Origin of the sequence: Bradyrhizobium canariense (assembly GCF_019402665.1) — a bacterium.
Classification (GTDB): domain Bacteria; phylum Pseudomonadota; class Alphaproteobacteria; order Rhizobiales; family Xanthobacteraceae; genus Bradyrhizobium; species Bradyrhizobium canariense.
This window is the reverse complement of record NZ_VSST01000036.1, coordinates 1-57671: the sequence shown is the minus strand read 5'-3', so window position 1 is coordinate 57671 and position 57671 is coordinate 1. Positions and strand designations below refer to the sequence as shown.

Sequence of the window (57671 nt, the reverse complement as noted above, 5' to 3'; positions counted from 1 at the left end):
CATTTCGGCGGCATCGACGTGGTCGAGAACACCGTCCACACCGGCGCGGACGGCAAGCGCTATCTCGTCATCCACGGCGATATCTTCGACCTCGTGGTGCAGAACGCACGCTGGCTCGCCCATCTCGGCGACAAGGCCTACGACTTCGCGATCCAGCTCAATCGCTTCGTCAACTTCTTCCGGCGCATGTTCAAGGTGCCCTATTGGTCGCTGTCGCAATGGGCCAAGCAGAAGGTCAAGAACGCCGTCAATTATATCGGAGCGTTCGAGCAGGCGCTCGCCGCCGAAGCGCGGCGCCACGACGCCGACGGCGTGATCTGCGGCCACATCCATTACGCGGTGATCCGCGACGAGGGCGGCATCCGCTACATGAATTGCGGCGACTGGGTCGAGAGCTGCACGGCGCTGGTCGAGCACGACGACGGCCATTTCGAGATCATCACCTGGGCGGACCAGGCCGAGAAGCCGGCACAGGTCCCGCAGGTCGCAGCGAGAGCTGCATGACAAAGGCAACCTGATGCGCATCCTGGTCGCGACCGACGCCTGGCACCCGCAAGTCAACGGTGTGGTTCGGACGCTGACCAAGCTTGCTGATGCCGCCAAAAGTCTCGACGTCGAATTCTCGTTCCTGACGCCGCAATCGTTCCGCACCTTTGCGATGCCGAGCTATCGTGACGTGCGGCTGGCGATGCCACGGCCGGGGAGAATCGCGAAGCTGATCGAAGAGGCGCACCCCGACAGCATCCACATCGCGACCGAGGGGCCGATCGGCCTAATGGTCCGCCGCTATTGCCGCCAGCGCAAGCTGCCCTTCACGACCAGCTTCCACACCCGCTTTCCCGAATATGTCCGCGCCCGCGTGCCGGTGCCGGGCTCGCTGATCTGGCGGGCGCTGCGCCGATTCCACAGCCCCAGCCGCGCCGTGATGGCGGCGACGCCGGCGCTCGCCAGCGAGCTGACCGAGCGCGGCTTCGACAATGTCGTGCTGTGGCCGCGCGGCGTCGACACCCATTTGTTCCATCCCCGCGTGATCGATCTCTGCCTGCCGGCGCCGGTGTTTCTGTCGGTCGGCCGGGTCGCGGTGGAGAAGAATCTCGAGGCGTTCCTCGACCTCGACCTGCCCGGCACCAAGGTGATCGTCGGCGACGGTCCGGCGCGTGTCGCTCTGGAGGAGGCTTATCCGGACGCGATCTTCCTCGGCGAGAAGCACGGCGAGGAACTGGCGGACATTTACGCTGCCGCCGATGTCTTCGTGTTTCCGAGCAAGACCGACACCTTCGGCCTGGTCCTGCTCGAAGCGCTGGCGAGCGGGCTGCCGGTCGCGGCGTTTCCGGTGAAGGGCCCCCGCGACGTGATCGGCGACGCGCCGGTCGGCGCGCTCGATCACGATCTGCGCAGCGCCTGCTTCGCCGCGCTGGACGTCTCCCGGCAGGACTGCGTGGAATTCGCCGCCAACTACACCTGGGAAACCTCGGCCCGGGCTTTTATCGACAGCATTTTGGCGGTCGGCGCCGTGATGCCGGGCCGAAACGGAGCAGAACCGGCGCGATTCGTCGCCTGAGGGGACGAAAGCCTCGCGCGGAGATGTCTTGCTCGCGCCTCATCCGGCGCGATAACATCGGGCATGACAGAACAGCTCCTCCCGATCGGCCCTGCCGATATCGATGCCGCAGCACGCGTGATCGCACCCTTCGCCGTCCGCACCCCGCTGCTGTCCTTTCCCGTGCTCAACGAACGCGTCGGCGCGAAGGTCTATCTCAAGCCGGAGATGCTCCAGCGCACCGGCTCGTTCAAGTTCCGCGGTGCCTTCAACAAGGTCGCCTCGATCCCGCAGGACAAGCGCGCCGGCGGCGTGGTCGCGTTCTCCTCCGGCAACCATGCCCAGGGAGTGGCGGCGGCGGCCAAGATCCTCGACATGCAGGCGACCATCGTGATGCCTGCGGATGCGCCGTTGTCGAAGCGCGAGCGCACCAAATCCTACGGTGCCGAAGTGGTGCTGTACGACCGCGACCGCGACGACCGCGAGGCGATCTCGCGCGGCATCGCCGAGAAGCGCGGCGCGACACTGGTCAGGCCCTATGACGATCCCTTCGTGATCGCCGGCCAAGGCACCGCCGGCCGCGAGATCGCCGAGGACATGGCGGCGCTCGGTCTCGCCCCTGACGTCGTGGTGGCGCCGGCCTCCGGCGGCGGCCTGATCGCGGGCGTCGCGACCGCCGTGAAGGCACGCTACCCGCTGGCCCAAATCGTCGTGGCCGAGCCCGAAGCGTTCGACGATCACGGCCTGTCGCTGACCGCAGGGCATCGTGAGCCGCACGGGCCGGCAGGCCGCACCATCTGCGATGCGCTGATGGCCTTGATCCCCGGTGAGATGACGTTTGCAATCAACAGCAAGCTGCTCGCGCGCGGTGTCACCGCGTCGGACAAGGAAGTCGGCGCGGCGGTCGCGTTTGCCTATCGCGAGCTGAAGCTCGTGGTCGAGCCGGGCGGTGCCGTCGGCCTTGCCGCGCTGCTCGCCGGACGTCTCGACGTCGCCGGCAAGAACGTCGTCATCGTGCTCTCCGGCGGCAATGTCGATGCCGATCTGTTTGCCGAGCTGGTGGCCTGAGAGCAGTTTCCCTGTGGCCCATCCTTCGAGACGCCCGCTTCGCGGGCTCCTCAGGATGAGGACAGAGTGCGCGGCAGAAGCTTCAATCAGCACCGACGCCGATTAGCCTCATCCTGAGGAGACCGCGAAGCGGGCGTCTCGAAGGACGAGGCGCGCGCTCCGACCGCGTCAAAGGCTGATCCTGTCTATTCCCCCCTATGAAGAAGGGGCAGAGCGTCACCGCTCTGCCCCTTCTTTATTTGTCGTATGTGGGTTCGAACTCGCGGCTTTGCTCGGTGCAACCTCCCCCGCTTGCGGGGGAGGTCGGCGCGAAGCGCCGGGTGGGGGCTTCCTCCAAGCGGGGGTACTCTCGTAAGTCGCTAGCTGTCCCATTGCGGAGAAACCCTCTCCCCAGCCCTCCCCCGCAAGCGGGGGAGGGAGCGCACTTTCTTCGCGGCATCAGTGCATGAAACCGCCGTGGTGATTGTTGCCGCCGCTGTTCATGCTCGGAGCCTGGTTCATCGACTGATGGAAGTTGTTCCCGTCGTTGTTGACGATGCGGTTGGTCGGATTGAACTGCGGGCGGGTGTTCTGCTGGTTGTTCTGGACCTGCACCTTGTTCACCGGGTTGTCGTTGAGCTTCACGCCGTTGTTGATGCGGACCGGATTGTTCTGGGTCTGCACGACCGGCTTCGTATCGATGGTCGTGCCGCCCTTGCCGACATTCACCGGCATGCTCACGATCTTGCCAGAAGGGCTATTGGTCGTGCCGTTGGTGCCGGCATTGTTGCTGCCGCCATTCTGGTTGTTGGTCGCGGGCAGCGTCACGATCTTGCCGATGCCGCCGGTGTTGTTGGTGGTGGTGTTGGTCGGCGCAGGCAGGGTGACGATCTTGCCTGGGGTCTGCGACGGCGTGCCATTCGGCTGGTTATTGCCCGCCGGCAGGTTGACGAGCTGGCCGCCATTGCCGAGCTTGCCGATGCCGTTGTTGTCGCCCGACTTCTGCACGATCGGCAAATTGCCGTTCACTTGCGCGCCGCCATTACCCTGCTGCAGCGGCATGTATTTGGGCTGGCCGAGATTGCCGATCTTGAAGGTCGGGGCGATATTCTGCGGCGCCAGGAATTTGGTCGCCTGCATCAAGGGGATCTGCTTCGGCTGCATCTGGAGCTTGAGCGCGACCTGCGCATAGGGCGTGTTGCCGTAGCTGTCGTAGAAGTTCTTGTAGCCGAGCGGCGAGTTCGCGAGCACCGCCTTGTGCCAGGCCTGCGTGAGCAGCAGGTTGTTGAGCAGCCAGCGGACGTGGTCACACAGCGGGTCGTGCGGATACATCGTGATGAACTCCTGATAGTACTCCGGCCGCGCCTCGGACACGACGTAGTCATAGGCCTGACGGGTCGAGCGGCTCGGCAGGTTGGAGGCCATCTGCACCACAGGCGCATTCACCGGCGCGCGGCTGGCGGCGACAGCGGTGTCGCCGAAGAAGGTGAAGTCAGACGTCAGCGACGAGCTCTCCCACGGGATCTGCGCGCCGCTGGTGGTCTGGTTCACTTCGAGGCGCACGCGCTTGAACAGCTGCTCGATCGGCACGTTGGGCTCGCGCGCGACGTTCAGGAAGGCCTGCGTGTAGGGGCTGTGGCCGCCGGTGCCGTCCTGCGCTTCCGCGCCCGGTGCGGTCGAGTAACCGACGATTGAACCGTTCGGGGCATCGACGATGGCCAAGCCGCGACCGGCATCATTCACGTTTGGGAACGGGTTGTTGCGGCAGGCGTCGAGGATGACGATGCGCATGCGGCTCGGGATCGTCTCCAGCGTCGACATCACATCGACCAGGCGCACGGAGTTGTTGACGAGCTCGGTCTGGCTCGAGACCTTGGCATCGACGGGAACGAGGTAATTCTCGCCGGCGAGCTGCACGCCGTGACCGGCGTAGTAGACCATCGCCACCGTGTTCGGACCGCGCGCCGACACTTTGGCGGAGAAGTCCTGGACCACGCGGAGCATGTCGTTCTGGGTGAGGTCGGTCGCGGCGACCACTTCGAACCCGGCGGAGTTCAGGAATTTAGCCATGGACTCCGCGTCATTGTCGGGGTTGGCGAGCTGCGGCGCGTTCTGGTAGTTCGAATTGCCGATCACCAGCGCCACACGCTGTTCCGGACCTTGCAGCGCGGTGGGGGCCGGCTCGACCGGGGCGACTTGCGCGGAAACAGGCCCGCAGGCGAAGCCGAACAGGCTTCCCAGCAGGCTGGCCGTCATCAGAAAAGGTTTTAGGCGGAACATGGCGTGCTCCTTTGGCACTGATCTCGATACGAGATTGGTTGCCGGGGAGCTTGGCCGCGTTCGAGTTTGAGGTCCGTGATCGCCATCACCATGGTAGATTGCGTGATCTGAATCACGCTTGGAACCCGCCAAGGTGGGTGCACGATGGGAGGACAGTCCGTCACATGCTGAAATCGATCGATCCGATCCTCACGCCAGACCTGCTCTGGCTGCTGGCGTCCATGGGCCACGGCGACGACCTCGTTTTCGTCGATGCCAACCACCCCGCGGCACGCATCGCGCAGAGCACGAATTCGCAGCGCCTGATCCAGTTGCCGGGCATCAGCATGGAGACCGCGATCCGCGCTATCATGTCGGTCTACCCGCTCGACGATTTCGATCCCGATCCGGTGCGCGTGATGATGCCGGTCGACGATCCCAGCCGCGTCCCCGACGTGCAGCGCACGGTGCTCGCGGAGATCGAGCGTGCCGCCGGCCGGCCCGTCACGCCCGGAAAACTCTCGCGGCCGGATTTTTATCGCGCGGCGGCGGCGAGCTTTGGCGTCGTACAGGTCGGCGACAGCAGCAGTTACGGATGCTTCCTGATCAGGAAGGGTGTGATCAGCTAGCAGCGCGCGATCGAATGATGCGGGACGGCGTCACGCGTGCTCGAATGGTCCGACCTCGCGGATCACCTTGCAGATCTGCAGGAAGCCGCTGGCGTAGAACTCGGCATGTCCCCGCTTCATCGTCTCGACATGTTCGGGGTGAGTGCGCCAGGCTTCGAGCGCTTCCTCCGAGGCAAAACGGAACACGGTGAGCTCCTCGCCGTCCTCGGCCTTGAACGACTTGACCGACACAAAGCCGGGAAGACGGCTGACGATGTCGTACATGCGCGCGCCGAGCCGGTCGTGTTCGTCGACAGAGGCGCCGTCACGCAATTGCAGATCGCCAATGACAATCACTTCGCCAATCATGTTTCTACACCTTAATCGATAGGATTCCTGCCGCTCGATCTGCTATTCGGTTTCGTGAGGGCTTTGTTACTTGGCACTCGAATTTGAATGGTCATTCCGCAAGCGGCCGTCTATCGTCGATCCATGTCACGCTTTTTATGTCTATCTATCGCTATCGTCCTATCGCTGCTGCCGGCTGTCGCGCCGGCTGCTTCAATCCAAAAGCGTCCCAAGCAAGCCTGGCATGGCTACGGCTTCCTGCCGGGCTATCGCCAGCCGCTGAGCAACAGCATTCCGCTCTATAAGCAGAAGGAAGCGATGCGGCGGATGTCGCCCAGCGACCGACGCCATTGGTACATCGATCCAGTTCCGCAATATTACGGCTGGGATGGTGAGTGGCGCTATTTCGGCCGGCCCGGCTTCGGCGGCGGCCGCTACAATGGCGGCAGTTTTGGGCCGTGCTGGACGCGGACGCCGATCGGCGCAGTGTGGAATTGCGGGTGAGGGGCTGAGTGCGCGGCAGCTAGGGGAAGCTGCGGACGACCTCGATCAGGCCGACGATTGCGGGAAGCCATCGAGGTCCTCTGCCGGAATCCAGTACTCCAGATGTGAGCGGCCGCCCGCCTCCTGCACGTCGTATCCTTCGATGAAGCTGGGCTTGACCTGGAAGCGCGTCAAGAAGCCTGAGCCGTTCGCCGGGACGTTCCAATCGCGCGCGATCTTGATGGCGTAGTCTTCCGTCAGCACCGGATAGAAGATCGGCTGGTCCGGCAGGCGCGGCGGAAACGCGCGCATGCCGGATTGCTCGATTAGCTCCAGGTCTTTCGGTCCGACGGGACGCCAGAGGGTGAGGGTGTCTACGGTGGAGGACATGCGCTGCGTCCCCTTACGAGAAGAACGCGATCTTCTCGGCTTGGGTCATGCGGCGGATTGGCGCCATGGGGTCGTTTGCGGCGGCGCGGGGCTTCTGCAGGATGCCGCTGGCGAGGATGGTGGCGCCAAGTGAGGCTTCCGAAACCGGCGACGTCATCGGCAGCGTCGTGGCCTGCGCCGCGCCGAATGTCGCGGCGGCTGCCATGACCGGCGCCGGCTGCTCCATCACTTCGGCGGCGGCTTCCGCAATGGCGTTGGTGAGGCGCGCCAGCGACTCCATCGCGATCGGCGCTTCCTCTACAGGCTCCTCCACCACCGCTGCGGCGGAGACTGGCTCGGCTGCGGCCGGCTCCGATGCGATCGGCTCCGGTCTCTCGGCTACGATGGGCGCTGCGGCCTCCGCAACCACCGGCTCGGGAACGGTCGCTTCCAACTCGACCGGTTCGATGATCTCGTCGAATTCCGGATCGGGTGCGGCCATCTCCAGCGCGATCGCGTCGAGTATGGCTTCGTCCTCGGCTTCCGCTGCGGCATCGAGCGAAAATTCGTCCGTTACCTCCGCGAAGGCCTCAGTGGCCGGCTCTTCAAAAACGATGTCTTCAGGCGCGATCCGGCTCTCGGCGACGGTCTCCGGCTCAAGCGCGGCGTCCGTCGCCTGCTCGGCAACGGAGAAGGCCTCGGCGACGATTCCGGCCGCTTCCACGGCGGCTTCGGGCTCGATCGCCTCTGCGATGTCCTGCGGCGCCTCCGTAAAAGCCACGGCTGCTTCGCTGGCCATCGCCGCGGGCGCGGCCTCCGCCAGCGGAGCTTCCGCAACGGGCGACGGTGCCTCCTGCACCGGAGCCGGCGAGGGGCGCGCGGCCTGCGGCGTTGCGTCAGTGTCGGTCTGGTCGATCCGGTCCTTGAGCAGATCGAATGCGGCCTTGAGGTCGGCGCGGGGGTCGATGGTCGAAACCTGCGCGCAGGCCGCCTCGATGGAAGCGAGCTGCGAATCAATCAGGTCGCAGATTCGCCCGTCGGCGCCGATCTCGCGCCAGCGCCAGGAGATCTCCTTGATGATGCGCAGGCCGCGCGGGATCGGTGCGAGGCTCGCCTCGATCGCCCCCGGATCGAACGCCGCGATTGCGATCGTCTCGGCTTCGCGGATCGCGTGCCGGATCGCGACCAGCGCCTCGGGCAGCCGGTCCTCGACGACGGGTTGGCGCTGTGCCGCAAGGGTTTCTTCGATTTTCGCGACCGCGTCGAGCACCATGCGGGTATCGGCATTGCGGTTGCGCTTGGCGTATTCGCCGAGGAACCAGCGGCCGCGCGCGGTCTCCATGAAGGCTTCGCGGATCGCGTCGTAATCCTGCTCGTTCGGCTCGGCCGCGCGGGCAGACATAGGCGAGAGGGCGAATGCTTCGTTGGCCATGTCAATCTCGTCGCGCAAATCACCGCGCGTTACAGTAACGATCATCACGATATCGACCGAATCGCAATTGGTTTGATGGCAGGCGAATCACAAATCCCCATCGCAGCATCTCGGAAGCGGCGATTCGCCGTGAGCCTCGCGCTGTTCTATTCGGCCGTGTTCGCGGTGTCGGGAACGCATCTGCCGTTCTTTCCGGTCTGGCTGAAGGCGATCGGTATCGACGCGGCCTGGATCGGCCTCATCAACGCGCTGCCGGCGATCACGCGCTTCACCACGCTGCCGCAGATCACCGCCTTTGCCGAAAAGCGACATGCGATTCGCGCCGGCATGATGGTGTCCGTGCTGGCCACGGCGATCGGGTTCACGGCGGTCGGCTTGCAGCAGCAGCCGCTGGCGCTGTTCCTGATCTATGCGCTGACCTGCATGATGTGGACGCCGACCATGCCGTTGACCGACGCCTATGCGCTGCGTGGTGTCGCCCGCTACGGCCTCGATTACGGGCCGGTGCGGCTGTGGGGCTCGGCAGCCTTCGCGGCCGGCTCGCTCGCCTGCGGCTATCTCGTGGACCACATCGCGGCGCGCGATCTGATCTGGATCATCGTCGCCTGGGCCGTGGTTGCGGTCGCCGCCGGCATGCTGCTCCAGCCGCTCGACGATGTCAGGCGAAGGATGACAGCGGCGCACGCCGGCAAGGCGCTGCTGCGCGATGCCGGCTTCTGGGCCATCATCGTTTCGGCCGCGCTGATCCAGGGCAGTCACGTCGCGTATTATACGTTTTCGGCCATCAACTGGCAGGCCCAGGGCCTCGGCGGGCTGACGATCGCGGGGCTCTGGACGTTGGGGGTGATCGCCGAGATCGTCGTGTTCGCGCTGTCGCCGCGCTTCTCGCTGCACCCGTCCTCGCTCATGGCGATCGGGGGCGCGAGCGCGGTCGTGCGCTGGGTCGTCACCGCGCACGATCCGCCGCTCGCGCTATTGGCGATCGTGCAGCTCGGCCACGGCCTGAGCTTCGGGATGACCATTCTCGGCACGATGAGTCTGCTGGTGCAGCGCGTGCCGTCGCATCAGATCGCGCGGGGGCAGGGCTATTACGCCGCGTGCAACGGCCTGTTGGGTGCGACCACCTCGATCGCGTCAGGCGCGATCTACGCCCGCATCGGCGACGGCCTGTATTACGTCATGGCCGCGATGGCCGGTGTGGGTGCGCTTCTGATCTGGTCGGCGCGGCACCGGCTGAAAGCTCATCCCCACAGCGAGGCATCAGGCGGATAGACCAGGCTGTCGTCGTAACGAAGGCCATGATCGCGGTCGCGCGTCAGCAGCAGCGGGCCGTCGAGATCGACGAAGCGCGCCTGCGGCGTCACCAGCATCGCCGGCGCCATCGACAGCGAGGTTGCGACCATGCAGCCGATCATGATTTCGAAGCCAAGCGCCTGAGCGGCATCGGCCATCGCCAGCGCCTCGGTGAGGCCACCGGTCTTGTCGAGCTTGATGTTCACGGCATCGTAGCGCTCGCGCAAGAGAGCGAGCGAGTTGCGGTCGTGCACGCTCTCGTCGGCGCAGACCACCAGTGGCCGCTTGATCCGGGCCAGCGCGTCGTCCTTTCCGGCCGGCAGCGGCTGCTCGACGAGGGTGACGCCGACGGCCTCGCAGGCGGCAAGATTGTGCTCCAGATTGGCCTCGGTCCAGGATTCGTTGGCATCGACGATCAACTCGGATTCGGGCGCCGCCTCGCGCACCGCCGTGATCCGCTCCGGATCGCCGTCGCCGCCGAGCTTGATCTTGAGCAGCGGCCGGTGCGCCGCTTTGGCGGTCGCCGCCGCCATGGCCTCGGGTGTGCCCAGCGAGATCGTGTAGGCCGTGGTGCGCTCGCCCGGCACCGGGCGGTCGAGCAGGCTCCAGGCCCGCAGGCCGGCGGCCTTGGCTTCCAGATCGATCAGGGCACAATCCAGGGCGTTGCGGGCCGCCCCGGGCGGCATGGCGGCCTGCAGGGCCTGGCGGGTGAGGCCGCCGGCCACGGCCTCCCGCATGGCCTGGATGGCGGCAAGGGTCGCCTCGGCCGTCTCGCCATAGCGGGAATAGGGCACGCATTCGCCGCGGCCTGTCAGGGCGTCCCGGCTGACCTCGGCCACGACGGTGACGGCCTCGGTTTTGGCGCCCCGGCTGATGGTGAAACTGCCTGCGATGGGAAAGCGCTCGATTCGCGCGCCGAGAACCGGAACTTTGCTGGAAGTCATTTTGAACTCTGGCGAAATCTGAACCTGCTGGTTACCTGTGGCAACTAAGGTTAACCAGTTGGGGATACCTTCTCTGGGTAAGGGCGCGTGCGCAACCATCTGATTTCATCCGTTTCTCGCGCTCCGGCACGGGAGCGGCCATCTTGAACGGCGATCCGAAGCTGGAACGGATTGCAAAGGGCAATGCGCTGGCACTCTGCGCCACGGGGACCTGGACCGCGAGCTTCGCGCCGGTCCTGGAGCGGATGGTGGCTGACGCCGAGAAGCTCGCCGGCACCTCGCAAAGCATCTTCATCGACGTCTCCGAGGTCGCCAAGCTCGACACCTTCGGCGCCTGGCTGATCGAGCGGCTGCGCCGCAGCCTGACGCAGGGCGCCGTCGAGGCGCAGATCGCCGGCCTTTCCGCCAATTATTCGAGCCTCGTGGACGAGGTGCGGCGGGTCAGGGCGACGCCCGTCATCGACACCAGCGCGGTCACTATCACCGGCATGCTGGAGCAGATCGGCCGGACCGTGGCCGGTGTTGCCGGCACCGTGGCAGGCCTGATCGACATGCTCGGCGCGGTGCTCGCGGCGGTCGCGCGCACCCTGATTCACCCGCGCTCGTTTCGCCTGACCTCGACCGTGCACCATCTCGAGCAGGTCTGCTGGCGCGCGGTGCCGATCGTGGTGCTGATCACCTTCCTGATCGGCTGCATCATCGCCCAGCAGGGCATCTTCCATTTCCGCAGGTTCGGCGCCGACATCTTCGTCGTCGACATGCTCGGTGTGCTGGTCTTGCGCGAGATCGGCGTGCTGCTGGTCGCGATCATGGTCGCCGGCCGCTCGGGCAGCGCCTACACGGCCGAGCTCGGCTCGATGAAGATGCGCGAAGAGATCGACGCGCTGCGCACCATGGGCTTCGATCCCATCGAGGTGTTGGTGCTGCCGCGCATGCTGGCGCTGGTGCTGGCGCTGCCGATCCTGGCTTTCCTCGGCGCGATGGCCGCGCTCTATGGCGGCGGTCTCGTCGCCTGGCTCTACGGCGGCGTCGATCCCGAAGCCTTCCTGCTGCGCCTGCGCGACGCCATCTCGATCGACCATTTCATCGTGGGCATCGTCAAGGCGCCGGTAATGGCCGCTGTGATCGGCATCGTCGCCTGCGTCGAGGGCCTCGCCGTGCAAGGCAGCGCGGAATCGCTCGGACAGCACACGACGGCCTCGGTGGTGAAGGGCATCTTCTTCGTCATCGTCATGGACGGCGTGTTCGCCATCTTCTTCGCCTCGATCGGGATGTGACGATGGCAGGCGAGATCCAGAACCCCATCATCCGCGTCCGCGACATCACCGTGCAGTTCGGCGCGACGCGCGTGCTCGACGGGCTCGACCTCGACGTCAAGCGCGGCGAGATTCTCGGCTTCGTCGGCCCGTCCGGCGCGGGCAAGTCCGTGCTGACACGCACCATCATCGGCCTCGTGCCGAAGGTCGCAGGCAGCATCGAGGTGTTCGGCGTCGATCTGGATGCCTCCAATACGTCGCAGCGTCGCAACGTGGAGCGGCGCTGGGGCGTGCTGTTTCAGCAGGGCGCGCTGTTCTCCTCGCTCACGGTGCGGCAGAACATCCAGTTTCCGATGCGCGAATATCTGCGGGTGTCGCAGCGGCTGATGGACGAGATCACCATCGCCAAGCTCACCATGGTGGGTCTCAAGCCCGAAGTCGCCGATCGCTTTCCCTCGGAACTGTCGGGCGGCATGATCAAGCGCGTGGCGCTGGCGCGCGCGCTGTCGCTCGACCCGGATCTCGTGTTCCTGGACGAGCCGACCTCGGGCCTGGATCCGATCGGCGCCGGCGACTTCGACGAGCTGGTCAGGACGCTGCAGCGCACTTTGGGGCTGACGGTTTTCATGGTAACGCACGACCTCGATAGCCTTTACACAGCATGTGACCGCATCGCCGTTTTAGGTAACGGTAAGATCATTGCGGCAGGGTCGATCGCCGACATGCAGGCCTCGCAGCATCCCTGGCTGAGGCAATATTTCCATGGCAAGCGCGCTCGCGCGGTGATGGGCTGAGGTGCCGGAGTAGCTGATGGAAACGCGCGCAAATTACGTGCTGATCGGATCGTTCACGCTGGCGGTGATTGCCGCCGCGATCGGCTTCGTGCTGTGGTTTCAGTCGTTGCATACCACCAAGCAGCGCAGCCCCTTGCGCGTCGTGTTCGAGGGCCCGGCCGCGGGCCTGCGCAACGGCGGCAGCGTCAATTTCAACGGTATCCGGGTGGGCGAGGTGGTCTCGGTGAAGCTCGACAACCCGCGGCGGGTTGTCGCACTCGCCATGGTCGAGAACAACGCCCCGATCCGCAAGGACACCCTGGTTGGCCTCGAATTCCAGGGCCTGACCGGCGTCGCCGCGATCTCGCTCAAGGGCGGCGAGGAGGCAGCGCCTGCGCCGCCGCTCGACGAGGACGGCATTCCCACGCTGACGGCCGATCCCAACAAGCTCCAGGACGTCACCGAGGCGATCCGCGGCACGCTCCAGAACATCAACAAGATCGTCGCCGACAATCAGGAATCGGTGAAGAACTCGCTGAAGAATCTCGAGACCTTCACCAACTCACTCGCCCGCAACTCGGAGAAGATCGACGGCGTGATGGCCAAGGTCGATGGCGTCATGCTCAAGGCCGACAGCCTCATGCTCGGCCTCAACACGCTCGCCGGCGGCAAGGACGGCGGCGAGTTGTTTCTGGCGGTGAAGTCGATCCGCGAACTGGCCGACGATTTCGACAAGCGCTCCGGCGCATTGATGACCGACGGCCGCCGCACGCTCGGCGATATCAGCCGCGCCGTCAACAATTTCGACCGCAACCCGACCCGCGTCCTGTTCGGCGCCAGCAACAACGCGCCGCCAGCTGCACCGCCGCCCGAGCCGCCGAAGCCCGCCGTGCCGGAGCGCCGGCGGCAGTAGGCGTCCCAGATGTCGTCCTGGCGAAAGCCAGGACCCATACCGCGAGGTCCATCGATTGCGGTCGATGGCAGTACCGAACGACTGGTCTTCTTCGCCAAACTCCTCCCTGCGATAATGGGTCCTGGCGTTCGCCAGGACGACACCGAGTGCTTGGTCGACCGCTTCGTTCCGAATGACCCCCAAAACAAAACGGAGGCCGTAAGGCCTCCGTTTTCATTCGTCATGCGTCTTGGCGACTGACCGCCTACCCCAGCCGGCCCGCTGCGTGAGCGAGCAGCGTGTACACCAGGCCCGTCTCGGAGGTCAGGTGGTTGCGCAGCTCCTGCGGGCCGCGGCCGTCGCGGGCGACTTCATCGAGCAGGCGTTCGAACTCGGCGACATAGCGGTCGACCGTGGCCTTGAAGTTGCGGTCGGATCGATACTTGCGGGCGACCTCGTCAAAGGCCTTCTGGCCGGCGGGCGTGTAGAGGCGCTTGGTGAACGCCTTGTTCTCGCCGCGCTGGTAGCGGTCCCACATCTCGGACGCGAGGTTGCGGTCCATCAGCCGGCCGATGTCGAGCGACAAGGATTCCAGCGGATTGCCGCCACCTTGCGGAGCCTGCGGCTGCGGCGCCGGTGCAGCCTGGCGGCCGCGCTGGGGCTCACGTCCGGTGGGCGCACCCTGGTTGGCGTCCGTGCGGCTCAAGAGGTCCGACAGCCAGCCGTCACGGCCCTGGTCGTTGCCGGCCGGCGCCACCGGCGGGGCTTCGGTGCGGCGCGAGGAGGCGGGCATGCCGAGGTCCGGCGGCGGCAGCGTCGAGGCGCTGGCGCTCTCGCGCATGCGCGTCTCGGTGCTGCGCGCGCCGACGGCCGCCAGCATCGGCTCTTCCTGGCGCTGCACGCTGGCGCGGCCCGTCGTGGAGACGTCGAGGCCGCGGCCGTGCTGGGCCACGATGCGGTTGAGCTCGGCGAGGGCCTCGATCTGGTCGACGATTACCTTGCGCATCTGCGCAGTGCTCTCGGCAGCCTCCTGCGGCATCTCGAGCACGCCGCGGCGCAGCTCGTTGCGGGTGGCTTCGAGCTCGTTGTGCATCTCGAATGCCATCTGCTTCATGCTGGAGACGAGGTTGGTGAACTTCTCCGTCGACTGCTTGAACATCGCATCCGCCTCGTCGGTGGTCTGGCGGTAGATGTCGTGCATGGCCTCGACGGTCTGCCGGTGCTCCTCTTCGGAGGCCGACCGCACCGCTTCGAACTGGCGGGTGATCGCGGCGGAACCGGCGCCGGCGGTCTCCGCGACGACGCGGGCGATGTCGCGAGCCCGCTCTTCGGCGGCCGCCAGCGATTCATCGAGCAGACCGGTGAAGCGCGACAGTCGCTGGTCGAGATCGGCCGTGCGCAGGTCGATCGTGGTGACGAGCGATTCCAGCGCCTCCTTGCGTTCGGCGAGCGAGGCGGTGGTGTTCTTGTTACTCTGCTCGACGACCTGCGCGGCCTCGACCAGTGCCTTGCCGTGCGCGTCGAACTGGGTCGACAGCTCGCCGAGATCCTGCAGCGCCCGCGTGGTCTTGCTGTTGAAGACGTTGAGCTGGTCTTCCAGGTTCTGCGTCGCAGCGCCGTTGCGCGAGGTGACGTCGTTCATCGCCGAGACGAAGTCGGCGACGCGCGTCACCAGCGCCCGCTCGAGCGAGTTGAGGTTGTCGTGCGCACCGGTCAGCACCTCCTGGAGCAGGATGTTGCCTTCGCGCAGTCGCTCGAACAGGGCGACCGTGTCGGTGCGCAGGATCTTGCTGGTCTCCTGCATCTCGGTGACGGCCGCGATCGAGACCTGGCGCGATTGGTCGATCGCCGCGCGCGAGGCCTGCTCGAGGTCCTTGAGCGACTTGTTGACGGCACCCGTCGCCATCTCGCTCGCCGAGTTGATGGTTCGCGCCACCTCGGAGCCGTTGCCCATCATCGTCTGGGAGAACGCGTGGCCGCGCGTCTCGATCGACTTCAACGCGTCGGACGTGACGCGGTCGATGTCGAGCGTGAGCTGGCTGGTCTTGGAGCCGATCGCGTCCACGAGCGAACCGCGCTTGGCGTCGATCATGTTGGCGAGACGGTCGGACTGCTGCTGCACGTAGGTGACGATCTCGTCGGTCTTGCCGGTCATGGCCTGGCCGAAGCTGCTGCTGGCGGCGAGCACCGAGCGCTCGACGTCCGCCGAGCTCGACTTGACCCGCGAGCTCGCCTCGTTGGAGGCGTTGATCAGCGCGTTCTGGGCGTTGAGCGCGCTGGTCTGGATGTCGGTGGTCGCGTTCGCGGTGGCCGTGCTCAGCGTACGCTCGATCTCGCTCGAGATCGTGCGGATCTGGCTTGCGGCATCCGCCGAGGTCGAGGTCAGCGAGGTCTGTGCCTCACGCGCGCTGTTGAGGATGGTCGAGGCGGTGTCGGCGCCGACCGAGGTCAGCGTGCGCTCGATGTCGATGGTCAGCGACTTGATTTGGCTCGCAGCGTCCGTCGAGGCGGAGATCAGCGTGCCCTGGGCCTCGCGTACGCCGCTGGTGAGCGCCTCGATGGTGGCGCCGCCGGCGGTCGCCAGCGCGCGCTGCATCTCGGCCGCCAGCGAACGAACCTGGCCGGTCTGTTCGGCGGAGACCGCCAGCAGGGTGCTCTGGGCATCGCGGGCGCTGGTCGTGATCGTCTCGGCAGTCGACTGGCCGACTTGCGAGAGCGACCGATGCACTTCGGCGGCAAGGGACTTGACCTGGCTCGCCGCATCCGAGGACGCGTTGACGAGCGTGCTCTGAGCTTCGCGGGCGCCGGTCATGATGGTCTCTGCCGTCGCGGTGCCCGCCATCGAGAGCGAGCGCTGCACGTCCGAGGACAGCGCCTTGATCTGGTTGGCGGTCTCGCTCGAGGCCGCGATCAGAGCGCTCTGCGCATCGCGGGCGCCGGCGGTGATCGATTCCGCCGTGGTGGTGCCGGCCATGGACAGCGAGCGCTGCACGTCGGCGGTGAGGGTCTTGACGTGGTTAGCCGCGTCCGAGGACGCCGTGACAAGCGTGGTCTGCACCTCGCGGGCACCGGCCAGGATCGAGGCGGCGGTCGCCGAGCCTGCCGACGACAGCGTGCGTTCGACGTCGGCCGCGAGCCCCTTGATCTGGTTGGAGGCATCGCCCGACGCGGCGACCAGCGTCGACTGCGCTTCGCGGGCGCTGGTCAGGATGGAGTTCGCGGCACCGGTGCCGACAGCGGTCAGCGCGCGCTCGACCTCGGCGGAGGTCATCTTGAGCTGGGCGTTGACGTCGGAGGAAACCGTCATCAGCGACTGCTGCGCGGTGCGCGCACCGGTCTGGATGGTCTCGCTGGTGTTGACGACGAGGTTGGTGAGCGAGCGCTCGGCGTCCTCGACGTGCGAGCGGATCGCGGTCGAGATCATCTCGGCGCGGGACATCATGTCCTCGCTGGCCTGGCGTCCGCTGCTCTCGATGCGGCCGGCGACGGCCTCGACGCGTGAGCCGAGCAGGTCCTCGAACTGCGCCACGCGCACGTCGATGTCGCTGGCGACCGAGCCGACCTTGGTCTCGATGGCCTGCTGGATGTCCTGGAAGCGCGCCGTGACCGTGTCGGTCAGGTGCATGCTGCGGCCGTCGATGATCTCGGTGACGCCGGTGATGCGGCGGTCGACCGCCTCGATCGCCTGCGCGGTGCCGTCGGTGAGTGTCGAGGTCAGGAGGGTGAGACGGGTATCGATCGACTGCACCGCCTGCGAGGCGCCGTTCGTCACCGCGGTGGTCAGGTAGGTGAGGCGCGTGTCGATGGATTCGAGCGCCTGCGACGCGCCGCCGGTGAGGGTGGTCGTCAGATGCGTGAGGCGCGTGTCGATCGTCTGGATGGTCTGCGATGCGCCATCCGTCAGCGAGGTCGTGAGGTGGTTGAGACGGTTGTCGATCGTCTCGATCGCCTGCGATGCGCCATCGGTCAGCGACGTCGTGAGATGGGTGAGGCGGGAGTCGATCGACTGGATCGCCTGCGCGGCACCGTCAGTCAGCGACGAGGCGAGCGTGTTGAGCCGTCCGTCGATGGTCTCGGTGACCGACTTCGCACGGGTATCGAACGACTGTTCGAGCGCGGCGACGCGGCCGACGAGCTGCTCGTCGAAGGTCTTGATGTGACCATCGATCGTCGAGTCGAGACCCGAGATCTTGCCGTTCAGCGAGGCGTCGAGGTTGCTGACGCGCTCGCCAACCGTGGTCTCGAACTGCACCAGGCGCTGGTCGAGCACAGCCGTGATCGCGCCGCCGTTGGCGGTGAAGCGGGTGTCGAAATTGTCGACATAGGTCTTCAGCGATTCATGGATGTCCTGGGTGCGCTGGCCCATCCGATCGACGATCTCGCCGCCGAAGGTTTTCACGGTGCGGTCGAACTCGGAGATGTGGCGGGTGATCAGGGCGCCCAGCGTGCCGGAGTCGCGTGCGAACTTCTCGACCAGCTCGGTGCCTTGATTCTTCACCAGCTCGTCGAAGGCGCTCATCTGCAGCGACAGCGAGTCGTGCGCGGTCTCGGTCTGACTGACGACCTTGGCGACCAGCGTGTTGACGGTGGCGTCGAGCGCTTCGCTCGCCTTGTCGCCGGAGGTCATGATGTGGCCGGCGAGGCGGTTGCCGGCGTCGTCGATCTTGGCGGAGAGGTCGTTGGAACGCAGCTCGAGCTCGAGCAGCAGCGAGTCCGACGAATTCTTCAGGCTGTCATGCACCTGCTCGGTTCGCTCGGAGATACCGTCGACGATCGCGGCGGAGCGCTGCTCGAACTCGCCTGTGATGCGGTCGATGCGCTCGTTCAGCATTTCGTGGACGCGGTCGGCGAGGTCGACGAACTCGTCGTGGACATGGCCGGTCTTGAAATTGAGGCTGGTGGTCAGTCGCTCGCTGGCGTCGAGCACCGCGCGGGTGGTCTCGTTGCTGGCCTCCTCGAGGCGGTCGAGGAGGTCGCCGCCGCGCTCGCCGAGGGCGAGGATCATGTTGTCGCCGGCGTTGCTGAGCGCACCGGTGATGTGGGCGCCGCGCTCTTCGAGCGCGCCGGTGATGGACTTGGCGACCTCGTCGACGCGCGAGGCAATCGCGTCCGAGATCAGCGCGATGTCATGGCGCAAATCGATCTGCACGCCGGAGATGGCGCTGCGGACCTGCTCGGCCTGGCCGACCAGATTGTCGCGCTGATGCGCGATGTCCTGGAGCAGGGCGCGGATGCGCACTTCGTTGTCGGAATAGGCGCGTTCGAGCGCCGCGACCTCGTTGGCAACCAGCGTCTCGAGTTCGCCGGCGCGCGCGATGGCGCGCTCGATGCCGTCGCCCATCGCCGCGACCTCGCGGCGGATGGCCTGGCCGACGGTCACCATCGAATCCGAAGCCGAGCCTTCCGGCTCGGAGAAGCGGATCGCAACCTGCGCCATCGCCTGTGCGACCGAGCTCATTTGCTGGCCGCGCCAGACGAGGCTCGCCAGGAAGAAGAACAGCATGATCGGCGCGAAGAACATCGTGACGAGGCCGGCAATGGCCAACACGCCGCCGCTCTGGCCCATCGCCGCCTGGATCGAAGGCAGGAAACCGACCGTCAGCGCGGCGCAGGCCGCCAGCCAGATGACGGTGAAGATTGTCGCGCCGGTATAGATGTTGCGGGTCGGGCGTCCCGTTTGCAGCGTTTGCAAGAGCTGGCCGATGGTCGCACGGTCGTCATTGGCGGCGCGGCGCGAGGAGCGCGGCTCCTCGACCTGATCGAACATCGCGCGTTCGTTCGCGGCGGGACGCGGGTCGAAGCTCGGTTCGTCGAACATCGGGGGAGCCGGTGGCGCGACCGGGGGCGACGTTTCGCTGCGCATCGAGGCGTTGCGGCTGGTGTCCGCCGCCGTGTCGCTGATGTTCAGGGCTTCCTGGATTGCAGAAAGCGCATCTTCTGTCGGGTCTTTGACCTTTTTCGGAGTGTTTGCCATGTTCAGTCCGAGCCCTCGTTACTTGTACGCGTCCCCCCGCGAGCTCTGCGCGCTACGCAAGCCCACAGTCCGGATCATGCCGCTTGCGCGGATCTCCGAGCCATCCCCACCCGGACGGCTTGTCCGCCAATTTCTCCAACATCCTATTGGCAGAGCGTCGCGAATGAAATGCCCGCGATTAAGACATTCTTAATCATCGTTAACAGGATCGCGCCGTAAGGCCTTAGCAATAAATGCAATTCTCCACTGGACTCGCCGGATTGCGGCAACTTTTCGTCAATAAGCAGGCAGATTTGCGCAAAACGGCCGGAACATTTCGTTAACCATTTCCGTGCTTGGGTGGAGGGAACTTGACCGCCGGACCGGCGGACATCGCGCGATGCCGGGGCCTGCGCCATGACTCCTGAACTGCAACGGATGGACTGGATGCCCTCGCCCCCGCTTGCACCCATCGACAGCCCGCTCGACCTCGATCATCTCTCCCGCATGACGCTCGGCGATTCCGAGCTGGAACAGGAAGTGCTGGCGATGTTTGCCGAGCAGGCGGTGCGCCTGATCGCGGCGATGGCAGCGCTTCCGGCCGAGGCCGGCGCACTCGCCCACAAGCTCAAGGGCTCGGCGCGCGGAATCGGCGCCTTTGCGGTGGCGGACGCCGCAGCCAGCCTGGAGACCGCGATCCAGACCGGCCAGGGCCGGCCTCACGCCTTCGCTGCGCTGAAAGAGGCGGTGACCGAGGCGCGCGCCGCCATCGAGGCGATCCTCAACACTTAGGCGACAACACGAGACCCGTACTCTAGTCTTTTGTTTTGACGGGTTTTCTTCCCGCGAAGCGGTATTCGCGACTTCATCAAAACGCTATGGCGCCGGGCTGACCGACCCGTTATAGGACAGCCCGGACCCTCCTTCATTCCCTAGATCGCGGCAGCACGAGCACACATGGCCAAAATTCACTTTGTCGATCACAAGGGCGAAACCCGTACGGTGGACGTCGAGAACGGCGCAACTGTGATGGAAGCCGCCATCCGCAACAGCATTCCCGGCATCGAGGCCGAATGCGGCGGCGCCTGCGCCTGCGCCACCTGCCATGTCTATGTCGACGAAGCCTGGCGCGAGAAGGTCGGCAGCCCGACGCCGATGGAAGAGGACATGCTCGACTTCGGCTTTGACGTGCGCCCGAACTCGCGCCTGTCCTGCCAGATCAAGGTCTCCGACGAGCTCGACGGCCTCGTGGTGGCGACACCGGAACGCCAAGCCTAAATTTCTTAGCTGTCATGTGCTCGGCGGCGCGACCTCGATGCCGCGCTTGTGCCAGGGTCTGAGCTTCTCGAGCACTTCCGCGATCAGTGGCGTTGGCCGGCGCGACGCTTCGTCGATCATCACGGCGACGGATGTCGCCGATGCAATGCACTTCCCTTCCGAAAACACCACCTGCTCGAACGTCACCGACGTTCGTCCCAGCTTCGCGACGCCGAGGCCGAGCTCGATCGTGCTCGGCCAATGCAGCTCCGCGCGAAAATGGATGTCGAGCCGCACCATGATCCAGGCAAGGCCCGGCGGCGTCAGGCCGTATTCCGGAAGCTTCATTAGCGTGACACGGCCGGTCTCGAAATAGGTGGCGTAGACCGCGTTGTTGACGTGCTGGTTGGGGTCGAGATCACCGAAGCGGACATTGTCGCTGAGGCGAAAAGGGTAGTCCTCCAGGCGCGGCGTCGTATCGAGGCGGCTTGGTGCGTTCACCGATTGATCTCCGTCATATCGTTGCTCGTTACAGCCCAGTTATCCTGACCCGGCAAGTGGGCCCGGCTGCGGGGCGCTCCCGCTTTTATGCCTTCCCTGATCCATCCCCGTTGGCTAGACAGGCAGGGTCACCTCGGCCCACAGGGCGCCGTCCCACCGAACGACCGATAAAGAGACGATATGAGCGACGCGATCAAAACCGATGTGCTGATTATTGGCGCCGGCCCCTGCGGTCTGTTCGCCGCTTTCGAGCTGGGCCTTCTCGACATGAAGACGCATTTCGTCGACATCCTCGACAAGGTCGGCGGCCAGTGCGCAGAACTCTATCCGGAAAAGCCGATCTACGACATTCCCGGCATTCCGCAGGTTTCGGGGCAGGGCCTCACCGACGCGCTGATGGAGCAGATCAAGCCGTTCCATCCGACTTTCCATCTCGGCGAGATGATCGAGACCGTGGAGAAGATCGGCGATCCCCTGTTCCGCTGCACGACGGACGCCGGCAAGGTGTTCGAATGCAAGGTGCTGGTGATCGCTGCCGGCGGCGGCTCGTTCCAGCCCAAGCGTCCACCGGTGCCGGGGATCGAAGCCTATGAAGGAAGTTCGGTGCACTACGCCGTGCGCAAGATGGAGACGTTCCGCGACAAGAACGTGCTGATCGTGGGCGGCGGCGATTCCGCGCTCGACTGGACGCTCAATCTGCATCCGATCGCCAAGCGCATCACGCTCTTGCACCGTCGCGACGATTTTCGCGCCGCCCCCCACAGCGTCGAGCAGATGCGCGCGCTGGTCGCGGCCGGCAAGATGGATCTGCGCCTCGGCCAGGTCACCGCGCTGTCAGGCAACGAGGGCAGGCTGAGCGGCGCCACCGTCAAGGGCAACGACAACAGCGTCAGCGAAATTACCTGCGACACCATGCTGCCGTTCTTCGGGCTGACCATGAAGCTCGGTCCGGTCGCGAACTGGGGCATCGCGCTGGAGAACAATCTGGTGCCGGTCGAGACATCCGCGTTCGAGACCAACGTGCCAGGCATCTTCGCGATCGGCGACATCAACACCTATCCCGGCAAGATCAAGCTGATCCTGTGCGGTTTCCACGAGGGCGCGCTGATGTCGCAAAAAGCCCATCGCTACGTCTATCCGGAGAAGCGGCTCGTGTTCCAGTACACGACCTCGTCCTCCAGCCTGCAAAAGAAGCTCGGCGTCAACTGACGGCGGCGGGCGATGCCCCATGTTTCTGGTGCTGGAACAGTTCGCGAAATCGCCGTAGTCTGCGGCCATTGCAATTGGCGGCTTAGCAAGGCGATTGGCTCAGCAAGGTGATGATAATGCGGACTCTCTTTTCCAGCTTTCGGCTGTTCTCGCTCCTCGCGCTCGCGATGTCGCTCGGTGCGGTGAGCCCGGTTGTGGCGCAAGTGCAGCAGCCGACCGCCGCAGGCCTCTGGCAGAAGGTCGAAGACGGCAAGACGGTGGGATGGTTCCTCTTCATCGACCACAACGGCATCTTCGAAGGCGTTATCGCAAAAACCTTTCCGCGGCCTGGCGACGACCCGAACGAGATCTGCGCGAAATGCACGGACGATCGCAAGAACGCGCCGGTGCTCGGGCTTTCCTTTATCCGCGACATGAAGCGCGACGGTTTGAAGTATGACGGCGGCAACGTGGTCAATCCGCGCGACGGCAACATCTGGAAGGCCAAGATGACGGTCAGCCCGGATGGGCAGACGCTGACGATGCGCGGTTTCCTCGGCATCTCCCTGTTCGGCAAGGACGAGACCTGGACGCGTCTTCCCGACGCCAACATCGCGCAGGTCGATCCCGCCATCGTCGCCAAATATCTCCCGGCGCAAGCGACCGCCGCGACCAAACCCGCGCCCGTGCCCGCGGCGAAGAAGGGCGGCGCGATGATGGCGCCGGCGCCGAAGCAGTAGGGTCTAGTCGCGCGCTATGGCGCCCAAACTTCCGTAGCTCCACACACCGCCGTCATTGCCCGCCAAGGCGGGGACTCCAGTAGGTCGCAGCCTCTCCGCGTTCTTGCGCGGTGTCCGTGGCCCCCGTGCGCAATCGCGCATGCGGCCGGCTGAGACAGCGGAGATCTTGGCGCGCGAGTAGCAGTCATACCCGTCGAAAGACCAATGCGTGCCGGACGCGCTCCAGTAGTTCCCCGGAATGCGCGGTGGCGCCGGATTTGCATAGCTATCCGCAAAGCTGTTGGGGGAATGAGTCGCCGTCCTTGACGCCCTTCGCCGAGTCGCGGAAGGCGGACGGCAGCTATCGCCCCGCGGCGATGACCTCGATCCGCGGAGACGACATGAGACGTGCAATACCGCGTGCCGCCATGCTGCTGGTCCTGACCGTGCTGCTGACCGCCCCGACGATGGCGCGTGACGACGGCCGCTACGCCAACTCGCCGTTAAAGCCCTGGTTCGAGAGCCTGCACAGCGAATACGGCCAATGCTGCTCGGATGCCGACGGCTACGTGGTCGCCGATGTCGACTGGGAATCCGACAAAGGCCGCTATCGCGTGCATCTCGAGGGCGAATGGGTGGTCGTGCCCGACGGTGCCGTCATCACCGAGCCGAATAAGATCGGCCGCACCATGGTGTGGAAGCACTATATCGACGGCCATCCGCGCGTGCGCTGTTTCATGCCGGGCAGCATGACCTAGACTGAAGCGTCATCCCGGGCGACGCGTGGCGTCGAAACGAGACTCTCGCACCAATACATCCGCGCGGCGAGGCAGCGTCCGCGCGCGGCGCTCAGGTCACCGGCGCCGGATTGAACAGCGTCAAATCGTTGTGGATGCCCCAGCGATCCGACCAGGGTTGCGTGCGGCCGCTGGCGACGTCGAGGATCAGGCGGAACAGGTCCCAGCCGGTCTCCTGAATGGTCTTCTCGCCGGTCGCGATGCCGCCGGCATCGAAATCGATCAGGTCCTTCCAGCGTCGCGCGAGCTCGCTGCGGGTCGCGACCTTGATCACGGGCGCAGCCGCAAGGCCGTAAGGCGTGCCGCGGCCGGTGGTGAACACTTGCAGCGTCATGCCGGAGGCGAGCTGGAGCGTGCCGCAGATGAAGTCGGATGCCGGCGTCGCCGCAAACAGCATGCCCTTCTGCGTCGCCTTCTCGCCGGGCGAGAGTACGCCGGTGATTGCGCTTGATCCGGACTTGACGATCGAGCCCAATGATTTCTCGACGATATTCGCCAAGCCGCCCCTCTTGTTGCCCGGCGTGGTGTTGGCGCTGCGGTCCGCGCCGCCGCGGGCGAGATAGGAATCGTACCAGGCCATCTCGCGGACCAGCGCGCGGCCGACGTCCTCGTTGATGGCGCGTCGCGTGAGCAGCTGGATCGCGTCGCGCACTTCGGTGACTTCCGAGAACATCACGGTGGCGCCGGCGCGCACCAGCAGGTCGGCGGCGAAGCCGACCGCAGGGTTCGCGGTGACGCCGGAGAAGGCGTCGCTACCACCGCATTGCAGGCCGATGACGAGATCGGCGGCCGGGCAGGTCTCGCGGGTGCGCTTGTTGAGGATCTTCAGGCGGGCTTCGGCCTGGGTCATGATCGCGTCGACGATGGCGCCAAAACCGTCGAAGGCTTCGTCCTGCATGCGCACGATGGCATTGCTGACGCCTTCCGGCACCAGACGCTCGGGCGCGAGCTTTTCGCATCCCAAGCTGATGACCAGGATCTCGCCGCCGAAATTCGGGTTCTGCGCGATGTTTTGCAGCGTGCGGATCGGAATCACTGCATCAGGCGCGTTGATGGCGACGCCACAGCCATAGGCGTGCGTCAGCGGCACGACGTCGTCGACATTCGGATATTTCGGCAGCAGCTCGGCGCGGATGCGCTTCACCGCGTATTCCATCGTGCCCTTGACGCATTGCACGGAGGAGGAGATGCCGAGGATGTTCTTGGTACCGACCGAGCCGTCGGAATTGCGAAAGCCTTCGAACGTGAAACCATCCAGCGGCGGCAGCGGCGCGGGAACGGCGGTCGAGATTTCCAACTTGTCGAGGGCAGGGGCCTCCGGCATGCGGATGCGCGCTTCGTCCACCCATTCGCCGGCCAGGATCGGCGCGAGCGCATGGCCGATCACCTCGCCGTAGCGGATGATCGGGGCGTCCCGCGCGATGTCGACCAGCGCCGTCTTGTGTCCCTGCGGCACGAAGGCACGCAGCGTCAGCCCGCTGGCGAAACGGGAGCCGGCGGGAAGCCCGAAATCATTGACAACGATCGCGACGTTGTCGCGATCGTTGAGCTTGATGTAGCGGGGCTGCTCTTTCGCTGCGACTGACTGGTCCATGGAAGGACTCCGAAGTGTAGGGTGGGTTAGCGCAGCGTAACCCACCACCGTCTGCATCCGTCGAACCACAAGAGGTGGGTTACGCTGCGCTAACCCACCCTACGACACCTACGCTCCGTCAACCGGGATAGGTATAGGCGGTCTTCACCGTCGTATAGAACTCGCGGGCATAGGAGCCCTGCTCGCGGGCGCCGTAGCTCGAACCCTTCCGGCCACCGAACGGCACGTGATAATCGACGCCGGCGGTCGGCAGATTGACCATCACCATGCCGGACTCGCTGTTGCGCTTGTAGTGCGAGGCGTATTTCAGGCTGGTGGTGCAGATGCCGGAGGCAAGGCCGAACTCGGTGTCGTTGGAGATCGCCAGCGCCTCCTCGTAGTTCTTGGCGCGAATGACGGTTGCGACCGGCCCGAAGATTTCTTCGCGCGCGATCCGCATGTTGTTGTTGGCTTCCGTGAACAGCGCCGGCTGCAGGTAGTGGCCGGGCGTTTCGCGCTTGAGCAGCTCGCCACCCCAGGCGAGCTTGGCACCCTCGTCCTGGCCGATCTTGATGTAGCGCAGATCCTGGTCGAGCTGGCTCTGGTCGACCACGGGGCCGATATGCACGCCGGCCTTGAGCGCGTCGTCGACCGTCAGGCCTTTCAGGCGCTCGGTCATCGCCGCAACGAAACGGTCGTGAATACCTTCGGTGACGATCAGGCGCGAGGACGCGGTGCAGCGCTGGCCGGTGGAGAAATAGGCGCCGTTGACGGCGACTTCCACGGCGGTCTTGAGATCGGCGTCGTCGAGCACCACCAGCGGGTTCTTGCCGCCCATTTCGAGCTGGAATTTCTTCATGCTGCTCGAGGTCACGCAGGCCTGCGCGATCTTGCGGCCGGTCTGCACCGAGCCGGTGAAGGTGATCGCGGCGACGTCGGGATGCTCGATCAGGGTCTGGCCGACCACGGAGCCCGAGCCGACAACGAGGTTGAACACGCCGGCCGGGATGCCGGAACGGGTGATGATCTCGGACAGCGCATGCGCCGAGCCCGGCACCAGCTCGGCAGGCTTGAACACCACGGTGTTGCCGTAGCAGAGCGCCGGGGCGATCTTCCAGGCGGGGATCGCGATCGGGAAATTCCAGGGCGTGATCATGCCGACGACGCCCATCGGCTCACGGGTGAGCTCGACGTCGATGCCGGGACGGACGGAAGCGCCCTTCTCGCCGATCATGCGCAGCGCCTCGCCGGCGAAGAACGCAAAGATCTGGCCGGCGCGGGCGACCTCGCCGATGCCCTCGGGCAGCGTCTTGCCTTCCTCGCGGGCGAGCAGGCGACCGAGCTCTTCCTTGCGGGCGATGATCTCGAGCGAAATCTTGTTCAGCGCGTCGTAGCGCGCCTGCGGCGTCGACTGCGCCCAGGCGGGGAAGGCGGCCTTGGCGGCGGCGATCGCCTTCTCGGTCTGCGCCTTGTCGGCCTTGGCGTATTCGCCGACGACGTCGTTGGTGTTGGAGGGGTTGATGTTCTTGGTGACGGCGGAGCCATCGACCCATTCGCCGCCGATGAAGTTCTTCAGGATCGCAGTCATAGCTTCCTCCAGAGTTTTTAACGAACCAGGCAGGGACGCTTGTCGTCGAAGGTCCAGCCGGGGATCAAGTCCTGCATGGCAATAGCGTCATCGCGGGCGCCGAGTCCATGCTGCTTGTAAAGGTCATGCGCGGCGTCGATGGCGGCCCTGTCGATTTCGATACCCAGGCCCGGCCTCTCAGGCACGACGATCTTGCCGCCCTTGATCTGGAGCGGCTCCTTCGTCAGGGCCTGGCCGTCCTGCCAGATCCAGTGCGTGTCGATTGCGGTGACCCTGCCGGGGGCGGCGGCGCCGACATGGGTGAACATGGCGAGCGAGATGTCGAAATGGTTGTTGGAGTGCGAACCCCAGGTCAGGCCGTTGTCGCGGCAGGTCTGTGCCACGCGCACCGAGCCCTGCATGGTCCAGAAATGGGGATCGGCGAGCGGAATGTCCACCGCACCGAGGCGCAGCGCATGCGACAATTGCCGCCAATCGGTCGCGATCATGTTGGTCGCGGTCGGCAGGCCCGTTGCGCGGCGGAACTCGGCCATGATCTCACGGCCGGAGAAGCCGCCTTCGGCGCCGCAGGGGTCCTCGGCATAGGCGAGGATGCCGTGCATGTCCTTGCAGAGGCCGACAGCCTCGTCGAGCGACCATGCGCCGTTCGGGTCCAGGGTCACCCGCGCATTCGGAAAGCGCTTGGCGATCGCAGTGACGGCCTCGATCTCCTGCTCGCCGCGCAGCACGCCGCCCTTGAGCTTGAAATCGGCGAAGCCGTAATGGTCGTGGGTGGCTTCCGCCAGCCGCACCACCGTTTCCGGCGTCATCGCCTGCTGATGGCGGAGGTTGAACCATTCGGGCTTGCCGCTCTCGCCGCCGACATAGTCGAGCTTGGATTTGCGCCGGTCGCCGACGAAGAAGAGATAGCCGAGCGTCTCGACGCTGGTGCGCTGCTGGCCTTCGCCGAGCAGGGCTGCGACGGGCAGGTTGAGATGCTGACCGAGCAGGTCGAGCAGGGCGGACTCCACAGCCGTGACGGCGTGGATCATGACGCGGAGATCGAAAGTCTGCTTGCCGCGGCCGCCGGCATCGCGATCGGCGAAGGCTGTACGAACGTCGGCGAGGACGTTGTTCATCGCGCCGACGGTCTTGCCGATCACGAGATCACGGGCGTCCTGCAGCGTCTGCCAGATCTTTTGGCCGCCGGGCACCTCGCCGACGCCGGTGTGACCGGCATTGTCGGTGAGGATGACGATGTTGCGGGTGAAGAACGGCGCATGCGCACCGCTCAGATTAAGGAGCATGCTGTCACGGCCTGCGACCGGGATCACCTGCATCGCGGTGACGACCGGTGCGCCAGTGATCTCGGTTTTGGCCATCGCAGGCTCCTCCCTGTGTCGCTGTTATTCTGCAGCCTGTTGTGACGATCGGATGGCGGGCAGATTCTTCACCAGCGCCGTGACCTCCGCGATCTCCTGCTCGGTGAGATCGGTCAGCGGCGGACGGACTGGGCCGGAATCGCGGCCGATCACCTTCATGCCGGCCTTGATGATCGAGACCGCATAGCCCTTCTTGCGGTTGCGGATCGCGATCAGCGGCAGGATGAAGTCCTTCAGGCCGGCGTGGATCGTCGCGTGGTCGCGCTTGCGTACGGCGGCGTAGAAATTGGTGGCGAATTCCGGAACGAAGTTGAACACCGCCGAGGAGTAGGTGGTCACGCCCATGTCGAGATAGGGCAGCGCGAACGTCTCCGCGGTCGGCAGGCCGCCGATATAGGTCAGGCGGTCGCCGAGCTTGGTGTAGACGCGGGTCATCAGCTCGATGTCGCCGATGCCGTCCTTGTAGCCGACGAGGTTCGGGCAACGTTCGGCGAGGCGGGCGAGCGTATCGGGCTGGAGGATGGCGTTGTCGCGGTTGTAGACGATGACGCCGATCTTCACGGAGGCGCAGATCGCTTCCACGTGGGCAGCAAGGCCGTCCTGCTCGGCATGGGTGAGATAAGGCGGCAGCAGCAACAAGCCGTCGGCGCCGGCCTTCTCCGCGCCGATCGCGATCTCGCGCGCGGTGGCGGTGCCGTAGCCGGTGCCGGCGAGCACGGGCACGCGGCCCTTGGTCTCGTCCACGGCGATCTTCACGACCTGCGGAACCTCGGCGGCCGTCAGCGAGAAGAATTCGCCGGTGCCGCCGGCGGCGAACAGGCCTGCGACGTCATAGCCGCAGAGCCAATCCATATTGGCGCGGTAGGTCGCCTCGTCGAAGGAGTAATCCGCCTTGAACGGGGTGACGGGGAAAGACAGGAGGCCGGATCCGATCTTCTGGGCCATTTCCTGCGGGGTCATCTTGCTCATGGGCGCTGCTCCCTGGTCTCGTGTTGTGGAGGACGCAAAGGCTGCGCGTCCATGCGCCGTGGTTTAGGAGACCGTTCGATGCGGGTCCAAGCCAAAGCCTATATCGACCGATGCGAATTCAGCATCAATCTTCCATCACCTCCGCCGAGGACAATTCGCTCGCGATTTTGACGAGGGCCGAGAGCAGCGGATTTTCGTCGTCGCGGCGCCAGACCATGAACAGCTCGACGGGGACGCGGGTGCGCAGCTTCAGTGGCCGCAGGCGGACGTCCGCGATCTTCAAGCTCGCCGCCGCCGCCGGCACGATGGCGAGGCCGAGGCCGGCGCGAACCATGGCGAGGATGGAGTGGATCTGGCTCAGGTGCTGGACATAGCGCGGCAGGATGTCGGCGCGGGTGAACAGCGCCACCAGCACGTCGTGAAAGTAGCGGCTCTCATAGGGCGAATACATCACGAACGGCTGGTTGTCGAAATCCTTGATCGTGACGCTCTCGGCATTCGCCAGCGGATGCTTTTTCGGGATCGCGGCGAGCAGGGGCTCGGCGACGACGCGGCGGCTGGCGATTTCCGGGCGCGCGATCGGGGGCCTGAGCAGGCCGGCATCGATCTGGCCCGAGGTAAGGGCCTCGAACTGGTCGCCCGACACCATCTCCTTCAGCGAGAAGTCCACCTCGGGCAGCTTGGCGCGGCAGGCGGCGACGAGCTCGGGGAGAAAGCCGTAGGCGGCGGCCGCGGTGAAGCCGATCTTCAGCGAGCCGGACTTGCCGAGCGCGATACGGCGGGCGACCTGCGAGGCGCTTTCCGCAAGCTTCAGGATGCGCCGCGCTTCCGGCAGGAAGCTGCGCCCGGCCGGCGTCAGGCGCACCGAGCGGCTGGTACGCTCCAGCAGCGGCGCATCGATGATGTGCTCGAGCACCTGGATCTGCCGGGACAGCGGCGGCTGGGTCATGTTCAGCCGCGCGGCGGCGCGGCCGAAATGCAATTCCTCCGCCACCGTGACGAAACAGCGGAGCTGATTGAGGTCGAACATCGATACATGCCTTAGATGGATAAGGCGTTTCCCCGGCGCTTCTAGCATCGATTACTCCCAAAACAAAGACGGCGGCCGTGAAGCCGCCGTTAAGTTGCCTGGTCAAGCTCCCATGGGAGCCCTCAGGAGGAACGTTTGAGCACTACGCGCTCGATCTTGCCGACGACCACGAGATAGGCGAATGCGGCCACCAGCGCATTGGCGCCGACGAATATCAGCGCACCGTTGAACGAGCCGGTCGCGGCCAGGATGTAGCCGATCACGATCGGGGTGCTGATCGAGGAGAGGTTGCCGAAGGTGTTGAACAGGCCGCCCGAGACGCCGCCGGCTTCCTTCGGCGAAGTGTCGGAGACGACAGCCCAGCCGAGCGCGCCGATGCCCTTGCCGAAGAAGGCGAGCGCCATGAAGCCGACCACCAGCGCCTGGCCGTCGACATAGTTGCAGGCGATGATCGACATCGACAGCAGCATGCCGCCGACGATCGGGATCTTGCGCGCCATCGTCAACGAGCCGGTCTTGCGCAGGATCGCGTCGGAGATGACGCCGCCAAGCACGCCGCCGATGAAGCCGCACAGCGCCGGCAGCGTCGCGACGAAGCCGGCTTGCAGGATCGACAGGCCGCGCTCCTTGACGAGGTAGACCGGGAACCAGGTCAGGAAGAAGTAGGTCAGCGTGTTGATGCAATACTGGCCGAGATAGACGCCCAGCATCATGCGGTTCGAGAGCAACTGGCGGATGTGGTCCCACCCGGAGCCGGCCTCTGGCGCGCCCTCTTGCTTCAGATCGTCTTTGGGCGCGTCGAGATCGACCAGCGCGCCGCCGTTCTTGATGTAGTCGAACTCGGCCTCGTTGATGCCGGGATGCTCCTTCGGCCCGTAGACGGTCTTGATCCAGACCAGGCCCATGATGATTCCGAGCGCGCCCATCACGAAGAACACGTAGCGCCAGCCGTAGTCGTGCGCGATCCAGCCCATCAGCGGCGCGAAGATAACGGTGGCGAAATACTGCCCGGAATTGAAGAAGGCCGACGCGGTGCCGCGCTCATTGCTCGGAAACCAGGCTGCGACGATGCGGGCATTGGCGGGGAAAGAGGGCGCCTCTGCGATGCCGACGAGGAAGCGCAGACCGAACAGCGCGGTGATCGCGGTGCCGGCGCTGAAGAATCCGACCCAGCCCTGCAGCGTCGTGAACAGCGACCAGACGATGATGCTGAAGGCATAGACGAGGCGGGAGCCGTAGCGGTCGAGCAGCCAGCCACCCGGCACCTGCGCGATCACATAGGACCATCCAAACGCCGAGAAGATGTAGCCCATTGCGACGGGATCGAGATGCAGCTCCTTGGAAAGCGCGGGGCCCGCGATCGACAGCGTGGCGCGGTCGGCATAATTGACGGTCGTGACCAGGAACAACATGGTCACGATGAACAGCCTGACGCGAGACCTTCTCACGTCCGCTGCGGACATCACTGCGCTCATTGCGCGCCTCCTTAGAACTCGAAACGTTTCCCCACTGCGACTCCTAGAGGTGCGCGCGGCAAAGTGTCCAAGTTCAAGGCAGTATCGATCGATGCCGTTTTTGGATGGATGGAACGGCAGGGGGGAGGAACGATTGAGGTGATGGCGAACGCGCTCACCACGTACTCAACTGTCATTCCCCGCGAAAGCGGGGAATCCAGTACGCCGCGGCATCTCGATTCAATCACGTCTGTCACGGCGCACTGGATCGCCCGGTCAAGCCGGGCGATGACACCGAGAGTGGAGTGAGCGCTCGCCTTTGCTACTACTGCCGCGCGCCTGGCAGCAGCGGCGCGAGCAGCCCGCGTGTCACGCCCGGCGGTGCCGCATCGAGTCCCAGCACGGCGCTTGCGGCCGGCAGCGCCGCGTCCGCCATCGCGGCGTGCCCTTCGGCGCTCGGATGCACGGCGCCGCCATAGACGGCGGAGAGCACGCCCCAGGTCGCGTCATGGATGTCGGTCGGCTGGCTTGCTGCCGGCAAGCCTTGCGGATAGGTCATCGCCGCGAAATAGCTGTCATTGGCGTCGCGGATCCAGCGCGCGCGCGGCAAATAGGCGCGGAATTCGGAGGCGCCGCGGCCGCACAGCATCGGCTGGCTCGCTGCGCTCACGATGTCAGGATTGAAGCTCTGGCCGTTCTCGGCAAAGCAGGTGCGGTCGAATTCGGGATCGTTGCCCGAATGCGCGCAGAAGCCATGATCGGCGAACGCTGCCTGATGTGAATCCACGAAGGTCATGCGGTCGGCCTCGGGATCGCGGCACAGCGCGCCGCGGGTGCAGGTGGCGAGCCCCTTCAGTTGCGGCAGGAATTCGGTGTCGACGAAGGTCGAGACGCGGGCGAGGCGCTGCGGGTCGGCGTTGAAGGACGGATGAATGTCGAAGCCGGCGCGGCCGCCGCGGCATGGCACCCCACCATCGGCGAGCGCCGGGTTGGCGTAGGAGACGTAGACCACGTGCGAGAGGTCGCCGCCGACCAGCGGCTTGAGCGCCTCGCGCAGCTTGACGAAATTCTGCGGCAGCTCGCGCGCCAGCGCATCGCGGGAATCATCAACGCTCGCCATCACCCCGGAGCGCCGGAATATGGCGCGCTCGGTTGCGGTCTCGACGATCACGTCGGCGACGAGGCCGGAGAAATAGACGTCGTTGGCGCCGACCGAGAGCAGCACGAGGTCGAGTGTGCGCTCGGGCTGGCGTTTCCGGGCGGCGGTCAGCGCCTCCCGCAACTCGGCGACCTGCGCGTTCACGCTGATGTTGCAGACGCCGGTCTTGCCGGGCGGGCATTCGCGGGCGCGCTGCGAGCCGAGCAGCCCGTCGCTGATGCTGGCGCCGGTGCAGGCGAGCGGCAGAAAGGTAATGGCGACGTGGGTGTAGCGTACCGCGAGCGCCAGCGCGGTGCGGGCCTGATAGCTATAGAGCGATCGGTGGCAGGGCGAGTTGAACCAGAGCGCGCTATAGCGCTGCCAGTTGGCAAGCGTATCCGGCGCTTCGCAGGCGCGGCCGCCCTTGAAGCCGGCCCGGCTCGGCCGATAATACTGCGCGCCGGCGGTGCCGAGATAGGAGCGGAAGCAAAAACCTTCGTCCGACAGCGCCAGCGACCGGTCCGGATTGCCTTCGCCCGAGGCGATGCTGTCTCCGAGGCCAGCGACGAAGATGTCGCGGACCTGGATCTCGGTCTGGACGCGCTGGGTCGGATCGGAGCCGGAGGAGACGTCGACGCTCGCGACCGTCTGCTTGCCGTAGCGTACCCGCAGATTGACCGGCTCGGCGCAGTCGAAGGTGGATTGTTGCGGCCCGTCGCCGTCGTCGAATGACCAGGCGCAGGTCGCGCCGACCGGCACCGCGCCGGCGAGGCGCACAGTGACGGGATGGTCGAGGGGGGTGAGGTAGTTTTCCTTCGTGTTGTCGCGGGTGCAGGGCTGGTTGACCCGGCCCTGGAGGTCGATGCAGAGCCGGTTGACCATGTTGCGGGCCCAGCCGCGGCCCTCGCTCTGGAGCTCCAGCGATTGCTCGGCGGCGAGGATGCTGCGGTTACGCGCGTTCTCGACATGGAGCAGGAAGTCGCGCTCCTCGCGGAACAGTCGGAAGCGGTTGCGCACCTCCCAGCTGATCTGCATGGCGCCGGCGTCCTGCGCGGCCGCCCGCTCCGGCGGCAAGGCGGTGAGGAGCCCGGCGAGCAGCAGGGCACCGGCGAGGAAACGGCGAAGGAATACAGGGATCATGGCCCGCGTTTTCAACGGCAAAGTTGAGGCGGAAATAAGAGAGCTGCTCTCCGCCTGCAACATTGGTCTGAAGGTTTTACCGGCCGCCGTCTAGCGGACTATCGACGGAGCATGATCTTTTCGGAGAGCCGCTTCGCACTTTTCCGGATCATGCTCAGCGCTTGCTGGCCTGCCGCAGCGACCGCTCGCGCTCCATCGCTGCCACCTGCTTGGGCAGGTTGGCCTGCGCGCAGGCCTCCGCCAGCCGTCGGCGCTCCTGCCAGGGCTCCACCACATTCATCCAGAGCTCGCGTGTGCCCATGATGGAGATGGCAAGACCGAACGGGATCACGAAATAGAGGATGCGGAAGACGAGGAGCGTGGCCAGAAGCTGCTCGCGGCCGAATTCGGGCAGCGCCACCAGCATGGCGGCGTCGAACACGCCGAGCGAGCCGGGGGCGTGGCTGGCGAAGCCGAGCAACGTCGCCAAAATGAAAACCACGGAGAGCGACAGGAAATCGATCTGCGGAGTGGCCGGCACCAGAAGGTACATCGCCAGCGCGCAGAATCCGAGATCGACGACGCCGATCAGGATCTGCACCAGCGTCAGCGGCGCTGACGGCAGCACCACCTTCCAGCCCTTCTGGCCAAGCTCGCGGCGCTTCTCGCCCATGCAAAGCCAGACCAGATAGGCGCCGATCGAGGCAAGGCCGCCGATCGCAATCAGCCGGTTGATCGACGACGGCAGCTGATCCATGTAGGAGGCGGCATCCGGATGGATGGCCATGCCGATCGAGAGCACGAAGATGTTACCGAGCCAGAAGGTCAGGCCCGACAGGAAGCAGATTTTGGCGACGTCGATCGCATTCAGCCCGTAATCCGAATAGATCCGGAAGCGGATCGCGCCGCCGGTGAAGACTGTGGCGCCGATATTGTGGCCGATCGAATAGGACGTGAAGCTGGAGAGCGCTGCGATGCGATAGGGCACGTGCTTCTTGCCGATCGTTCGCAGTGCAAAAAAGTCGTAGAAGGTCAGCGTACAGAACGCGAAGCATACGCAAATCGCCGCCAGCCCGATGTTTTCGCGGGGGATCTCGGTCAACGCGGTCAGGATGACCCCGGTGTCGATGCCCTTGAGGGTGCGCACCAGCGTGGTGATCGCGAACGCGATGATAAAGACGCTCGCCGCAACGCCGAGTCGCCGCCAGCCGATCCATCTCTTGAAGCCGCGCTTCAGCGCGGTCAGCAGTCCGTGCATTCATCCTCCCGGCGGGGGGCAAGACCGACCAGGCCAGACATTGGCCGGTCGGATGCGATCAGTGCCCGATGTGGGCTTGGATCGCTAGACATGATGTAGCTCATTTAAGGCAAAAACAGTGACTTGTGCAGCCCTTGACAAGGATAGGTTCTGTCTTGGATCAGCCACTTTGTCATACGCGGTTCACATCGGACGCGCGTTAAGCATATGAGTCGTAGGACCGGTCGCGTCCGTCCGTGACATGATTTCAGATCCTGCACGGCCGGCGTTGTTCCAGCGCAAGGGATGCGGGCTTTTTTGGAACGACGATGCCGTGCGCTGGTTAGTGCCGCATCAGCAATCGAACATGGCGGAATAACCGGCTTCTCCTGAAAGCCGGTGCCTCCGTGTTCCCACAACCCGAGAGGATCGGACCGATGGGATTGTTCACAAAAGACATCAAAACCATGAACGACCTGTTCGTGCATCAGCTCCAGGACATCTATTACGCCGAGCAGCAGCTCACCAAGGCACTGCCGAAAATGGCGGATAAGGCGACCGATCCGCAGCTGAAGCAGGGCTTTTTGACGCACCTCGAAGAAACCAGGGAGCACGTCAAGCGGCTCGAGGAAGTGTTCAAGATGCACGGTGCGCAGGTGAAGGCGGTCGATTGCCCCGCGATCGACGGCATCATCGAGGAAGCCGACGAGACGGCCGGCGAAGTCGCCGACAAGGCAGTGCTCGACGCCGCGCTGATCAACGCGGCACAGGCGGCGGAGCATTACGAGATCGTCCGCTACGGCAGCCTGATCGCCTGGGCGAAGCAACTCGGCCGCAACGACTGCGCCAGCATGCTCGCCAAGACGCTCGAGGAGGAGAAGGCCACCGACAAGAAGCTGACCACGATCGCCGAGAGCAAGGTGAATCTGCGCGCTGCAAGCTGAGGCCAGGCTTAGCCAGGATAGAGCGTCGCGCGGTCATCCGCGCGACGCTCGCACGTTACGCATCCATTAGGCATGCATCATTCGATCGTTGTCGTAACATGACGGCGAGCGGGAAGTTTATCGTTCGCATGGGGCTGCAACCGAGATGGCAGCATGCGAGTAAGCACCGCCAGATACGAAGCCTTCGAAGCCGGCGCGCCGCATTCCGGCTCCCGCCTTGCGACGTCTCTCACCCTTGCCGCGATGAGCCTTGGTTATGGCGTGGTGCAGCTTGACGTCACCATCGTCAACACCGCGCTCGACGCCATGGGCAGGACGCTCGGCGGCGGCGTCGCCGAGCTGCAATGGGTGGTCAGCGCCTACACCATTGCGTTTGCCGCGTTCATCCTGACGGCCGGCGCGCTCGGTGACCGGATCGGCGCCAAGCGCGTCTTCATGGCGGGGTTTGCCATCTTCACCGCGGCCTCGCTCGCCTGCGCATTGTCGCCCAATGAGGCTGCCCTGATCGCAGCGCGGCTGGTCCAGGGCCTGGCGGCGGCGATCCTGGTGCCGAATTCTCTTGCCCTGCTCAATCATGCCTATCCGGACGACCGCGAGCGCGGCCGCGCCGTTGCGATCTGGGCCGCCGGTGCGAGCCTCGCGCTCACGGCCGGTCCCTTCGTCGGCGGCGCACTGATCACGCTGGTCGGCTGGCGCGCGATCTTTCTCGTCAACCTTCCGATCGGCCTCATCGGCCTTTGGCTGAGCTGGCGCTATGCGACCGAGACCACGCGCGCGCCCTCACGCGAGATCGATCTGCCCGGCCAGCTCGCGGCGATTGGTGCGCTGGGGGCGCTCGCCGGCGCGATCATCGAGGGGGGCGCGCTTGGCTGGCAGCATCCGGCTGTGCTCGCGGCGTTCGCTTCAGCCGCTCTCCTGGCGGTGCTGTTCGTCTGGCGCGAGAGCCGCGCGACGCAGCCGATGCTGCCCCTGTCCCTGTTCGATCACCGGCTGTTCAGCCTGACCGCGCTCGTCGGCCTGCTCGTGAACGTCGCGATCTACGGGCTGATCTTCGTGCTCAGCTTGTATTTCCAGAGGATCAACGGGCTGACGGCGTGGTGGACGGGTCTCGCCTTCGTGCCGATGATGGCGGTGGTGCTTCCAGTCAATCTGCTGGCGCCTCGTCTCGCCGAGCGTATCGGGGCGTGCCCGACCATCGTCGTCGGCGCCTGCGTCTCGGCGCTCGGTTGCGTCGGCCTGCTCTGGATCGAAGCCGGCACGAGCTATTGGGCGATTTTTGCACAGATGATCGCGATCAGCAGCGGACTTGGGCTGCTGGTGCCGCCGCTGACCTCGACCTTGTTGGGCAGCGTCGAGAAGGCGCGCTCCGGCATCGCGGCGGGCGTCCTGAACGCGACGCGGCAGACAGGCAGCGTGCTCGGCGTTGCGCTATTCGGTTCGCTAGTGGCCTCGGAAGGCGCGTTCATGACCGGCCTGCACGCATCGCTGGCGGTCTCGGCCACCGTCCTCGTGCTCGCTGCCGCCGTGATCGGGATCGGCGCGCGTTCGCGCGGGTGAACTGTGTGGAGGAATCAGCCGCGGCGCAGTGCGAAATGCGCGCCGCAGAACGCCATCGCGGCACCGAGGCCCAGCGCGGAAATCCCGGCCAGCACGCCCGAGACCGTCGGGACCGGGCTCGGCGCCGAGGCCACCTGGCCCGCACCCGCAAGCAGCAGCACGCCGACCGCGATCAGGAATTGCCGCATCCGTTGCGGGATCTGGCCCGAGACGGCGCTCTGCATCAATGTCGCCGTGAAATAACCGCCGGAGAAGCCGACGGAGGCGATCAGCCACCAGGCGATCGCCGCGCCCGCCGGTATGAACTCGTGCGTGTCCGAGTGCCAGAGGCCGCCGAGGTCGAGCCCGTAGCGGGCGCCCAGCATGTGCACGGCGAGCGCGAGCAGCACGCCGGAGATCACGGCGGCGCCGAGAATCAGGCGGCGCGGAAAAAAAATCGTCTCAGCCATGTCCCGCTTGTAGGATGGGGCAGGGCGCCCACGCAAGCGGATCGCAGATGGGATCGCCCGGATTGGATTGTTTGTGAAGATGCAGGATTCGGGAGCCGAGGCGGCTGCGGGCGCGAGCTACGCCTACAAGGCGTCGCTGATCGGCTCGGCGCATCGCTTCGAGCTGACGGAGGAGGGGCTGTCCTGGCACATCGGCGGCCGTTCGGGCCTGTGGCGTTATGACGAGATCAGTGCAATCCGGTTGTCGTTCCGCCCCGTCTCGATGCAGCAGCACCGCTTTCGCGCCGATGTCAGCCATGCCAGTGGCGGCCGCATCAGGATTCTGTCGACGAGCTGGCAGACGGCGGCGCTGATGGCACCGCAGGACAATGGCTTTCGCAATTTCATCGTCGCGTTGCACGCGCGCATGGCGCAGGCCGGCAGCCAAGCCGAGTTAACCGCCGGCCTTGGCCGCAGGACCTACGCGGCAATGCTGGCTTTTCTTGCGGTGCTTGCAGTGGCGATGACGGCGCTCCTGGTCCGGGCGCTTGCGATCAGCGAATTCGCCGGCGCGCTGTTCATCATCGGTTTTGCCGCGCTGTTCGCCTGGCAGATCGGCGGCTTCGTGCGGCGTAACCAGCCGCGGAGCTACAGCTTCGATCGCGTGCCGAGCGCTTTGCTGCCCTAATGGCCGTGTTGCCTCGGGTGCAATGGGCCGCAACCAAACGTGACTTCGCGCCGTTGCCCCGGTGTCGCATCGTGCTGCCATGTCAACCATGGACCGCGGCATGCGTAGGCCTTCGGCGGATGAGATCTCCGAGATCAACCGCGCCCATCTGATCGATACGCCGCTGCAGCCGGCGGACCTCCTGTTCATGTTCGGCACCCGAGAGGACGTCACGCTGCGGGCCGATACGGCGGGGCGACTATGGCGCCAGGGCTATTTCCGCTGGTCGATTGTCAGCGGCGGCGTGACGGCGGGCTCGGAGCAATCCGAGTGCACGATCATCAAGGCGGCGATGGTCGCGGCCGGCATTCCAGCTGACCGAATTCTCGAGGAACATCATGCCCAAAACACAGGCGAGAACGTGATCCTCTCGCTGCCGATCATTGACGCGGCGCTCGGGCTGCACAATGTCCGCACCGTGATCTGCCTCGGCAACACCTGGACCGCGCGGCGCTATCCAATGACGCTGCACCGGCACTGGCCGGAGGTCGAGAAAATGCTGCTCACGGTCGACAGCTTTGCGACGCCGCGGACGCTCTGGCACACCGATCCCGAATTTCGTCGCCGCATGCTGCATGAATGGGACAAGATCGAGCCTTACAAGGCGAAGGGCTTCATCGCGGAATGGCCGGAGGCCTGAACGGGGGAGCGGCATCAGATTATTGCTTGACGTGTTTTCTTGACGCGAACCGGTACCCACTTCGCTCGAAAACGCTTTAGCTACTCCGTCGAGTCGAAATCCTCTTCCTTGGTGCCGAGCAGCGATGCGATCGTGCGCAGGCCGGAATCGAGCTGCTCGAAGGAAGGCGGGGCGAGCGCGAGCCGCACTGCGTTCGGTGCGTGGCCATGGGCGATCGCGAAGGTCGAGGACGGTGTCAGCGCGATGCCGCGCCGGGCTGCTGCGGCGACGAAGGTCTGCGAGCGCCAGTGTGCCGGCAGCGTGAGCCAGAGATGATAGGAGCGCGGATCGGCGGCGAGCTGGTAGCCGGCGAGCAGCCTTGCCGCGGTTTGCTGGCGGCGCGTAGCGTCGACGCGTTTCAGCCGCGTCAGCTCGGCGACGGTGCCGTCGGCCATCAGCCGCTGCCCGGACGCCAGCGCATGGCCGGACGCAATCCAGCCGCCGGTGCGGACCGCGCTCATCACGCTCTCACGCAATCGCGGCGGCGCGACGAGGATGCCGAGCGCAAGGCCCGGCGCGACCTTCTTGGACAGGCTGTCGATCACGATGCAGCGGTCCGGGTTGAGTGCGGCCAGCGGCGTGTCGTCGGCGAGGAAGCCATAGACGGCGTCCTCGATGATGGTGAGATCGAGCTTCTCGGCGACGCGCATGATGTCGGCGCGCCGTGTCGCGTTCATGGTGACGCTGAGCGGGTTCTGGATGATGGGCTGGAGATACAGCGCCGACAGATGCGCCTCGCGATGCGCCTTCTGGATGGCGTCGGGGCGCGCGCCAAATTCGTCGATCGGAATCGGGACCAGCGTCACGCCGAGCCGCGCGGCGATGCTCTTGACGTACGGATAGGTCAGCGCCTCGACGCCGCAGCGGCCGCCGGTGGGAACGAGGGCTGCGAGGGCGGCCGCGAGCGACTGCTTGCCGTTGGCGGTGAAGACGATCTGCTCGGCCTGCGGTGCAAAATCCTTGCGCGCGAGATAAGCGGCGGCTGCATTGCGCGCGCTCTTGGTGCCGGTGCTGGTGGAGACGCGCAGCGCGGATTCGAGCGCATCGACACGCTCGAGGCCCGCAAGGCTCTTGGCGATCATCGCCCATTGCTGCGGCAGCAGCGGGTAATTGACCTCGAAATCGATCCGCGCGTCGCGCGGCTCGCTCAGCGCCTCGACCTCGCGCCTGATGTCGCCGGAGATGAAGGTGCCGCGGCCGACCTCGCCGACGACGAGGCCACGGCGGAGCAACTCCGTATAAACCCGGCTCGCGGTCGAGACCGCGATGCCACGGTCATAGGCAAAATTGCGCTGCGGCGGCAGCCGATCGCCCGGCCTTAACGTGCCGTTAGAGATATCGAGAGCAATGGCATCGGCAAGCTTCACGTATTCGAACTTGGACATTATTGCACCGAGAGCAATGTTTCACTTGCTCCGAGTAGTGTACTGGAGCATTTAAGTTCCATCAAGCTTCACGATTGAGCCCAGGAGAGCGAGAGCAATCCGACGGCAAATGAGGTGCAGGCGCTCGGGCGCTTGCGCCAACGGCATCCGCATCGCCGCGTGGACAACAGGCCGGAGAAGGACAATGACCACGATCTCGCAGACCGCCGGGCGGAGTTTACGCTCATCCTCGTCGGACGGATTTTTCCGCAAGCTGGCCAACGGCGCCTATGCGCTGTTCGACGCCCTGGAGCGCCGCTCCGCCGTCAAGACGCTGAACGACCTCGATGACCGCGCCTTGCGCGACATCGGGATCACGCGCAGCCAGATCGAGGATGCGGTCTACGGTCAGGCCAAAGCAGAGCTGACGCGGTTTCTGTAAGCGTTTCGCTCTTGTCCCGGACGCGCTGCGTCCGGGGCACCAGACTGAGTTTTCAGGCACACCTGCTTCGACATCGTCATTGCGAGCGCAGCGAAGCAATCCAGAATCCCTCCGCGGAAAGACTCTGGATTGCTTCCGCCTTCGCTGAAGCTTCGGCGGACAAGTCGCTGCGCGCGCAATGACGGCGTTTGTGGGTAGCACTGTCGCTACTTTAGCTCGCGCTTCCACCGCAGACACAGCTTCGCATCCTCGCGGCTTGTTTCGCCCGAGCTTTGCTTCGTCGCCTTGCCCTCCTAGAAAGAGGGCGCAGGGAAGAACGGGCGCCGGCTGGCACCCGCGATCCACTGTGCGAAATTGCAGTAAGAAGTCTGCACAGCGGCATACAGGTGAAGCCAAAACGTCCGGCCTTCCCTGCGCAGCGGTTTTACGGCTTATGCCGTGCTCTCCCCGGGGAGCGATGCACTATTGCCCCCGTCGCCTCATGGATCGCTGATGCTGCGTGCCCGGTCGGGCCGCCACATCACCACAAGACTTGACGCACAGACCCCGGGCGTCAGGACGACACGGTTTTGCCGTACGCGGATCACACCGGTCGTGTGCGCGACGCCTTCGCTCACGGTTGCCCGCCCTGCGAAACCATTCGCGCCGGTGTTTCCCAGCGTCCGCCGCCACCCGGCCCGCGTTCGTGACGATCGCGATAGCCCCTCTTCCTTGGGCCGGGTTGCCGCGACACATACGTGATTTCCGAATTTCGGTAAAGTGGAATATTTTTCGCGGCGCGCATTGACCTGCAGTTCGGGTGTTTTGCCCGACGGGCAACGCGATATCTTGTAGCCCGGATGGAGCGCAGCGCAATCCGGGATTCCATCCGTGCGGGCACAGCGGCTCCGGATTGCGCTGCGCTCCATCCGGGCTACGAACAGAGCCCTCAGTGCCTTACCACCAGCACAGAGCATTTTGCATAGCGCACGACGTGCCCGGCATTGGAGCCCAGGAAATAGGTGCGCATCGCCGGCCGGTGCGAGGTCATCACGATCAGCTCGGCCTTCATGTGCACGGCTTCCTCCAGGATCTCGTGATAGATGCCGCCCTGGCGCACCACGCTGGAGATGCGGGATGGCTCGATGCCGGACTCGCGTGCGACGATGGCGAGGGCTTCTTCCGAGGTCTGGCGTTGCTGTTCGTCGAAATCGGCCGGCACGTATTCGGCCAGCATCACCGGCGTCATCGGCAGCACGTTGAGCAGGCGCACCACGCCGCTCCAGGTCTGCGACAGCGTTGCCGCGGTCGCGATTGCCGGCTTGGCGAGATCGGTGTCGGCGAGGTCGATGGGCACGAGGATGGACTTGAACATCTGCGCCTCCAAATCTTTCAGTCAGGACGTCTTGCCGGCACGTCGCGCGATCAACCCGATCGAAGCAGCCTTAACTTCGAAGCAGCTTTGGACTGACGAACAACACCAGCTTGCCACGGCGGTAAGCCACGTCACCCCAATCCTTGACGTCAAAGTCGAAGATCGCAAGCCCCGACGTGGGCAGGTTGTCGGCGAGCGCCTTGGCGGCGGCCGGATCGCCTCCGCCCGTCAGCATCAGGGCGATCTCGTGCATGCCCGGATTGTGGCCGACCAGCAGCAATTGCCTCGGATCAGCCGGAATGGTTGCAGTGCGAATGGATTCCAGGATCTGGGCGGGATCGGCGGCGTAGAGTTCCGGCAGGACCTCGACCTGCGGCGCGGCGACGCGGTCCTTCATGGTCTCCCAAGCAATGTCCCAGGTCTGCCGAGCCCGGACGGCATGCGATACCAGTACGGCCTCGGGAAAGGGGGGATGGGAGGCCATCCAATCGCCGATCTCGGCGGCATCCTTGTGGCCGCGGTCGTCGAGTCGGCGGTCCTGGTCACGGCCGCTCGGCGCGTCGGTCTCGGTCTTGGCGTGACGCAGCAGCAGCAAACGGCGCATGGCATTCTCGAATCGTTACGCGTCCAAGGATAATCTGAGAGGATAATCTACAGGCGCCGGTTGAGGACAAGGTGACAAGCGGCCGCTCGGTCTTTTAAAGCGCGATGAGATTAGGGCGAATCGTCATCGCGCTTTAGGTTATTGTTTGGAGCATGGTCCTTTCGGAAAACCGCTGCACACCTTTCCGGATCATGCTCTAAGAAAACGACATGAGCGAGACTTTCACAAGCGTGTCCCAGGAAGAAGCCGGCTTTCGCGACCGGGCGCGGCTGTCGTTCGACCTCGATGCCGATATCTGCGTCATCGGGGCCGGGCTTGCCGGACTGTCCATCGCGCTGGAGGCGGCCCGGCTGGGGGCCAGCGTCGCGGTGCTCGAGGGCCGCCACATCGGCTGGAACGCTTCCGGCAATCAGCTCGGCACCGTGATGCCGGGCTTCGCGCTGCCGCTCGCCGAACTGATCGAGCGCATCGGCTTCGAGGACGCGCGGGAATTGTGGACGCTGTCGAAAGCGGGCGCCGAGTTCGTCCGGGCCAACGCCACCGAGGAGAACATGCCCGGGATCCGCCCGACCGACGGTGTGCTCGAGGTCTCCAACGTCGGTGCCGGCGACCGGCTGATCAGCCGTTTGCAGATGCTGAACGAGGATTTCGACACCGAGGCCGAGGGCTGGCAGGTTGATCGCGTCCGCGAGGTGCTCAAGACCGATCACTACTTCCACGGCGTCTACTATCCCAGGGCGTTCCAGGTCGACGGCCGCAAATATGTGCATGGCCTCGCGGCGCTGGCGCGACGGGCGGGAGCGCGCATCTTCGAGGATACGCCGGTCGTCAGCATCGATCATTCCGGCATCCGCAAGCGGATCGTCACGCCCTCGGCGCGGCTGCGCGCCACCCATATCGTGCTCGCCGGCAACATCCATCTCGGCGCGCCCTTGCGGCGCCTGTCGGAGACGCTGCTGCCGGTCTGGCGCTATGCCGGCATCACCGCGCCGCTCGGCGAGCGCGTGCACGAGATCATCGCCTTCAAGGGATCGGTGAGGGATTCCGACGGCGTCGATCATTTCCGGATCGTCGACGGCGACCGGCTGATGTGGGAAAGTGCGGAGACCACCTGGGCCGCACGGCCGCAGCGCTTTGCAGGCGCCGTCAGGCGGCGGATCCGGTCGATCTTCCCTCAGTTCGGCAATGTCGAGATCACCGACATGTTCGGCGGCGCCACGGGCCAGACCGTGCATGGCATGCCGCAGATCGGCCAGTTACGCAAAGGCCTGTGGGTGGCCAGCGGGTTCGGCCGCCAGGGCATGAACACCTCGGCCATGGCCGGGCAGATGATCGCGCGCAGCATCCTGTGGGGCGACGAGCGCTGGAAGCTGTTCTCACCGTTCGAGCTGGTCTGGGCGGGGGGAACGACGGGGCGGGTTGCCGGCCAATTGGTCGGAATCTGGGGCAGGGCGAGTTCCGCCGCCGCAGGCTCGCTTGCCCGCTATCGTGAACGTGCCAGGGTCAAGGACCGGGAACGCGAGGCGCGGCTGGCCGAAGCCAACCGGGCCGCGGGCACCGGTCCGCGCCGGCCGCCGTCAGGCGTCAGGCCGCGGCTTGCCCAGCCGCCGAAAACTGGGTCCAACGCGGTCGAACCAGCCCCGGAACCGGCCTCGCGCGACGACAGCGTCTCGCAAGAGACCCGAGAAAAATCCCGCCCGGAAGTGTAACGTTAGCCGCGAGAGCCCGTATCTCAGGGCGTAGACGCTCCCGCATGGAGAATGAGATGTTTGACCGCCGCATCCTGTTGACGACTGTCGCCGGCCTGTTCGGCCTTGCGGCCTTCCGCTGGCTCAGAGCATCGCCCGCGGAGGCTGGAGAGAAAGCCGCGCAAAAATTCGAGATCGAGAAGACCGACGCCGAATGGCGTGCCCAGCTCACGCCGCAGCAATATGAGATCCTGCGCAAGGAGGGCACCGAGCGGCCGGGCTCCAGCCCGCTGCTTGGGGAGCACCGCAAGGGCGTTTTCGCCTGCGCCGGCTGCGACCTGCCGCTGTTCGCCTCCGACACCAAATTCGAGAGCGGCACGGGCTGGCCGAGCTTCTACCAGCCGATCGAGGGCAATGTCGGCAAGACCGAGGATCGCACCTTTGGTATGCTCCGCACCGAGGTGCATTGCCGGCGCTGCGGCGGCCATCTCGGCCACGTCTTCGACGACGGTCCGAAGCCGACCGGACTACGCTACTGCATCGACGGTTTCGGGCTGGTCTTCCACCCCGCGGCGGCGTCGGCGACGTAAGGCGTCGCTGGAGCATTCCGGAGCGATGCATGAGCATCGAATTATGGTGCGCAATTGCGCACCTGAGAATCTCAAGATTCCGGGTTCGGTCTTGTGGACCGCCCCGGAATGACAGGCAAGTACCGGCAATTGTTGCCGGTCCCGGCAATTGTGCCCCGGTCATCAGACCGGGGCTTTTTCATTAAGCCATTGATTTTTTGAGAAAACCCGCATTGGCATAGCCCTTGCGACAGTCTCCTCCGACTGCGGCCATGGTCGACCGGCCGCCGAGATCGGATCTGGAGACAAAGTTATGGGTATCTTCGATGCAATGAACACCTCGGTGGGTGGCCTGCAGGCGCAGTCCTACGCGCTGCAGAACATTTCCGGCAACATCGCGAACTCATCCACCACCGCCTACAAGGGCATCGGCACCAGCTTCGTCGATCTCATTCCCGACTCATCGGTCCCGAGCAAGCAGGTCGCGGGCGGCGTGACCGCCAACGCCAAGGCCACCATCACCACGCAGGGGACGATCTCGGGCTCCAGCGTCGCCACCAACATGGCGATCACCGGCGACGGCTTCTTCTCGATCCAGAAGGCGACGGGCGTCGTCGACAACGCGCCGGTGTTCAGCGGCGTCACTTATTACACCCGCCGCGGCGACTTCCAGCTCAATGCCAACGGCAATCTGGTCAACGGCGCCGGCTACTATTTGATGGGCGTCACGGTCGACCCGAAGACGGGCAACCCGCAAGGCAACGTCGCGACAGTCCTGAAATTCCAGAACAACTTCATCCCGGCGCAGGCGACCACCTCGATCCAGTACGCGGCGAACCTGCCGACCCAGCCGAACACCGTGGCGAGCACGACGGCGGCAACCAAGACGCTGCTGGCGGCCGGCGGACTGAACCCGTCGGACTTCGCGGCCAACCCGCTGCCGGTCGGCACGCCGCCTCCGCCGTATGCAAACGCGACAACGTCCGGGGCTGCTGCAACCGGCAATATCCGTTCACCCTACTCGTCGACCACCGCGACGGGCGCAGTTGCGCTCCAAAACAACTCCTCCGCCGTGGCATCCACGAACACGTCTTTGAATAGCGCCGCCGGCACCCATCTCGCCTCCACCACTCTCACCCAGCTGGTCGGCCAGACACTGGTCGTCAACGGTCACAATATCGTCTTCGATGGCAGCTTGACCAGCACGCCCGACGGCCTTGGCGGTACCGCGATTGGTCTCGGCGTGGGTACGACCACAAAGGTGTCCGACATCATCACCGCTATCCAGTTGGCCGGCGGCCCCGGCGTTAGCGCCTCGCTCAACGCCAGCGGCAACATCGTGATCTCCAGCGGCACCAGCACCGACGTACCGGTTGGTAGCGGCCAGGCGGCCACGGCGCTTGGCATCAGCAGCGTAACGCGCGGCGGCAACGTGCTGTCCTCGCCCGCGATCTCGGGCGCCACCGTGCTGAGCGGCGCGGCGGCGGCCGGCGGCGCCGAGGTGCTCACATCGGGCTTCCAGGCGGGGTCAGTAGGTCCGCCCGTGGTTCCTCCCGACACGATCACTGTCAACGGTCAGACGCTGACATTCATGGCCTCCGGCGCATCAGGCCCGAACCAGATCAATATCACGGATAACATCACGATGCTGCTCGGCAAGATCGACGCTCTCGCCGGTGCAACGGGGTCGTCGGTCAGCAGTGGCGGCGTGATCACGCTGAACACCGGCACAGCTTCCAACCTCTCGGTGGCGAGCTCCAACAGCGCAGCCTTCGCCGCGCTCGGCTTCACCTCGACCATCGCCAAGAATCGTGACGGTGGTGGCGTTGCCGGTACCGGCGGCGTGATCGGCAATGACATCGCCACCTTCACCAAGGAATCGATCAGCGGTGGCGCGGTGACCGCCTACAACGCGGCCGGCACGCCGGTGAACCTGCAATTGCGCTGGGCCAAGACCGACAGCGCCTCGCTGGGCGCGGGCCATGCCGATAGCTGGAACATGTTCTACCAGACCGACCCGAATGCGACCGGCACGACCGTCGGCTGGGTCAATACCGGCCAGGCCTTCACCTTTGCCGCCGACGGCTCGCTGACCTCGCCGAGCGGCTCGGGTATCACCATCAACAACGTCAGCGTCAGCGGCCAATCGCTGGGCTCGGTCTCTTTCAATATCTCCTCGGGCGGACTGACGCAATATGCCAGCACCAGCGGCGCGGTCACCATCAACACCATCACCCAGAACGGCTATGCCGCCGGTCAGCTTCGCTCGGTCGCCGTCAACAACAACGGCCTCGTGGTCGGGACTTTCTCCAACGGCCAAAACCTCGACCTCGCACAGGTCTCGTTGTCGCACTTCAACGGCACCAACTACCTGAAGGCGCAGGACGGCGGCGCTTACTCAGCGACCGAACAGTCCGGCGCCGCGATCGATGGCGCTTCCGGTTCGATCAGCGGCTCGTCGCTGGAAGGCTCGAACACCGACATCGCCGACGAATTCACCAAGCTGATCGTGACCCAGCAGGCCTATTCGGCCAACACGAAGGTGATCACGACGGCGAATACGATGGTGCAGGACCTCTTGAACGTGTTGCGCTGATTGGGGCGTGACGTAACCAAAGGCGGCAAGTCAACATGGGTTTGAGTTCAGCCCTCGCCAGTGCGATGAGCGGTCTGCGTGCCAATCAGGCTGCGCTCTCGATCGTTTCCTCGAACGTCGCCAACTCGCAGACGCCGGGTTACGTCGTCCAGACGCCGAACCAGATCGAGGTCACCACCGGCGACTTCGGCTCGACGGTGACGACGACCGGCGTCAGCCGCGAGCTCGACACCTATGTGCAGAAGCAGCTGCGCACCGAGACCGGCGGCGGCGGCTACGCCGACCAGATGGCCAACATTCTGAAGCAGCTTCAGAATGTCTATGGCACGCCCGGCAACAGCGGTACGCTCGAAACCGCGCTGAACAGTTTCACCACGGCGCTGCAGGCGTTGTCGACCAACGCGGGCTCGTCGTCGGCGCAAACGGTTGCGCTCGGCGCCGCGCAGACGCTGGCGCAGCAGCTCAACCTCACCACCAAGGGCATCCAGTCGCTGCGCTCCAACGTCGAGCAGGATCTCAGCACCTCGGCGATAGCTGCCAACGCGGCGATGCAGCAAGTCGCCGACATCAACTCCAGACTCCAGGGCCTGTCGGAACACGACCCCTCGGCTGCGACGTTGATGGACCAGCGCGACCAGGCCATCAATAACCTGTCGAAATATGTCGACGTCCACGTCACCGTCGACGGGTCCAATCAGGCCAACATTTACACCACCACCGGTATCCAGCTGGTCGGCGCCGGGCTGGCCTCGCAATTCACCTTTGCGTCCGCCGGTGCGCTGTCGGCGACTTCGCTCTACAACATCGATCCGGCCAAATCCGGCGTCGGCGCGTTCAACATCAAGCTCCCGAACGGATCCTCGGTCGACGTCGTCGCCAACAGCGTGGTGTCTTCGGGCCAGATCGCGGCCGATCTGAAGCTGCGCGACCAGACGCTGGTGCAGGCGCAGAACCAGATCGACCAGTTCGCCGCAACGATGTCGAGCGCGTTGTCGGACAAGACCACGGCCGGCAGCACGGTCACCGGCCCGCCGGCCGGCTTCGATCTCGACCTTGCCGGGGCGGCGCCGGGCAACAGCGTCAACTTCAGCTACACCGACACGACCACCAACACGAAGCGACAGGTCACGCTGGTCAACGTGACTGATCCGGCGGCGCTGCCGCTGCAGAACCCCACCAACGCCAATCCGATGCAGATCGGGGTGAACTTCTCCGGCGGCATGAGCGCGATCGCCTCGGCGCTCAACACCGCGCTTGCCGGCTCGCATCTGTCGTTCGCCGCCGCCCCGTCGCCGGCGACGGCCACCACATTGCGGGTGACCGACGACAACAGCGGCCTCGCCAAGGTCAATTCGGCCTCGATCACCAAGACGATCTCGTCGCTGACCTCGGGCAATCCGCAACTGCCGCTGTTCACCGATGGCGGGCAGGCGCTCTACACCGGCGCGATCACGGCATCGGGTTCGCAGATGACCGGCCTTGCCGGACGCATCGCCGTGAATACGCAGCTCGCCACCGACCCGACCAGGCTGTCGGTCTACAACACCTCGCCGGTGACGCCCACCGGCGACACCACGCGCTCGGACTATCTCTATTCGCAGCTCACCTCGGCGGTGTTCTCCTATTCGCCGCAATCCGGTCTGGGCTCGGCGAGCCAGCCCTTCACCGGGAGCGTCTCGAACTACCTCCAGCAGTTCCTGAGCGTTCAGGGCAACGCTGCGACCCAGGCGACCGCGCTCCAGCAGGGCCAGAGCGTCGTGGTCTCGACGCTGCAGGCCAAGTTCAACTCGACCTCCAGCGTCAACCTGGACTCGGAGATGTCGAACCTGATCCAGCTGCAGAATGCCTATGCCGCCAACGCCCACGTGATGTCGGTGGTGCAGAGCATGATGAATACGCTGCTCCAGGCTCAAGTGTAACAAGTAACAGGGCTCTGAAACATGTCGATCAGCAGCATCAACTATTCCTCGTCGGTTCTCGGCTCGCAGATCCGCAACATCAACCAGCAGCTCACCGACCTGTCGACGCAGCTCTCGACCGGGAAGCTGTCGCAGAACTATTCCGGGATGGGCACCAACGAGGGCTTTGCGATCGCCGGGCGCGCGCAGATCTCCAACATCGCCGCCTATACCGACACGATGACCAACGTCAACGTCAGCATCAACCTCGCCAATACGGCTTTGCAGTCGCTGACCACGATTCGCAACACGGTGCAGACGGGCTCGGCCAACACCGCGCAGGATCTCAACGTCAACGGCCAGACGGTTGCGCAGAACACTGCGGCTGCGCAATTCGGCTCGATGGTCGGCGTTCTCAACACGCAGTCGGGCAACCGCTATCTGTTCTCCGGAACCGCCTTCAACACGCCGTCGGTCGCGAATGCCGGCGACATCATCAACGGCACCACGACGCAGGCGGGCTTCAAGACCGTCATGGCAGAGCGCCAGGCCGCTGACCTCGGCGCCAACGGCATGGGCCGGCTGGTGCTGGCGGCGCCACAACCGACGCCGAGCTCGGTGAAGGTCTCTGAGGACGCCGCCGTATCGCCATTCGGCCTGAAGATCGCCGCAGTCTCCTCGACGCTGACCGGCGCGACGGTCACCGGCCCGAGCGGCTCGCCGGTGTCGTTCTCGGTCGACCTCAACGGCGTCAACCCGAAAAATGGCGACAAGCTCAGCGTGCAGTTCACGCTGCCCGATGGCTCGACCGAGCAGATCGACCTGACGGCGTCGACCGCGACGCCGACGCCTGTCGGCAGCTTTGCCATCGATGCAAGCGTCCCGGTCAATCCGAACAACACGGCGACCAACCTCAACACCGCGCTGAACACCGCGATCAAGAAGCTTGCCGGCACCTCGCTGGTGGCGGCGTCCGCTGTCACGGCCGGTGACAATTTCTTCAATACGGCGGGATCCGCCACCGCGAATGTGGCGGCCACCGGCAATCTGCGCTCCTATACCTCCACGACCGGGACGGGCTCGGTCGCGTTGCAGGACAGCGCATTGGCGGTTGCGTCTACGACCACGTCGCTCGATTCTTCGGCGACACCCCATCTCAACGGGACCATTCTCAACGCGCTCGCCAACGTTCCGACCGGTACCACCCTGACCATCACCGGCGCGAGCGGCGCCCACACGATCACCTTCGACCCTAATGTCACCACTGTCACGACGGCTAGCGGCAATACCACGATCGGATTGGCTTCGGGCAGCGCCGCGAACGTGTCTGATATCTTGAATGCGATCGCGACGGCCGCCGGCATCCCCGCCGCTAACGTGACTCTGAGCGCCAGCGGCAATATCCAGATCGCGACCGGCACGGGCACCGACGTGGCGATCACCGGCGGCTCGGCGGCCACAGCGCTCGGTCTCAGCAGCGTGACGCGCGGCAACGTGCCGTCGACGCCTCCAATCACCGGTTCAACTGTGCTGAGCGGCACTGCGACCGCTGGCGGCCCGGAGGTCCTCTCAGCGGCGTTCCAGGCGGGGTCGGCGGGTCCGCCTGCTGTTAACCCCGATACGATCACGGTGAACGGTCAGACACTGACCTTTGTCGCCTCGGGCGCCGCCGGCCCAAACCAGATCAACATTACCGACAACATCACAACTCTGCTTGGCAAGATCGATCAGATCACCGGCACCACGAAGCCGTCGACCATCCATGGCGGCGTGATCACGATCAACACGGACGATCCCGGGAGCCTCAACATCACGAGCTCGAACAGCACGGCATTCTCGGCGCTCGGCTTCACGACCTCCCCGGTCACGGCGGCAAAGGCTCCGCTGCGCGTCGGCTCTTCCCCCCTCGGCTCGGCGACGACGCTGGTGAACGGCTCGGCCACCACCGTGCAATGGTACCTGGGCAATGACGGCCCCGGCTCGCCGCGCTCCACCGCAATGGCCCGGGTCGACGATTCCGTCACGGTGCAGTATGGCGCGCAGGCGAACGAGGACGCGATCCGCAAGGAGCTGCAGGCGGTCGCCGTGTTCGGGACGTTCTCGACCTCGCCGACCGGGCAGTATTCAGGCGGGCAGGTCGCCGCGCTGAGCGTGCGGGTGACGCAGGCCCTGACCAAGCAGCCCGGCCAGCAGAGCATCGAGGACATCCAGACCGACCTCGCGATGGCCCAAAACACGATGAAGGACGCAGGCACGCGCCAGACCCAGGCCAAGGCGCAGCTCCAGACCATCATCGACCAGGCGGAATCGGCCTCGCCGGACCAGGTCGCGAGCGAGATCCTGTCGCTCCAGAACGCGCTGCAGGCGTCCTACCAGGTGACCTCGAACCTCTCGCAGCTCTCGCTCGTCAAGTTCCTGTAAGGATGCGTTAAGGCGCCGTTAACCATGCCTCTTTACCTCTTGGTGAGGATTGGAGCGAGGCGGAGCCGTCAATGTCGGACACGATGCAGCTGGTGGTGGCGACGCCCTGCTTTGGCGGGCAGGTGTCGAGCATCTATGCGAGTTCGATCTTCGCGCTCCAGCGCGCCGTGCATGGCGTGCCCAATCTCGAGCTCAAGGTGCTGCTGCGCGACGGTGACGCGCTGATCACCCGCGCGCGGGCCAATCTAGCCGCGATGTTTCTGGACGATCCCAAGGCGACCCATTTCCTGTTCATCGATGCAGATATCGGGTTCAAGCCCGAGCAGGTGTTCCGGCTGATCGAGTGCGGCGCGGACGTCGTCGCGGGCTGCTATCCGATCAAGCGGGTCAACTGGGACAAGGCGAAGCGGGCATTCGAGGCCGGCCGCACCGACGTGCCGGCCGCCTCGCTCGACTACGTACTCGAAATCGAAGACCCCGACCGCATTGTCGTGGTCAACGGCTTTACGCCCGTGCGCTACGCCGGCACCGGCTTCCTGATGATCCGGCGCCACGTGCTGGAAACGATGTGCCGCCATCCGGACTATGCGGCCCTGCAATTCTTCCGCGAGCATTCGCACGATACCCTGGCGGGGAGCCAGAACCGGTTTGCCTTGTTCGAATGCACGATCGATGCGGCGACCGGCACCTATCTGTCCGAGGACTTCGCCTTCTGCAAGCGCTGGACGGACATCGGCGGCGAGATTTGGGCCGATATCGAGAGCTCGCTCGATCACGTCGGACCGTCGGTGTTCCACGGCGACATCACCTCGCAATTCGCAGCGGCGCCCGCGGCGGCGGCCGATGCGGCGTGAGCCTTTCGGGATGAGCGCCGGCGCATCCCGTCTGTCAGCCAGCGAGCGCGCGTCCGACGGCGGCTCGCGCTATCGCCTGCGCGACCTCTTCACACCGCTGGATACGCTGCTCGCCTCCGGCGGAGATCCGCGGCTGGCGCTCGATCCGAACGACCGTGTCAACGCCTATGGTTGCGCGGCTTCGCCGGAGCCGGAGCTCTGGAATTTTGCTTCCTCGACTGCGTCGACGATCTCGCAGATGGCCTACGACTGCGCTGCGCTGGCGCGCGAAGAGCTGATGCACAAATGTTTGTTCGACGAGGTCGAAATCGCCTTCGACGCCCGCTGCGAGGACATGCGCGAGGAGCTACGCGGCCACCTTGCGCTCTCGTCGCGCATCGACGTCGTGTTCTCGCCGTCCGGCACGGACTCCCAGCTTCACGCCCTGTTCGTGGCCCGCGCGGTGCTCGGCGCGGCGCCGGTGACGATCGTGGTCGGCGCCGACCAGACCGGCAGCGGAACGCCGCATACTGCACGCGGCCACCATTTCAGCACGATGACAGCAGGCGGCATTGTCGTGCGCAAGGACGGCGCGGTGACGGGGCTGGCCGGCGATAGCATTGCGGTGCCGCTGATCGACATGGTGGCCGGCATTGCGATGCGTACCGATGCCGATGCCGCGGTGCTGCGCGCGGTCGAGACCAGCCTCGCGCAAGGCCGCCGCGTTTTGTTGCAGATCATGGATTCGTCAAAACTCGGTTGGCGCGCCCCAAGCGAGGCCTGTCTCGATGAGATCGCGCGGCGCTGGCCGCGCAAGGTTCAAATCGTCGTCGATGCCTGTCAGGCGCGCATCGGCCGCCGGCGGCTGCGCGCCTATCTCGACCGCGGTTACATGGTGCTGATCACCGGCTCGAAATTCTTCGGCGGACCTGCCTTCAGCGGTGCGCTGCTGCTGCCGAAAGGCCTGTCGCGGTCGATCGACCGGATTGGCGGGATCGCGCCTGGCATCTTCGACTATGCCGGCCGCTGCGACTGGCCGGTGGCGTGGACGACGCTACGCTCGCGCTTCGAGCGCCGGCCGAATTTCGGTCAATGGTTGCGCTGGGAGGCCGCGTTGGCCGAGATCGGCAGCTACTACGCCGTGCCCGGGGCTTTCCGCGCCAGAATGCTGGCCGAGCTTGCAGTCGGCATCGACAGCATGATCGCGTTGTCGCCGTCGCTTCGTGCCGTTCCCGCTGCGATCGAGAAGTCCGTCGCGGACGACGAAGAATTCGCGCAAGCCACGATCTTTCCGTTCACGCTGCTTCGCGGCGGCAAGCCGGTCTCGCTCGCCGAGACCAGCGCCGTGCATCGGGCGCTGGCGCGCGACATGGCCGAGGAGATCAGCGGCAGCGCGGCGGATCGGCAAGTCGCCGCCCAGCGCTGTCTCGTCGGCCAGCCGGTCCGACTGGAGCGGCAGGACGGCGCGCCGCAGGCCGTGTTGCGCCTCTGCGTCGGCGCACGATTGGTGACCGAGGCATGGACGCCGGATACGATGCAGGCGCAACGCAATCTGCAACACGTTCTCGATCGCATCGCCCATGTGCTGGTGAAGATCGAGTTATTGCTTGACCGTGGCGCGGTCGTGGCCGCGCCGGCAAAGTCCGCGTTCGAGGTGTGAGATGCAACATCCAGTTTCCGCGCCGAGCGGCGTGACCGCGCCGAACCATGCCGATCGCATCGGCTTTGCGCAATTGACGCGCTGCGCCTTCGAGGGCGGCGACCTGCATCCGTTGCGCGAGCGGCTGCTGGCGCGGATCGAGGAGGGGACGGCCGAGGCCGGCGAAGGCCTCGATCTCTCGCTGATTGCCCAGCTTCTCGGCGAGAAGGAGGCCGGGCTGGTGATCCAGACCGAGGTGCTCTCCTTCCACCAATTGTTTCGTACGCCTTGCGCTGCTCCAAAACCCCGGCTGCGCGTGCTCGCGCTCGCCGCTGATATCGACATGGGCGGCAACACGCCGATCGATTTCCTGCTTGAAGACTCCGACATCGAGCTGTTGACGCTCTACGTGGTCAAGGGCATCGGCCTGCCGGAGACTCTGCCCGAGCACGACGTCGCTATCGTGATCGCATCCGATTCCGAGGAGTGCCGAGAGGCGCTCGCGCTGATCGAGAAGGCCGCGCCACACTGGCCGCGACCGCTGCTCAATCGTCCCGATCTCATCGGCAATCTCGATCGCGACAAGCTGTATCGTCTGCTGGCAGGCGTGCCCGGCCTCGACATTCCCGTGACCGCGCCCGCGACGCGCGCGCAATTGTCGGAGCTTTCGCAAGGCAAGATCGTTTGCGAGGAGATCACGGGCGAACTGCGCTTTCCGATGATCGTGCGGCCGCGCGGTACGCATGCCGGCGTCGGTCTCGCGAAGCTCGACGATGCTGGGGCGCTCGCTGCCTATCTCGCCGAGCGACAGGAGCAGGACTTCTTCGTCGCACGTTTCGTCGACTATGCGAGTCCGGACGGGCTCTACCGCAAATACCGTCTCGCCATGGTCGACGGCAAACCCTATGCCTGTCACATGGCGATCGCCGATCGCTGGGACATCTGGTATCTCAACGCCTTCATGGCGTTCAGCGAGGAGAAGCGGGCCGAGGAAGCCGCCTTCATGCTTGAATTCGACCATGCATTCGCGGCGCGCCACAAAATCGCGCTCGACGAAATGAGCAGGCGCGTCGGTCTCGATTACTTCATCGTCGATTGCGCCGAGAACCAGAAGCGCGAGCTGCTGGTGTTCGAAGCCGACAACACCGCCGTCGTGCACAACATGGATCCGCCGGCCGTGTTTCCGTACAAGCCGCCGCAGATGCGCAAGATCTTCGCGGCATTCACGGCGATGTTGTCGCGGCACGCAAGAGCGGGTGAGGAGAGTGCAGCATGAACGAGATCATCCGCAACACCCAAAGCTCTGTCACGCACACTTCGCTCGATCCGCAGGACTGGAGCGAATTTCGCGCGCTCGCCCATCGCATGCTTGACGAGACGATCGATGGCATCGCCAACATTCGCGCGCGTCCGGTGTGGCAGCCGATCCCCGACGGCGTTCGCGCGGCATTCAAGGCCGACGTGCCGCGGGAGGCAAGCGATCTCGCCGACGTCTATCGCGACTTCTCCGAACATGTTGCGCCCTATGCGACCGGCAACGTCCATGCCGGTTTCATGGGCTGGGTGCATGGCGGCGGCACCGCGGTCGGCGTGGTCGCGGAAATGCTCGCGGCAGGCCTCAACGCCAATCTCGGCGGGCGCGACCACATGCCGATCGAGGTGGAGCGCCAGGTCGTCGACTGGATGCGCCGCCTGTTCGCCTTCCCGGAAAGCGCGAGCGGCATCTTCGTCACGGGCACGTCGATGGCGAATCTGATGGCAGTGCTGGTGGCACGTACGAGCGCGCTCGGCACGCTGGCGCGGCAGTACGGCATCGGCAATGACGGTGCGCTTCTCACCGCCTATACATCGCAGGCCGCGCATGGCTGCGTCTCGAGGGCGATGGACATCGCCGGGCTCGGCACCGATGCACTGCGCAAGGTCGGCGTCGATGCCGATCATCGCATGGACGTTGCCGCGCTGCGTGCGCAGATCGCGATCGATCGCGATGTCGGCTTCAAGCCCTTCCTCGTCGTTGCCTCCGCAGGTACGGTCGACATCGGCGCGGTCGACGATCTCAAGGCGATCGCAGAACTGTGCCGCGAAGAAGGAATTTGGTTTCACGTCGACGGCGCCTTCGGTGCGCTCGCGATCTTCTCGCCCGAGCTTGCGCCGCTGCTCGGCGGCATCGAGCTTGCGGATTCCATTGCGCTCGACTTCCACAAATGGGGGCAGGTGCCTTACGACGCCGGCTTCCTGCTGGTGCGGGACAGCGAGCAGCACCGGCAGGCCTTTGCGCAGCCGGCGGCCTATCTGCGCCGCGAGGCGAGGGGGCTTGCGGCGGGCGCGGTCTGGCCCTGCGATCTCGGCCCCGATCTGTCGCGTGGCTTCCGCGCGCTGAAGACATGGTTCACGCTGAAGACGTTCGGCACAAATCGGCTCGGTGCGGTGATCGCGCGAAGCTGCGCGCTGGCGAAATATCTGGAGACGCGCGTTCTCGCCGAGCCGCGGCTGGAATTGCTGGCACCGGTCAATCTCAACATCGTCTGCTTCCGTTACCGCGCTGCCGACGAGGTCAATCGCGAGATCGTCGCCGACATCCAGGAGTCCGGTATCGCGGCGCCGTCGAGCACGACGCTCGACGGCAGGTTTGCGATCCGCGCCGCGATCGTCAATCACCGTACCGAGGAGAGCGACATCGACGCGCTGGTCGCGGCCGTGCTGGAATTCGGCGGACGACGGAGCGGGGGAGTGATCGAGGTTGAAGCGCCGCCGCTCGCGGCACAGTGATAGCGGATCCTTCAAAACAAAACCGCCCCGG

General features: G+C 65.3%; 47 protein-coding genes and 1 pseudogene (1 of these 48 running past the window's edge). 28 read left to right on the top strand and 20 right to left on the bottom strand.

The window, feature by feature from the left end; genetic code table 11:
• The 3 genes from FXB41_RS19030 to FXB41_RS19020 all read left to right on the top strand — a co-directional run.
• Nucleotides 1-504, top strand: partial view of a UDP-2,3-diacylglucosamine diphosphatase gene (locus FXB41_RS19030; protein WP_007602023.1) — the 3' portion only. 309 nt of this gene lie to the left of the window's left edge; only the last 504 of its 813 coding nucleotides appear in the window; its start codon lies beyond the left edge, outside the window; its stop codon occupies nt 502-504.
• A gap of 13 nt (nt 505-517) precedes the next feature.
• Nucleotides 518-1561 carry a glycosyltransferase family 4 protein gene (locus tag FXB41_RS19025; protein WP_219682826.1) on the top strand — a complete coding sequence of 348 codons (1044 nt, stop codon included), beginning with the start codon at nt 518-520 and terminating at the stop codon, nt 1559-1561.
• A 63-nt stretch (nt 1562-1624) separates the two neighbouring features.
• Nucleotides 1625-2608: a threonine/serine dehydratase family protein gene (locus FXB41_RS19020; protein ID WP_219682825.1), complete on the top strand. Its 984-nt coding sequence runs from the start codon at nt 1625-1627 to the stop codon at nt 2606-2608.
• A 438-nt stretch (nt 2609-3046) separates the two neighbouring features.
• Here the strand turns inward: FXB41_RS19020 and FXB41_RS19015 are convergent, their stop codons facing one another.
• Nucleotides 3047-4867 (bottom strand): caspase family protein, encoded by a 1821-nt coding sequence (locus tag FXB41_RS19015; RefSeq protein ID WP_219682824.1) that lies wholly within the window; start codon nt 4865-4867, stop codon nt 3047-3049.
• 164 nt (nt 4868-5031) lie between these two features.
• Between FXB41_RS19015 and FXB41_RS19010 the strand changes: the two genes are divergently transcribed.
• Nucleotides 5032-5475, top strand: a complete 444-nt coding sequence (locus FXB41_RS19010) for an RbsD/FucU family protein (protein ID WP_219682823.1) — start codon at nt 5032-5034, stop codon at nt 5473-5475.
• A gap of 30 nt (nt 5476-5505) precedes the next feature.
• Here the strand turns inward: FXB41_RS19010 and FXB41_RS19005 are convergent, their stop codons facing one another.
• Entirely contained in the window at nt 5506-5823 is a 318-nt protein-coding gene (locus FXB41_RS19005; RefSeq protein ID WP_219682822.1) for an antibiotic biosynthesis monooxygenase family protein, read from the bottom strand.
• An 87-nt stretch (nt 5824-5910) separates the two neighbouring features.
• Between FXB41_RS19005 and FXB41_RS19000 the strand changes: the two genes are divergently transcribed.
• Entirely contained in the window at nt 5911-6306 is a 396-nt protein-coding gene (locus FXB41_RS19000) for a hypothetical protein (protein ID WP_246648979.1), read from the top strand.
• Between the two features lie 19 nt (nt 6307-6325).
• On the opposite strand, the pseudogene FXB41_RS18995 reads toward FXB41_RS19000, so the two are convergent.
• Together FXB41_RS18995 and FXB41_RS18990 are read right to left on the bottom strand one after the other, a co-directional pair.
• Nucleotides 6326-6675 (bottom strand): annotated as a pseudogene (locus tag FXB41_RS18995) (ADP-ribosylation/crystallin J1).
• A gap of 13 nt (nt 6676-6688) precedes the next feature.
• Entirely contained in the window at nt 6689-8086 is a 1398-nt protein-coding gene (locus FXB41_RS18990) for a hypothetical protein (RefSeq protein ID WP_219682821.1), read from the bottom strand.
• 75 nt (nt 8087-8161) lie between these two features.
• Here FXB41_RS18990 and FXB41_RS18985 point away from each other — a divergent pair, with 75 nt between their 5' ends.
• A complete protein-coding gene (locus FXB41_RS18985; protein WP_219682820.1) occupies nt 8162-9358 on the top strand; it encodes an MFS transporter in 1197 nt (398 codons plus the stop codon).
• Here FXB41_RS18985 and dgcA read toward each other — a convergent pair.
• A complete protein-coding gene (gene dgcA / locus FXB41_RS18980; RefSeq protein WP_219682819.1) occupies nt 9328-10323 on the bottom strand; it encodes an N-acetyl-D-Glu racemase DgcA in 996 nt (331 codons plus the stop codon). The two genes, FXB41_RS18985 and dgcA, sit on opposite strands and share 31 nt — an antisense overlap.
• A 143-nt stretch (nt 10324-10466) precedes the next feature.
• Here dgcA and FXB41_RS18975 point away from each other — a divergent pair, with 143 nt between their 5' ends.
• From FXB41_RS18975 to FXB41_RS18965, 3 genes are read left to right on the top strand one after another with little or no spacing between them, the layout of a single operon-like run.
• Nucleotides 10467-11600 carry an MlaE family ABC transporter permease gene (locus FXB41_RS18975; RefSeq protein WP_219682818.1) on the top strand — a complete coding sequence of 378 codons (1134 nt, stop codon included), beginning with the start codon at nt 10467-10469 and terminating at the stop codon, nt 11598-11600.
• A gap of 2 nt (nt 11601-11602) precedes the next feature.
• A complete protein-coding gene (locus tag FXB41_RS18970) occupies nt 11603-12373 on the top strand; it encodes an ABC transporter ATP-binding protein (RefSeq protein ID WP_007612400.1) in 771 nt (256 codons plus the stop codon).
• A 16-nt stretch (nt 12374-12389) separates the two neighbouring features.
• The gene (locus FXB41_RS18965; RefSeq protein WP_219682817.1) at nt 12390-13265 is read left to right on the top strand and encodes an MlaD family protein; all 876 of its coding nucleotides are present in this window, start codon (nt 12390-12392) and stop codon (nt 13263-13265) included.
• A gap of 244 nt (nt 13266-13509) precedes the next feature.
• On the opposite strand, the gene FXB41_RS18960 is transcribed toward FXB41_RS18965, so the two are convergent.
• On the bottom strand, nt 13510-19218 hold the full coding sequence (locus tag FXB41_RS18960) for an apolipoprotein A-IV repeat region-like domain-containing protein (protein WP_219682816.1): 5709 nt from the start codon (nt 19216-19218) through the stop codon (nt 13510-13512).
• A 143-nt stretch (nt 19219-19361) separates the two neighbouring features.
• Nucleotides 19362-19616, bottom strand: a complete 255-nt coding sequence (locus FXB41_RS18955; RefSeq protein ID WP_219682815.1) for a hypothetical protein — start codon at nt 19614-19616, stop codon at nt 19362-19364.
• Between FXB41_RS18955 and FXB41_RS18950 the strand changes: the two genes are divergently transcribed.
• On the top strand, nt 19615-19989 hold the full coding sequence (locus tag FXB41_RS18950) for an Hpt domain-containing protein (protein WP_219682814.1): 375 nt from the start codon (nt 19615-19617) through the stop codon (nt 19987-19989). The two genes, FXB41_RS18955 and FXB41_RS18950, sit on opposite strands and share 2 nt — an antisense overlap.
• A gap of 165 nt (nt 19990-20154) precedes the next feature.
• Complete coding sequence (locus FXB41_RS18945) at nt 20155-20475, top strand: 2Fe-2S iron-sulfur cluster-binding protein (RefSeq protein WP_045008721.1); 321 nt, start codon at nt 20155-20157, stop codon at nt 20473-20475.
• A 12-nt stretch (nt 20476-20487) separates the two neighbouring features.
• On the opposite strand, the gene FXB41_RS18940 is transcribed toward FXB41_RS18945, so the two are convergent.
• Entirely contained in the window at nt 20488-20955 is a 468-nt protein-coding gene (locus FXB41_RS18940) for an acyl-CoA thioesterase (protein ID WP_219682813.1), read from the bottom strand.
• A 180-nt stretch (nt 20956-21135) separates the two neighbouring features.
• Between FXB41_RS18940 and FXB41_RS18935 the strand changes: the two genes are divergently transcribed.
• The 3 genes from FXB41_RS18935 (at nt 21136) to FXB41_RS18925 (ending at nt 23620) form a co-directional block, all read left to right on the top strand.
• On the top strand, nt 21136-22164 hold the full coding sequence (locus tag FXB41_RS18935) for an NAD(P)/FAD-dependent oxidoreductase (protein ID WP_219682812.1): 1029 nt from the start codon (nt 21136-21138) through the stop codon (nt 22162-22164).
• A 116-nt stretch (nt 22165-22280) separates the two neighbouring features.
• Nucleotides 22281-22883, top strand: coding sequence for a DUF2147 domain-containing protein (locus tag FXB41_RS18930; protein WP_219682811.1), 603 nt, complete (start codon nt 22281-22283; stop codon nt 22881-22883).
• A gap of 380 nt (nt 22884-23263) precedes the next feature.
• The gene (locus tag FXB41_RS18925) at nt 23264-23620 is read left to right on the top strand and encodes a hypothetical protein (protein WP_027518961.1); all 357 of its coding nucleotides are present in this window, start codon (nt 23264-23266) and stop codon (nt 23618-23620) included.
• A 91-nt stretch (nt 23621-23711) separates the two neighbouring features.
• On the opposite strand, the gene garD is transcribed toward FXB41_RS18925, so the two are convergent.
• From garD to FXB41_RS18885, 8 genes are all read right to left on the bottom strand, one after another.
• On the bottom strand, nt 23712-25253 hold the full coding sequence (gene garD, locus FXB41_RS18920) for a galactarate dehydratase (RefSeq protein ID WP_219682810.1): 1542 nt from the start codon (nt 25251-25253) through the stop codon (nt 23712-23714).
• A 118-nt stretch (nt 25254-25371) separates the two neighbouring features.
• On the bottom strand, nt 25372-26820 hold the full coding sequence (locus tag FXB41_RS18915) for an aldehyde dehydrogenase family protein (protein ID WP_219682809.1): 1449 nt from the start codon (nt 26818-26820) through the stop codon (nt 25372-25374).
• A gap of 17 nt (nt 26821-26837) precedes the next feature.
• Entirely contained in the window at nt 26838-28181 is a 1344-nt protein-coding gene (gudD, locus tag FXB41_RS18910; RefSeq protein WP_219682808.1) for a glucarate dehydratase, read from the bottom strand.
• A gap of 24 nt (nt 28182-28205) precedes the next feature.
• Nucleotides 28206-29150, bottom strand: a complete 945-nt coding sequence (gene kdgD, locus FXB41_RS18905) for a 5-dehydro-4-deoxyglucarate dehydratase (RefSeq protein ID WP_007602056.1) — start codon at nt 29148-29150, stop codon at nt 28206-28208.
• Between the two features lie 124 nt (nt 29151-29274).
• The gene (locus tag FXB41_RS18900) at nt 29275-30180 is read right to left on the bottom strand and encodes a LysR family transcriptional regulator (protein ID WP_007602059.1); all 906 of its coding nucleotides are present in this window, start codon (nt 30178-30180) and stop codon (nt 29275-29277) included.
• A gap of 122 nt (nt 30181-30302) precedes the next feature.
• Nucleotides 30303-31655, bottom strand: coding sequence for an MFS transporter (locus FXB41_RS18895; protein ID WP_219682807.1), 1353 nt, complete (start codon nt 31653-31655; stop codon nt 30303-30305).
• Between the two features lie 304 nt (nt 31656-31959).
• Nucleotides 31960-33912, bottom strand: a complete 1953-nt coding sequence (locus tag FXB41_RS18890; protein ID WP_219682806.1) for an SGNH/GDSL hydrolase family protein — start codon at nt 33910-33912, stop codon at nt 31960-31962.
• 154 nt (nt 33913-34066) lie between these two features.
• Complete coding sequence (locus FXB41_RS18885) at nt 34067-35149, bottom strand: lysylphosphatidylglycerol synthase transmembrane domain-containing protein (protein ID WP_219682805.1); 1083 nt, start codon at nt 35147-35149, stop codon at nt 34067-34069.
• Between the two features lie 416 nt (nt 35150-35565).
• On the opposite strand from FXB41_RS18885, the gene FXB41_RS18880 reads away from it, so the two are divergent.
• Both FXB41_RS18880 and FXB41_RS18875 read left to right on the top strand, forming a co-directional pair.
• The gene (locus FXB41_RS18880; RefSeq protein WP_007602065.1) at nt 35566-36072 is read left to right on the top strand and encodes a YciE/YciF ferroxidase family protein; all 507 of its coding nucleotides are present in this window, start codon (nt 35566-35568) and stop codon (nt 36070-36072) included.
• Between the two features lie 153 nt (nt 36073-36225).
• On the top strand, nt 36226-37629 hold the full coding sequence (locus tag FXB41_RS18875; RefSeq protein ID WP_219682804.1) for an MFS transporter: 1404 nt from the start codon (nt 36226-36228) through the stop codon (nt 37627-37629).
• A 14-nt stretch (nt 37630-37643) separates the two neighbouring features.
• On the opposite strand, the gene FXB41_RS18870 is transcribed toward FXB41_RS18875, so the two are convergent.
• On the bottom strand, nt 37644-38078 hold the full coding sequence (locus tag FXB41_RS18870) for a hypothetical protein (protein ID WP_219682803.1): 435 nt from the start codon (nt 38076-38078) through the stop codon (nt 37644-37646).
• Nucleotides 38079-38157: 79 nt separating this feature from the next.
• On the opposite strand from FXB41_RS18870, the gene FXB41_RS18865 reads away from it, so the two are divergent.
• Nucleotides 38158-38745: a hypothetical protein gene (locus FXB41_RS18865; RefSeq protein ID WP_219682835.1), complete on the top strand. Its 588-nt coding sequence runs from the start codon at nt 38158-38160 to the stop codon at nt 38743-38745.
• Nucleotides 38746-38845: 100 nt separating this feature from the next.
• Complete coding sequence (locus FXB41_RS18860; protein ID WP_246648978.1) at nt 38846-39424, top strand: YdcF family protein; 579 nt, start codon at nt 38846-38848, stop codon at nt 39422-39424.
• A gap of 80 nt (nt 39425-39504) precedes the next feature.
• Here FXB41_RS18860 and FXB41_RS18855 read toward each other — a convergent pair whose 3' ends face one another.
• A complete protein-coding gene (locus FXB41_RS18855) occupies nt 39505-40848 on the bottom strand; it encodes an aminotransferase-like domain-containing protein (RefSeq protein ID WP_219682801.1) in 1344 nt (447 codons plus the stop codon).
• 184 nt (nt 40849-41032) lie between these two features.
• Between FXB41_RS18855 and FXB41_RS18850 the strand changes: the two genes are divergently transcribed.
• Entirely contained in the window at nt 41033-41269 is a 237-nt protein-coding gene (locus FXB41_RS18850; RefSeq protein ID WP_219682800.1) for a DUF1127 domain-containing protein, read from the top strand.
• Nucleotides 41270-42197: 928 nt separating this feature from the next.
• Here the strand turns inward: FXB41_RS18850 and FXB41_RS18845 are convergent.
• Together FXB41_RS18845 and FXB41_RS18840 are read right to left on the bottom strand one after the other, a co-directional pair.
• A complete protein-coding gene (locus FXB41_RS18845) occupies nt 42198-42623 on the bottom strand; it encodes a universal stress protein (protein ID WP_007602088.1) in 426 nt (141 codons plus the stop codon).
• 70 nt (nt 42624-42693) lie between these two features.
• Nucleotides 42694-43227 carry a SixA phosphatase family protein gene (locus FXB41_RS18840; RefSeq protein ID WP_219682799.1) on the bottom strand — a complete coding sequence of 178 codons (534 nt, stop codon included), beginning with the start codon at nt 43225-43227 and terminating at the stop codon, nt 42694-42696.
• Nucleotides 43228-43436: 209 nt separating this feature from the next.
• Here FXB41_RS18840 and FXB41_RS18835 point away from each other — a divergent pair, with 209 nt between their 5' ends.
• The 9 genes from FXB41_RS18835 (at nt 43437) to FXB41_RS18795 (ending at nt 57640) form a co-directional block, all read left to right on the top strand.
• Nucleotides 43437-44936: an NAD(P)/FAD-dependent oxidoreductase gene (locus FXB41_RS18835; protein ID WP_219682798.1), complete on the top strand. Its 1500-nt coding sequence runs from the start codon at nt 43437-43439 to the stop codon at nt 44934-44936.
• A gap of 56 nt (nt 44937-44992) precedes the next feature.
• On the top strand, nt 44993-45505 hold the full coding sequence (gene msrB / locus FXB41_RS18830; protein ID WP_219682797.1) for a peptide-methionine (R)-S-oxide reductase MsrB: 513 nt from the start codon (nt 44993-44995) through the stop codon (nt 45503-45505).
• 292 nt (nt 45506-45797) lie between these two features.
• On the top strand, nt 45798-48080 hold the full coding sequence (locus FXB41_RS18825) for a flagellar hook-basal body complex protein (RefSeq protein WP_007602095.1): 2283 nt from the start codon (nt 45798-45800) through the stop codon (nt 48078-48080).
• Nucleotides 48081-48115: 35 nt separating this feature from the next.
• Entirely contained in the window at nt 48116-49999 is a 1884-nt protein-coding gene (gene flgK, locus FXB41_RS18820) for a flagellar hook-associated protein FlgK (protein ID WP_007602097.1), read from the top strand.
• A 21-nt stretch (nt 50000-50020) separates the two neighbouring features.
• The gene (locus tag FXB41_RS18815; protein WP_007602098.1) at nt 50021-52399 is read left to right on the top strand and encodes a flagellin/flagellar hook associated protein; all 2379 of its coding nucleotides are present in this window, start codon (nt 50021-50023) and stop codon (nt 52397-52399) included.
• 71 nt (nt 52400-52470) lie between these two features.
• Nucleotides 52471-53253: a hypothetical protein gene (locus FXB41_RS18810; protein ID WP_219682796.1), complete on the top strand. Its 783-nt coding sequence runs from the start codon at nt 52471-52473 to the stop codon at nt 53251-53253.
• On the top strand, nt 53243-54892 hold the full coding sequence (locus tag FXB41_RS18805; RefSeq protein WP_219682795.1) for a sugar phosphate isomerase family: 1650 nt from the start codon (nt 53243-53245) through the stop codon (nt 54890-54892). The genes FXB41_RS18810 and FXB41_RS18805 overlap by 11 nt, the downstream gene beginning before the upstream one ends.
• A 1-nt stretch (nt 54893) precedes the next feature.
• Nucleotides 54894-56147, top strand: coding sequence for an ATP-grasp domain-containing protein (locus tag FXB41_RS18800; RefSeq protein WP_219682794.1), 1254 nt, complete (start codon nt 54894-54896; stop codon nt 56145-56147).
• The gene (locus tag FXB41_RS18795) at nt 56144-57640 is read left to right on the top strand and encodes a pyridoxal phosphate-dependent decarboxylase family protein (RefSeq protein ID WP_219682793.1); all 1497 of its coding nucleotides are present in this window, start codon (nt 56144-56146) and stop codon (nt 57638-57640) included. The genes FXB41_RS18800 and FXB41_RS18795 overlap by 4 nt, the downstream gene beginning before the upstream one ends.
• Nucleotides 57641-57671: the final 31 nt, after the last annotated feature.

Coding starts and splice junctions, on each gene's coding strand:
- FXB41_RS19025 (WP_219682826.1), top strand. CDS start 518: ATGCGCATCCTGGTCGCGACCGACGCCTGGCACCCGCAAGTCAACGGT.
- FXB41_RS19020 (WP_219682825.1), top strand. CDS start 1,625: ATGACAGAACAGCTCCTCCCGATCGGCCCTGCCGATATCGATGCCGCA.
- FXB41_RS19015 (WP_219682824.1), bottom strand. CDS start 4,867: ATGTTCCGCCTAAAACCTTTTCTGATGACGGCCAGCCTGCTGGGAAGC.
- FXB41_RS19010 (WP_219682823.1), top strand. CDS start 5,032: ATGCTGAAATCGATCGATCCGATCCTCACGCCAGACCTGCTCTGGCTG.
- FXB41_RS19005 (WP_219682822.1), bottom strand. CDS start 5,823: ATGATTGGCGAAGTGATTGTCATTGGCGATCTGCAATTGCGTGACGGC.
- FXB41_RS19000 (WP_246648979.1), top strand. CDS start 5,911: ATGGTCATTCCGCAAGCGGCCGTCTATCGTCGATCCATGTCACGCTTT.
- FXB41_RS18990 (WP_219682821.1), bottom strand. CDS start 8,086: ATGGCCAACGAAGCATTCGCCCTCTCGCCTATGTCTGCCCGCGCGGCC.
- FXB41_RS18985 (WP_219682820.1), top strand. CDS start 8,162: ATGGCAGGCGAATCACAAATCCCCATCGCAGCATCTCGGAAGCGGCGA.
- dgcA (WP_219682819.1), bottom strand. CDS start 10,323: ATGACTTCCAGCAAAGTTCCGGTTCTCGGCGCGCGAATCGAGCGCTTT.
- FXB41_RS18970 (WP_007612400.1), top strand. CDS start 11,603: ATGGCAGGCGAGATCCAGAACCCCATCATCCGCGTCCGCGACATCACC.
- FXB41_RS18965 (WP_219682817.1), top strand. CDS start 12,390: ATGGAAACGCGCGCAAATTACGTGCTGATCGGATCGTTCACGCTGGCG.
- FXB41_RS18960 (WP_219682816.1), bottom strand. CDS start 19,218: ATGGCAAACACTCCGAAAAAGGTCAAAGACCCGACAGAAGATGCGCTT.
- FXB41_RS18950 (WP_219682814.1), top strand. CDS start 19,615: ATGACTCCTGAACTGCAACGGATGGACTGGATGCCCTCGCCCCCGCTT.
- FXB41_RS18955 (WP_219682815.1), bottom strand. CDS start 19,616: ATGGCGCAGGCCCCGGCATCGCGCGATGTCCGCCGGTCCGGCGGTCAA.
- FXB41_RS18945 (WP_045008721.1), top strand. CDS start 20,155: ATGGCCAAAATTCACTTTGTCGATCACAAGGGCGAAACCCGTACGGTG.
- FXB41_RS18935 (WP_219682812.1), top strand. CDS start 21,136: ATGAGCGACGCGATCAAAACCGATGTGCTGATTATTGGCGCCGGCCCC.
- FXB41_RS18930 (WP_219682811.1), top strand. CDS start 22,281: ATGCGGACTCTCTTTTCCAGCTTTCGGCTGTTCTCGCTCCTCGCGCTC.
- FXB41_RS18925 (WP_027518961.1), top strand. CDS start 23,264: ATGAGACGTGCAATACCGCGTGCCGCCATGCTGCTGGTCCTGACCGTG.
- garD (WP_219682810.1), bottom strand. CDS start 25,253: ATGGACCAGTCAGTCGCAGCGAAAGAGCAGCCCCGCTACATCAAGCTC.
- FXB41_RS18915 (WP_219682809.1), bottom strand. CDS start 26,820: ATGACTGCGATCCTGAAGAACTTCATCGGCGGCGAATGGGTCGATGGC.
- gudD (WP_219682808.1), bottom strand. CDS start 28,181: ATGGCCAAAACCGAGATCACTGGCGCACCGGTCGTCACCGCGATGCAG.
- kdgD (WP_007602056.1), bottom strand. CDS start 29,150: ATGAGCAAGATGACCCCGCAGGAAATGGCCCAGAAGATCGGATCCGGC.
- FXB41_RS18900 (WP_007602059.1), bottom strand. CDS start 30,180: ATGTTCGACCTCAATCAGCTCCGCTGTTTCGTCACGGTGGCGGAGGAA.
- FXB41_RS18895 (WP_219682807.1), bottom strand. CDS start 31,655: ATGAGCGCAGTGATGTCCGCAGCGGACGTGAGAAGGTCTCGCGTCAGG.
- FXB41_RS18890 (WP_219682806.1), bottom strand. CDS start 33,912: ATGATCCCTGTATTCCTTCGCCGTTTCCTCGCCGGTGCCCTGCTGCTC.
- FXB41_RS18885 (WP_219682805.1), bottom strand. CDS start 35,149: ATGCACGGACTGCTGACCGCGCTGAAGCGCGGCTTCAAGAGATGGATC.
- FXB41_RS18880 (WP_007602065.1), top strand. CDS start 35,566: ATGGGATTGTTCACAAAAGACATCAAAACCATGAACGACCTGTTCGTG.
- FXB41_RS18875 (WP_219682804.1), top strand. CDS start 36,226: ATGCGAGTAAGCACCGCCAGATACGAAGCCTTCGAAGCCGGCGCGCCG.
- FXB41_RS18870 (WP_219682803.1), bottom strand. CDS start 38,078: ATGGCTGAGACGATTTTTTTTCCGCGCCGCCTGATTCTCGGCGCCGCC.
- FXB41_RS18865 (WP_219682835.1), top strand. CDS start 38,158: ATGCAGGATTCGGGAGCCGAGGCGGCTGCGGGCGCGAGCTACGCCTAC.
- FXB41_RS18860 (WP_246648978.1), top strand. CDS start 38,846: ATGCGTAGGCCTTCGGCGGATGAGATCTCCGAGATCAACCGCGCCCAT.
- FXB41_RS18855 (WP_219682801.1), bottom strand. CDS start 40,848: ATGTCCAAGTTCGAATACGTGAAGCTTGCCGATGCCATTGCTCTCGAT.
- FXB41_RS18850 (WP_219682800.1), top strand. CDS start 41,033: ATGACCACGATCTCGCAGACCGCCGGGCGGAGTTTACGCTCATCCTCG.
- FXB41_RS18845 (WP_007602088.1), bottom strand. CDS start 42,623: ATGTTCAAGTCCATCCTCGTGCCCATCGACCTCGCCGACACCGATCTC.
- FXB41_RS18840 (WP_219682799.1), bottom strand. CDS start 43,227: ATGCGCCGTTTGCTGCTGCTGCGTCACGCCAAGACCGAGACCGACGCG.
- FXB41_RS18835 (WP_219682798.1), top strand. CDS start 43,437: ATGAGCGAGACTTTCACAAGCGTGTCCCAGGAAGAAGCCGGCTTTCGC.
- msrB (WP_219682797.1), top strand. CDS start 44,993: ATGTTTGACCGCCGCATCCTGTTGACGACTGTCGCCGGCCTGTTCGGC.
- FXB41_RS18825 (WP_007602095.1), top strand. CDS start 45,798: ATGGGTATCTTCGATGCAATGAACACCTCGGTGGGTGGCCTGCAGGCG.
- flgK (WP_007602097.1), top strand. CDS start 48,116: ATGGGTTTGAGTTCAGCCCTCGCCAGTGCGATGAGCGGTCTGCGTGCC.
- FXB41_RS18815 (WP_007602098.1), top strand. CDS start 50,021: ATGTCGATCAGCAGCATCAACTATTCCTCGTCGGTTCTCGGCTCGCAG.
- FXB41_RS18810 (WP_219682796.1), top strand. CDS start 52,471: ATGTCGGACACGATGCAGCTGGTGGTGGCGACGCCCTGCTTTGGCGGG.
- FXB41_RS18805 (WP_219682795.1), top strand. CDS start 53,243: ATGCGGCGTGAGCCTTTCGGGATGAGCGCCGGCGCATCCCGTCTGTCA.
- FXB41_RS18800 (WP_219682794.1), top strand. CDS start 54,894: ATGCAACATCCAGTTTCCGCGCCGAGCGGCGTGACCGCGCCGAACCAT.
- FXB41_RS18795 (WP_219682793.1), top strand. CDS start 56,144: ATGAACGAGATCATCCGCAACACCCAAAGCTCTGTCACGCACACTTCG.